The 57671-nt window shown below is 43.2% G+C and carries 57 protein-coding genes and 2 tRNA genes (1 of these 59 running past the window's edge); 5 read left to right on the top strand and 54 right to left on the bottom strand.

Annotated features, from left to right (window positions below; translation table 11 throughout):
* Window positions 1-1220, top strand: the 3' end of a protein-coding gene (locus ACKI5G_RS02705) for an amino acid permease (protein WP_407397411.1). Its footprint begins 1234 nt before the window's first position; only the last 1220 of its 2454 coding nucleotides appear in the window; the start codon falls outside the window, past its left edge; the stop codon is at window positions 1218-1220.
* 98 nt (window positions 1221-1318) lie between these two features.
* Here ACKI5G_RS02705 and ACKI5G_RS02700 read toward each other — a convergent pair whose 3' ends face one another.
* The 5 genes from ACKI5G_RS02700 to ACKI5G_RS02680 all read right to left on the bottom strand — a co-directional run bounded on the left by ACKI5G_RS02700 (window position 1319) and on the right by ACKI5G_RS02680 (window position 9236).
* Window positions 1319-3049, bottom strand: coding sequence for a methyl-accepting chemotaxis protein (locus ACKI5G_RS02700; protein WP_407397409.1), 1731 nt, complete (start codon window positions 3047-3049; stop codon window positions 1319-1321).
* 31 nt (window positions 3050-3080) lie between these two features.
* Window positions 3081-6125 carry an ATP-binding protein gene (locus tag ACKI5G_RS02695; protein WP_407397407.1) on the bottom strand — a complete coding sequence of 1015 codons (3045 nt, stop codon included), beginning with the start codon at window positions 6123-6125 and terminating at the stop codon, window positions 3081-3083.
* A gap of 119 nt (window positions 6126-6244) precedes the next feature.
* Window positions 6245-6320: transfer RNA gene (locus ACKI5G_RS02690), tRNA-Thr, on the bottom strand.
* 48 nt (window positions 6321-6368) lie between these two features.
* Entirely contained in the window at window positions 6369-7841 is a 1473-nt protein-coding gene (locus ACKI5G_RS02685; RefSeq protein WP_407397405.1) for a hypothetical protein, read from the bottom strand.
* Window positions 7842-7877: 36 nt separating this feature from the next.
* Entirely contained in the window at window positions 7878-9236 is a 1359-nt protein-coding gene (locus ACKI5G_RS02680) for an amino acid permease (protein ID WP_407397403.1), read from the bottom strand.
* A 265-nt stretch (window positions 9237-9501) separates the two neighbouring features.
* Between ACKI5G_RS02680 and ACKI5G_RS02675 the strand changes: the two genes are divergently transcribed.
* Window positions 9502-9879: a hypothetical protein gene (locus ACKI5G_RS02675; protein ID WP_407397401.1), complete on the top strand. Its 378-nt coding sequence runs from the start codon at window positions 9502-9504 to the stop codon at window positions 9877-9879.
* Between the two features lie 54 nt (window positions 9880-9933).
* On the opposite strand, the gene ACKI5G_RS02670 is transcribed toward ACKI5G_RS02675, so the two are convergent.
* The 10 genes from ACKI5G_RS02670 to serA form a co-directional block, all read right to left on the bottom strand.
* Complete coding sequence (locus ACKI5G_RS02670) at window positions 9934-11625, bottom strand: putative bifunctional diguanylate cyclase/phosphodiesterase (RefSeq protein ID WP_407397399.1); 1692 nt, start codon at window positions 11623-11625, stop codon at window positions 9934-9936.
* A 209-nt stretch (window positions 11626-11834) separates the two neighbouring features.
* On the bottom strand, window positions 11835-12602 hold the full coding sequence (locus tag ACKI5G_RS02665; RefSeq protein WP_407397397.1) for a 3D domain-containing protein: 768 nt from the start codon (window positions 12600-12602) through the stop codon (window positions 11835-11837).
* Between the two features lie 188 nt (window positions 12603-12790).
* A complete protein-coding gene (locus ACKI5G_RS02660) occupies window positions 12791-13576 on the bottom strand; it encodes a TatD family hydrolase (RefSeq protein WP_407397395.1) in 786 nt (261 codons plus the stop codon).
* Between the two features lie 166 nt (window positions 13577-13742).
* Window positions 13743-15692, bottom strand: a complete 1950-nt coding sequence (gene metG, locus ACKI5G_RS02655; protein ID WP_407397393.1) for a methionine--tRNA ligase — start codon at window positions 15690-15692, stop codon at window positions 13743-13745.
* Window positions 15693-15729: 37 nt separating this feature from the next.
* Window positions 15730-16587 (bottom strand): 16S rRNA (cytidine(1402)-2'-O)-methyltransferase, encoded by an 858-nt coding sequence (gene rsmI / locus ACKI5G_RS02650; RefSeq protein ID WP_407397391.1) that lies wholly within the window; start codon window positions 16585-16587, stop codon window positions 15730-15732.
* Between the two features lie 20 nt (window positions 16588-16607).
* On the bottom strand, window positions 16608-17381 hold the full coding sequence (locus ACKI5G_RS02645) for a tRNA1(Val) (adenine(37)-N6)-methyltransferase (protein WP_407397389.1): 774 nt from the start codon (window positions 17379-17381) through the stop codon (window positions 16608-16610).
* Window positions 17371-18198 carry a stage 0 sporulation family protein gene (locus ACKI5G_RS02640; protein ID WP_407397387.1) on the bottom strand — a complete coding sequence of 276 codons (828 nt, stop codon included), beginning with the start codon at window positions 18196-18198 and terminating at the stop codon, window positions 17371-17373. The genes ACKI5G_RS02645 and ACKI5G_RS02640 overlap by 11 nt, the downstream gene beginning before the upstream one ends.
* A gap of 1 nt (window position 18199) precedes the next feature.
* Window positions 18200-19219, bottom strand: coding sequence for a DNA polymerase III subunit delta' (gene holB / locus ACKI5G_RS02635; RefSeq protein WP_407397385.1), 1020 nt, complete (start codon window positions 19217-19219; stop codon window positions 18200-18202).
* Window positions 19219-19671 (bottom strand): YaaR family protein, encoded by a 453-nt coding sequence (locus ACKI5G_RS02630; protein WP_407397415.1) that lies wholly within the window; start codon window positions 19669-19671, stop codon window positions 19219-19221. Before ACKI5G_RS02630 ends, holB begins: the two co-directional genes overlap by 1 nt.
* Window positions 19672-19809: 138 nt before the next feature.
* Window positions 19810-21390 (bottom strand): phosphoglycerate dehydrogenase, encoded by a 1581-nt coding sequence (gene serA, locus ACKI5G_RS02625; protein ID WP_407397383.1) that lies wholly within the window; start codon window positions 21388-21390, stop codon window positions 19810-19812.
* 209 nt (window positions 21391-21599) lie between these two features.
* On the opposite strand from serA, the gene serC reads away from it, so the two are divergent.
* A complete protein-coding gene (gene serC, locus ACKI5G_RS02620; protein WP_407397381.1) occupies window positions 21600-22691 on the top strand; it encodes a 3-phosphoserine/phosphohydroxythreonine transaminase in 1092 nt (363 codons plus the stop codon).
* A gap of 91 nt (window positions 22692-22782) precedes the next feature.
* Here the strand turns inward: serC and ACKI5G_RS02615 are convergent, their stop codons facing one another.
* The 6 genes from ACKI5G_RS02615 to ACKI5G_RS02590 form a co-directional block, all read right to left on the bottom strand.
* Window positions 22783-24456, bottom strand: a complete 1674-nt coding sequence (locus ACKI5G_RS02615) for a DUF4127 family protein (RefSeq protein ID WP_407397379.1) — start codon at window positions 24454-24456, stop codon at window positions 22783-22785.
* Between the two features lie 25 nt (window positions 24457-24481).
* Window positions 24482-25153 (bottom strand): hypothetical protein, encoded by a 672-nt coding sequence (locus tag ACKI5G_RS02610; protein WP_407397377.1) that lies wholly within the window; start codon window positions 25151-25153, stop codon window positions 24482-24484.
* 25 nt (window positions 25154-25178) lie between these two features.
* Complete coding sequence (locus ACKI5G_RS02605; RefSeq protein ID WP_407397375.1) at window positions 25179-25892, bottom strand: DUF2225 domain-containing protein; 714 nt, start codon at window positions 25890-25892, stop codon at window positions 25179-25181.
* A 48-nt stretch (window positions 25893-25940) separates the two neighbouring features.
* Complete coding sequence (locus ACKI5G_RS02600; protein WP_407397373.1) at window positions 25941-26651, bottom strand: hypothetical protein; 711 nt, start codon at window positions 26649-26651, stop codon at window positions 25941-25943.
* 79 nt (window positions 26652-26730) lie between these two features.
* Window positions 26731-27672, bottom strand: coding sequence for a homoserine O-succinyltransferase (metA, locus tag ACKI5G_RS02595; protein WP_407397371.1), 942 nt, complete (start codon window positions 27670-27672; stop codon window positions 26731-26733).
* Between the two features lie 33 nt (window positions 27673-27705).
* A complete protein-coding gene (locus ACKI5G_RS02590; RefSeq protein ID WP_407397369.1) occupies window positions 27706-28578 on the bottom strand; it encodes a hypothetical protein in 873 nt (290 codons plus the stop codon).
* Window positions 28579-28753: 175 nt separating this feature from the next.
* Here ACKI5G_RS02590 and ACKI5G_RS02585 point away from each other — a divergent pair, with 175 nt between their 5' ends.
* Window positions 28754-29317 carry a hypothetical protein gene (locus tag ACKI5G_RS02585; protein WP_407397367.1) on the top strand — a complete coding sequence of 188 codons (564 nt, stop codon included), beginning with the start codon at window positions 28754-28756 and terminating at the stop codon, window positions 29315-29317.
* A gap of 205 nt (window positions 29318-29522) precedes the next feature.
* Here ACKI5G_RS02585 and ACKI5G_RS02580 read toward each other — a convergent pair whose 3' ends face one another.
* From ACKI5G_RS02580 to ACKI5G_RS02465, 24 genes are all read right to left on the bottom strand, one after another.
* Window positions 29523-30017, bottom strand: a complete 495-nt coding sequence (locus ACKI5G_RS02580) for a hypothetical protein (protein ID WP_407397365.1) — start codon at window positions 30015-30017, stop codon at window positions 29523-29525.
* A 91-nt stretch (window positions 30018-30108) separates the two neighbouring features.
* Window positions 30109-31134: a hypothetical protein gene (locus ACKI5G_RS02575; RefSeq protein ID WP_407397364.1), complete on the bottom strand. Its 1026-nt coding sequence runs from the start codon at window positions 31132-31134 to the stop codon at window positions 30109-30111.
* A gap of 60 nt (window positions 31135-31194) precedes the next feature.
* Window positions 31195-31887: a hypothetical protein gene (locus ACKI5G_RS02570; RefSeq protein WP_407397362.1), complete on the bottom strand. Its 693-nt coding sequence runs from the start codon at window positions 31885-31887 to the stop codon at window positions 31195-31197.
* A 5-nt stretch (window positions 31888-31892) separates the two neighbouring features.
* The gene (locus ACKI5G_RS02565) at window positions 31893-32972 is read right to left on the bottom strand and encodes a hypothetical protein (protein WP_407397360.1); all 1080 of its coding nucleotides are present in this window, start codon (window positions 32970-32972) and stop codon (window positions 31893-31895) included.
* 150 nt (window positions 32973-33122) lie between these two features.
* Complete coding sequence (locus ACKI5G_RS02560; protein WP_407397358.1) at window positions 33123-33662, bottom strand: hypothetical protein; 540 nt, start codon at window positions 33660-33662, stop codon at window positions 33123-33125.
* A 37-nt stretch (window positions 33663-33699) separates the two neighbouring features.
* A complete protein-coding gene (locus tag ACKI5G_RS02555; protein WP_407397356.1) occupies window positions 33700-34524 on the bottom strand; it encodes a hypothetical protein in 825 nt (274 codons plus the stop codon).
* Window positions 34525-34590: 66 nt separating this feature from the next.
* On the bottom strand, window positions 34591-35244 hold the full coding sequence (locus ACKI5G_RS02550; RefSeq protein WP_407397354.1) for a hypothetical protein: 654 nt from the start codon (window positions 35242-35244) through the stop codon (window positions 34591-34593).
* A gap of 76 nt (window positions 35245-35320) precedes the next feature.
* Window positions 35321-35773, bottom strand: coding sequence for a hypothetical protein (locus ACKI5G_RS02545; protein ID WP_407397352.1), 453 nt, complete (start codon window positions 35771-35773; stop codon window positions 35321-35323).
* A gap of 557 nt (window positions 35774-36330) precedes the next feature.
* Window positions 36331-36687: a hypothetical protein gene (locus tag ACKI5G_RS02540; protein WP_407397350.1), complete on the bottom strand. Its 357-nt coding sequence runs from the start codon at window positions 36685-36687 to the stop codon at window positions 36331-36333.
* 365 nt (window positions 36688-37052) lie between these two features.
* A complete protein-coding gene (locus tag ACKI5G_RS02535) occupies window positions 37053-37382 on the bottom strand; it encodes a type II toxin-antitoxin system RelE/ParE family toxin (RefSeq protein ID WP_407397348.1) in 330 nt (109 codons plus the stop codon).
* Window positions 37372-37629, bottom strand: a complete 258-nt coding sequence (locus ACKI5G_RS02530; RefSeq protein ID WP_276840162.1) for a type II toxin-antitoxin system Phd/YefM family antitoxin — start codon at window positions 37627-37629, stop codon at window positions 37372-37374. Before ACKI5G_RS02530 ends, ACKI5G_RS02535 begins: the two co-directional genes overlap by 11 nt.
* Before the next feature lie 149 nt (window positions 37630-37778).
* On the bottom strand, window positions 37779-38630 hold the full coding sequence (locus ACKI5G_RS02525) for a histidinol-phosphatase (protein ID WP_407397346.1): 852 nt from the start codon (window positions 38628-38630) through the stop codon (window positions 37779-37781).
* Between the two features lie 53 nt (window positions 38631-38683).
* Window positions 38684-39481, bottom strand: a complete 798-nt coding sequence (locus ACKI5G_RS02520; protein ID WP_407397344.1) for an HAD family hydrolase — start codon at window positions 39479-39481, stop codon at window positions 38684-38686.
* Window positions 39482-40061: 580 nt separating this feature from the next.
* Window positions 40062-41054, bottom strand: coding sequence for a putative heme d1 biosynthesis radical SAM protein NirJ2 (gene nirJ2 / locus ACKI5G_RS02515; protein ID WP_407397342.1), 993 nt, complete (start codon window positions 41052-41054; stop codon window positions 40062-40064).
* Window positions 41054-42244, bottom strand: a complete 1191-nt coding sequence (gene nirJ1, locus ACKI5G_RS02510) for a putative heme d1 biosynthesis radical SAM protein NirJ1 (RefSeq protein ID WP_407397340.1) — start codon at window positions 42242-42244, stop codon at window positions 41054-41056. The genes nirJ2 and nirJ1 overlap by 1 nt, the downstream gene beginning before the upstream one ends.
* Before the next feature lie 48 nt (window positions 42245-42292).
* Complete coding sequence (locus ACKI5G_RS02505) at window positions 42293-42943, bottom strand: TetR/AcrR family transcriptional regulator (protein WP_407397338.1); 651 nt, start codon at window positions 42941-42943, stop codon at window positions 42293-42295.
* Between the two features lie 121 nt (window positions 42944-43064).
* A tRNA-Arg gene (locus tag ACKI5G_RS02500) sits at window positions 43065-43142 on the bottom strand.
* Between the two features lie 76 nt (window positions 43143-43218).
* Complete coding sequence (locus tag ACKI5G_RS02495; RefSeq protein WP_407397336.1) at window positions 43219-43578, bottom strand: hypothetical protein; 360 nt, start codon at window positions 43576-43578, stop codon at window positions 43219-43221.
* Window positions 43579-43589: 11 nt separating this feature from the next.
* Entirely contained in the window at window positions 43590-44435 is an 846-nt protein-coding gene (gene yqeB / locus ACKI5G_RS02490) for a selenium-dependent molybdenum cofactor biosynthesis protein YqeB (RefSeq protein WP_407397334.1), read from the bottom strand.
* Window positions 44436-44438: 3 nt separating this feature from the next.
* Window positions 44439-45101 carry a TatD family nuclease-associated radical SAM protein gene (locus ACKI5G_RS02485; RefSeq protein ID WP_407397332.1) on the bottom strand — a complete coding sequence of 221 codons (663 nt, stop codon included), beginning with the start codon at window positions 45099-45101 and terminating at the stop codon, window positions 44439-44441.
* 39 nt (window positions 45102-45140) lie between these two features.
* Entirely contained in the window at window positions 45141-45968 is an 828-nt protein-coding gene (locus ACKI5G_RS02480; protein WP_407397330.1) for a pyridoxamine kinase, read from the bottom strand.
* A gap of 36 nt (window positions 45969-46004) precedes the next feature.
* Window positions 46005-47219 carry an FtsW/RodA/SpoVE family cell cycle protein gene (locus ACKI5G_RS02475; protein WP_407397328.1) on the bottom strand — a complete coding sequence of 405 codons (1215 nt, stop codon included), beginning with the start codon at window positions 47217-47219 and terminating at the stop codon, window positions 46005-46007.
* A complete protein-coding gene (gene trmB / locus ACKI5G_RS02470) occupies window positions 47216-47866 on the bottom strand; it encodes a tRNA (guanosine(46)-N7)-methyltransferase TrmB (RefSeq protein WP_407397326.1) in 651 nt (216 codons plus the stop codon). The genes ACKI5G_RS02475 and trmB overlap by 4 nt, the downstream gene beginning before the upstream one ends.
* Window positions 47867-48081: 215 nt before the next feature.
* Window positions 48082-49998, bottom strand: coding sequence for a sigma 54-interacting transcriptional regulator (locus ACKI5G_RS02465; RefSeq protein WP_407397324.1), 1917 nt, complete (start codon window positions 49996-49998; stop codon window positions 48082-48084).
* A 259-nt stretch (window positions 49999-50257) separates the two neighbouring features.
* On the opposite strand from ACKI5G_RS02465, the gene ACKI5G_RS02460 reads away from it, so the two are divergent.
* On the top strand, window positions 50258-50596 hold the full coding sequence (locus tag ACKI5G_RS02460; protein ID WP_407397322.1) for a hypothetical protein: 339 nt from the start codon (window positions 50258-50260) through the stop codon (window positions 50594-50596).
* A 97-nt stretch (window positions 50597-50693) separates the two neighbouring features.
* On the opposite strand, the gene atpC is transcribed toward ACKI5G_RS02460, so the two are convergent.
* The 9 genes from atpC to ACKI5G_RS02415 form a co-directional block, all read right to left on the bottom strand.
* Window positions 50694-51122 (bottom strand): ATP synthase F1 subunit epsilon, encoded by a 429-nt coding sequence (gene atpC / locus ACKI5G_RS02455; RefSeq protein WP_407397320.1) that lies wholly within the window; start codon window positions 51120-51122, stop codon window positions 50694-50696.
* A 3-nt stretch (window positions 51123-51125) separates the two neighbouring features.
* Window positions 51126-52538: a F0F1 ATP synthase subunit beta gene (gene atpD / locus ACKI5G_RS02450; RefSeq protein ID WP_407397318.1), complete on the bottom strand. Its 1413-nt coding sequence runs from the start codon at window positions 52536-52538 to the stop codon at window positions 51126-51128.
* A gap of 12 nt (window positions 52539-52550) precedes the next feature.
* Entirely contained in the window at window positions 52551-53411 is an 861-nt protein-coding gene (atpG, locus tag ACKI5G_RS02445) for an ATP synthase F1 subunit gamma (RefSeq protein ID WP_027397625.1), read from the bottom strand.
* Window positions 53412-53430: 19 nt separating this feature from the next.
* The gene (gene atpA / locus ACKI5G_RS02440) at window positions 53431-54948 is read right to left on the bottom strand and encodes a F0F1 ATP synthase subunit alpha (protein WP_407397316.1); all 1518 of its coding nucleotides are present in this window, start codon (window positions 54946-54948) and stop codon (window positions 53431-53433) included.
* A gap of 22 nt (window positions 54949-54970) precedes the next feature.
* Complete coding sequence (atpH, locus tag ACKI5G_RS02435) at window positions 54971-55513, bottom strand: ATP synthase F1 subunit delta (protein WP_407397314.1); 543 nt, start codon at window positions 55511-55513, stop codon at window positions 54971-54973.
* The gene (gene atpF, locus ACKI5G_RS02430; RefSeq protein WP_027397628.1) at window positions 55507-56010 is read right to left on the bottom strand and encodes a F0F1 ATP synthase subunit B; all 504 of its coding nucleotides are present in this window, start codon (window positions 56008-56010) and stop codon (window positions 55507-55509) included. Before atpF ends, atpH begins: the two co-directional genes overlap by 7 nt.
* Window positions 56011-56053: 43 nt before the next feature.
* Window positions 56054-56305, bottom strand: coding sequence for a F0F1 ATP synthase subunit C (gene atpE / locus ACKI5G_RS02425; protein WP_027397629.1), 252 nt, complete (start codon window positions 56303-56305; stop codon window positions 56054-56056).
* A 166-nt stretch (window positions 56306-56471) separates the two neighbouring features.
* Window positions 56472-57140 (bottom strand): F0F1 ATP synthase subunit A, encoded by a 669-nt coding sequence (gene atpB / locus ACKI5G_RS02420; RefSeq protein ID WP_027397630.1) that lies wholly within the window; start codon window positions 57138-57140, stop codon window positions 56472-56474.
* 63 nt (window positions 57141-57203) lie between these two features.
* Window positions 57204-57581, bottom strand: a complete 378-nt coding sequence (locus tag ACKI5G_RS02415) for a hypothetical protein (protein WP_407397311.1) — start codon at window positions 57579-57581, stop codon at window positions 57204-57206.
* Window positions 57582-57671 lie beyond the last annotated feature (90 nt).

The following is a 57671-nucleotide window of genomic DNA, read 5'->3' as shown; positions in this document are numbered from 1 at the left end:
GCAAGGTCTTTGGAATGACCGGCTTTATTATCTCCGTATTTTTCTTCTTCTGCCCGATTATTCCTAACCTTCTTCTGGGTACGGACCTTAATACAGAATCCTATCTGTTACTGGCTGTATGGAGTGTCATCGGTCTTGTATACTATTGGTATATTTTCAAGCACGACAAACAGCACCACTATGGCAAATCCTTCTCCATGTGTACAGTTTTACTGTTTTTCAATTTCTTCACTACCGCCCTGTGGTTGCGTCAAGTTATGGAAACCAGCTTCACACTAATCCGTCAAAATGGCCATGCCGCCATAAATGAAGCCTTAGATGTCAGCAGTATGGTGCAGATGATCATCATCATACTCATTCTCATCTTTATGGGGGATATATTTACCACCATGAGGCGAAGGGAATATCTGCTGAATATACAGGTTCAGGAGGAACAGCACAATAGTCAGATACGTAATTCCTTCCTGAGAGGTATGACCCATGATATCGGACTAATGATGCAGTCCATAATGAGCTATGTAAAGCTGGCCAAGAATACAGGCACCGAATACCAGAATATACAAGGCAACTGTCCTCAGGATAGTCTGGACAGTTTGTGGCAGGCTCTGCGGCATACTCATTCTGTAAGTCACTATTTCCTGCATCTGGTAAGGGAAATGGGCTTGGTAGACCGCATAACCACAAATAATTTGGATTTGTACCCAATAGCTACAGATATTCATCACAGCCTACAGCAAGTAAGAAACATCTTTGTAATCCAGATGCAGGATAAAAATCTGGATTTCCATGTTGATGCCAGCCAGCTGGACAATGCCTATACTTATTGTGATAATAATCGCATACAGCGAATACTGCTGAATCTTATCAATCTGGCTTATGATTTTACCCCTATAGGTGGCAAAATCTCAGTTACAGTAACCCAAAAAGATTATGCATACCGCAAACCTTTAAAAGAAGGAGATGAGGCAACCTCATCGCGGTTATGTGCCGATTATGAGTTACGAATATCTCATACATGTTTCCCAGCAAAGGAAGAACCGGAAAAATCGGAGAAGCATGAAATGAGCCTGGCCATCACCAGACATCTGGTGAAGCTGATGGACGGAACCCTCGATATACAAAACACTCCAGAAGGTGAGAGAGCAGCCATTATCCAGTTAACCATGAATCTGGCCAAGCAATCGGCTGTTTCCTACACCAAATACGAAAATCTGGCATAAAGCCTATATGCAGCTGTAAAAGGCTCCCCTTATGATATGGTCAATATCACAAGGGGAGCCTCTTTATGTGTCACTTTATCATTTTATTTGGTATATTCCTATACCCTAAACTCACCTACAGCAGTCTGCAGGCTGTGGGCCAGCTGAGATAATGCCTCACTGGCAGAAGCAATTTCTTCAGCAGCAGCGGACTGTTCCTGGGCTGCCGCGGAAACACTTTCCATATCTGTTGCAACCTGACGGCTGTTTTCAGAAATCTTGGTGGAACGGTTACGAACATTCTCCGTGTCACCGGAAACCACCTTCAGGTCTTCGCTCATGCCCTTGGCCTTTTCAGCCACAGCATCAGAAGCCTCCAGAATCTTGGCAAAGGATTCCTTAAGCTCTCCTACAGAAGCAGTACCTTCCTTAACTGCCACATTACCCTTCTGCATGGAATCAACAGCATCTGTGGTATCATTTTGAATAGCACTGATAAGGTCGGTTATACGTTTAGCGGAACTTTGAGATTCTTCAGCCAGCTTACGAACCTCATCTGCTACTACAGCAAAGCCACGGCCATGCTCGCCGGCACGGGCTGCCTCAATGGCTGCATTAAGTGCCAGCAGGTTTGTCTGGTCGGCAATACCGGAGATAGTCTCGACGATCTGACCAATCTCCTGGGAACGCTTGCCCAATTTATCAACTGTGATGGAAGAACTGTTAACTATTTCTTCTACACTGATTATCTTATTTACAGCCTCTTCAATAGCATCACTGCCATCCTGGGCCTGCTTGTGGGATTCCACCACGTTGGCAGTAACATCGCTGGCTGTGTGATTCAGATTATCAATGGAGTGCATGGTATTATCAATGGAATCCATAGCCATTTCCACATCCATCTGCTGTTCAATAACAGCACTGGCAGAGCTGCTTACACGCTGAGCCACCTGTTCAGAAGCCAGAGCACACTGGTGGGCAGTAGCTGTAAGCTCCTGGGAGGATGCCGCCAGCTGCTCAGTGGAGCTGATAACCTTATGGATAAGGTTATTTACTGTCTTACGCATATCCCGAACTTCAACTTCCATGTGACCAAATTCATCATGGCGGTCTACGGCACCAATAAGACCATCCTCGCGGAAATCACCACGGGACAGCTTATCACAAACGCGAATAACCAGCTGCAATGGATCCGTAATCTGCTTGGTAATAAAGGCAATAGTAGCTGTCAAAATTACGATGATCAATACGCAGGCAACAGTCATACGCATAATGGCACCGTTCATGTCCTCTTCGCCCTTTTCTATGGCCGCCTGGGCTTCAGCCAGGTTCTGTTCCTGTACTTGCCCTAAATCCTCTCCCATTTTAACTGCCAATGGCATAACCTGGTCCTGATAATAGTTCATAGGAGCCCGCTCGTCCTCACCCTCATAGGCGCTCATGGTAAGCAGTTTGGAAGCATTAGACTTATAGGCATCGAAATCCTTGCGCACCTCAGCTGCCAAGGCTTTCTTCGCTGGATCATGGACTGTCAAAGCCTCATATTCCTGCATAAACTTCTCAGCTTCATCCATGGCTTTATTGAACTTGGTAGTTCTGTCCTGACGGCGCTCCGGCCTGATAGTATATGGCTGCAGGCCAGCCTGAATCTGGGAAAAACGGGTATTATAACGCACCTTGGCACAATAGTAAATACTCATGGTATGGTTATTGTATAGATCCTCCATATCCTCCCGGGCCGCTTTTATGGAACTGTAGCCTATCCAGCCCACTATCAAAGTAGCGATAAAGGCCATTATACCTATCACGGCCAGCTTGTTCCTTACCTTCATATCCTTGATAAAATTCATAATTACACCCCCATATTAACTTTTATTACACCTACTTTAAGATTTCGCCCAAGGTGGTTAACGTTTTTTCAACATCAATCGGCTTTGCCAAGTGAGCATTCATACCCACAGAAAATGCCTTCTCCTGATCCTCCTTAAAGGCATTGGCTGTCAGTGCCACTATTGGAATATTGCACTTGGATTCATCATCCAACCGTCTTATCTTTTCAGTAGCTCCATAACCATCCAGATTTGGCATCTGAATATCCATAAGGATAAGGTCATAATATCCGGCGTCATGCTTAACCAGCATATCAAAGCACACTACACCATCTTCAGCCCTTTCCACCTCAAAACCGGCATCCTCCAATATGAAGGTGGCAATTTCAGCATTAAGCTCATTATCCTCCGCCATGAGAATTCGCTTGCCGGTGAAATCTACAGCTTCCTCTGTAGTCTGTTCCGCCTCTGTCTCAGGAATCTCGCCGATGCGATGTGGAGTACAGATAATAATTTCAGTTCCCTCACCCAGCTTACTATTGACCGTAATCGTTCCCTTCATCTTGTTGATCAGGGCCTTAACTATGGCCATGCCAAGGCCGGAGCCCTGAATACCACTCTGCGTACTGTTGCGGTCACGGGAGAACTGATCAAATATTTCCGCAATAAATTCTTCGGACATACCTATGCCATTATCCCGCACTGTAACCTCAAGTATACATTCATCCTCCGTATCTCCGGGCAGCTCTCTGGCCCCCACAAAGATGCTTCCCCCATTAGGGGTGTATTTCACCGCATTGCTGATAACATTCATTACAGCCTCGGACAGATGAGTCTTGTCAATGTATAAGAAACGATGCTCCAATTCCAGGCTGCTGGTAAGAGCCAAATTTTTGTTTTTCGTTTCACCCTCAAACACTATCAGGCAAGAATCCAGCATTTCATGGGCATCCGTCAATTCTTCCTCAATAAACAGATTTTTGTTTTCAATACGGGCCATTTCCAAAACACTGTTTAAAATGTCCAAAAGCTGATAGCTGGCCGTTTTAATTTTTTGGCGATTTTCCTTGGTCTTCTCATAGTTGTCCGGATGTCGCGCCTCCATCTCAATAAAGCCAATTATGGCATTGAGAGGAGTACGGATATCATGACTCATATTAAACAGGAAGGTCGATTTTGCCTTATTGGCTGCCTCGGCAGCTTCTATGGTTTCTTCCAGCTTGGTCTGCTGCTCCTGAAGCAGCTCATTGAGTACCTGGGTCTCCATCAGATGGGTTTCCGTCTCAGCGGCAAATTCCTCAATCCTGCTCTGCCTCTCCTGAAGCTCTTTATTAAGTACGGAAATCTCCTCTACCTTATCTGACAGCTCCTGGCGGTGCTGCTCCGACTCCTCCAGATGCTCGCGATTTTTTATATTCTCTCTGGAGATAAAGTATACAATCAAGGTAGCTATCAGAACCACTGCTCCCACAGGAATCCAGATATTCTTTCTAAGGAAATCCGTCACTGTCACTTCGTTTTTTGGCATATAGCTATATGCGTGAACAAGGGCAAAATCATTGTCCATAAGGCTAAGCCCGTGATTTATTATCCTTATCCCCTCGTCGAAGGAGCTCAAGCCGGCCAATCCCAGCGGCACTTCATTGGTTAATTGGGCCGTATTCAAAGACGGGTCATTTCCCATTTTACGTAATATGTACTCAGATCTAAGGCTGGAAACAATAATAACATCAGCCTCACCCTTTTTTATTCCTTCCATACACTCATAAATGTCATCGTAATAAACAACATCATTTTTAGGGTAATGAAGCATTCTGAAAGGTTCCATTACAGGATTACGTCGTGAAACCGCTATTCTGGCCTTGCTCATATCCGGGTATGCCCCAATGTATATAATATTAAAGTTGGCCTTTACTGCCGGATCACTTGGTACCAATTCATTCCGCTCAGTAATCCAGTTATCGGCCAAAGCCGGGAAAATAACATCAACCTCATGGTTTCTTAAACCATCCCTAAGCTCCTGAGCCGTACGATAGCCTTTATATTCAATGTGTATATCCGCATACTTTAAGGACCTGAAAATCTCCGGCAGAACATCCTTTAGTACACCTGTAACATTACCATCACTGTCCTGGGTACTGAACGGAAGATAATCATTCATATAGCCAACTTTGATGGTATCATGCTCCGCCAGCCATTTACGCTCACTAGGCAACAGTGTTGTTGTGAGTGACACATCCTTAAACCATTTTTGATTAAGCTCACTGATGAAGTTTGGATTTTCCCGTTTCATTAGCTTCTGAGACTGATTGAGATCATCCAAAATATCCGGACGGGCTTTACTTACAACACAGAAGAAATTCACTGCCCCCACGTCAGCAAATACTTCAATTCCTATATCAGAGAAAGCCCCCTCATCTTCAGCCACCATAATATCAATATTGCCGCTGATAATGGCCTCATCCCGTTCTTTTGTATCACCAAATTCCACCACCTGGGCAGTGATATTGTTGGCAGTGAGATAACGGCTCAGGGCTCTCGTCTGTGCCCCCTTAAGGACACCAACCCGTTTGCCGTTTATAGTGGCCGGATCAGAAGTAATCTGGTCATCAGAGGAACGCTTTAAGAAATAATATTTTGTCTCCCCCATAGGATCCCGGGGATAACTGAGAACTGCTGTGCGCTCCGGGGTATAGTCCAACCCTGCCAGCAGGTCAATTTCTCCCTTTAGCAGCATGTCATACAACTTGGCGTAAGAGCCGTACACGTATTCATACTTCCAATTATTGTATAACTTCAGCCGGGACAAATAATCATAGGAATAACCACTCTTGAGAGTATCATCTTCCAGCCCACTCTGAAAATTTTCCTCTTCATAGAAACCCACCCGAACAATCTTTTCATCAGATGCATTGGCCTGCATGGCAGGCATAAGCCTAACTACCCCCAAAAGGCAGGCCAGTACTGCAATCATGCATAATAACTGCTTTATATTAAAGCAGTTTGAATACCATCTATATCTATGACGCACACTATGCACCCCCTGCATACCGCCATAAGAAAAGTCATATTTTTCTGTCTGTTCTTTATTCTCCATAACGGGTTTTAATTCCTCTATTTTTTCTTATATTATCCGCTAAAAAAAAATAATTTTTACATACAAAAAGGGCTGCCCCATGGATGAAAATCATCAAATGGGACAACCCCGTAATTTCATGGTGCTGACAGCCAGGATCGAACTGGCGACCTTCGGGTTACGAATCCGATGCACTACCAACTGTGCTATGTCAGCGATACTATGTAATTATACTCCATGACCATTGTGGTTTCAATCTCTTTATCAGAATTTTTCCAATCTCTTTTTGGTTTGCTCATTTACCTCTGAGCTTTTTAGCTTCATCAAGGTATTTTTCATAGACTGGGTGAGCTGGAAGTCAGATTTTCTCCACTTATCAACAGTATTAAGGGCAATATTCCTGGTACCGATAACCGGGGAATAAAGACCTGCACAAATGAGTTTTTCACCCTTTCCCGGCACTGCCTGTAAGCCCTGAATAACATAAGAAAGAATACCATAGTCGGCAAATCTCTCGTCATTGCCCATTTCATTTTCAGGACCGGAGGCCATTTCCTCCAGAGGCAATTCATCCTCAAAAAGCTCAATTATCTCATCAACATACTGTTTTTCAGGCAACAGCAAATCAATCATATCATATTTGGTCTGCCATTCATGGCGCAGGGTGTCCATAGCACGGGCTGCATAATCAAGCCCAAGTGCCTTCCCCAAATAAAAGCCATCACCGTCATCCATGGATGCCTCAACACAATCAATACATTCGTTGGAATCAAGGATGGAGTTGGCACTCTTTAAGAGATTAGCTTTTTCTGACAGCTCACTTTTTTCCAGGAAATCCCGAATATCAAAAATATTACTGTAATCTTCCAAAGCCTCCGCATATTTATCAGCCAGTTTAAAATATGCTGTCAGCAATTCATTGGACTTCTTGTACTTGCTGAGGCCCGGAACAGGATTATCTTCCAAAGAGGCTCCAATAAGCTGGCCTGCCAAAACGAAATCCTCTTTGGTTGCTTCAGGGGCAGACAGCCTGTCCAGAAGCCCGCCTCTCTTGATAGCTACAATGGCAGAATATTCCGGCATTATTTCATTCTTCCAGCCCTCCTGCAATAGCCATTGGGCCATATCATCGTTTTCCGGCTTCAGCATACTTACAGCATGAATACGCCCCCACCCCTTAAGTCGCTTGGCCACAGAATAAATAAGGGCATTTCCATCCTCAAAGGAGCTTAACAAGAACAGGCAGAACAGAGTCAGCTCCTCAGAGGCTGCCAACACCAGCAGAATATCCTTCAGCTCCTGGGTTTCTTCACGATCCAGAAGCTCCAAAATGGTAATGGCAAACTTTACAGATTCTACATCCTCACTCTGTACCAAAAGAGTCATACAAAAGCGTCCCAACGCCTCCGGGGACAGCTTTTCCGGATGATCAAATACCCAATCCTGAAGTGCATCCATTACTGGCAGCATCACACCACCATTCTGAAAATGAGTGATAAGCGCATTGGCTGAATCCTTAAACCTCTCTTGGGAAGCCATTTCCAGCACCAAAGTCAGTGCACTGATATCAGGATTCTTTGTAGGCCCCATATGATAACGTACTGTTCCATCTATGGCACCATCTGCAAAACGTAGTCCCTGCTCCGGCAGCTGACGCAATACAAAATCTTCAGGCAAGGTACCGTCCGGCAGCAGTGCTTCCTTAATTCTGTTGTAAATTGATAAATTCTCTGACATAGTATATTCCCCTCGTATACCCATATAAGATTTTAATTATTCCACATCACTCTTGTTATCACGGCTTATCTTAAAGCGATATCCTGCATAAAGGATGCACAGCCAAATAGGAAGGGCAATAACTGCCATCCTCATATCCGGAATCTGTGTCATCATCACAATTAAGCCTACCAAAAAGGCAAGGCTAACATAATTGGTTAACGGATAAAGAATGGATCTGAACTTGGAATGAACACCATTTTCCTCGCAATACTTCCTGAATTTCATGTGAGTCATAGTAATACATACCCAGTTAATTACTGCGGAAATAACCACCACTGCAAAGAGATACATGAAAATCTGGCTTGGAAACAGATAATTCATAACAACAATAATCAAAGTAATACATGATGATACCAAGGTTCCCACTATTGGCACCCCACGGGAAGACAGCTTCATAAACACCTTCGGCGCATCTCCCTTTTCCGCCAAGCCATAAAGCATACGGGCATTACTGTAAATAGCTGAGTTATAAACTGAAACCGCCGCTGACAATACTACAAAATTCAAAATATGAGCCGCCGCCGGAATCCCAACATTGTCAAAAATCTGTACGAAGGGTGATGACTCCATTCCCACCTGATTCCAAGGCCAGAGGCACATCAGCACAAACATTGTGCCCACATAGAATATCAAAATTCTCCAAATAACCTGATTAATTGCCTTTGGAATAGAGCGGTCAGGATCCTCCGCTTCACCGGCTGTAATTCCCAAAAGCTCAATACCACCATAAGAAAACATAACCACTACACAGGCCATGGCCAATCCCCATACGCCATTTGGCATAAAGCCACCGTAATTCCACAAATTACTAATATTGGCCGGATAGCCCAAGGGATTGGTAATGATTAAATATGCTCCCAAAAGGATCATACTGAGAATAGCCACTACTTTAACAAGTGCCATCCAAAATTCGGTTTCGCCGTACGCACTTACATTGACCAGATTAATGGCGGTAATAACAATAAGGCAAATAAGTGCTGATAACCACTGAGGCACATCCGGCCACCAGTAATTCACATATATACCAACAGCAGTAATCTCTGCCATACTTACCATGATATAGCAATACCAATAGTTCCATCCTGCCAAAAATCCCGGAAAGCCACCCCAGTATTTTGTGGCATAATAGCTGAAGGAACCTGCCACCGGCTCATGCACTGACATTTCTCCCAGCATTCTCATAATGAAATAAATAACTACGCCACTAACCAGGTATGCCAGCATTACTGACGGCCCCGTAAGGGCAATAGTTGAGGCTGAACCATAAAAAAGCCCTGTACCGATAGCACTCCCCAGTGCCATCATTTGCAGGTGCCGGTTCTTCAAACCTCGCTTAAGATTCTTGCTTTCCATAAACCCAACTCCTAATATTGAACATGTTTCCATAGCTATTTTCCTGTGGATATTGTTAATAAGTTATTCACAATATAGCCCATTTTGTGAATAACTCAGTGGATAACCCTGTATTACAGCTATGTTTGTGTCAGCTTTTCACTTTTTCTGTGGATAAATATGTGACAAATGACAATCAGTATTATAACATATTTTCAGATTGGAAATAAATAACCTCTTGCTGTATACATCATCATGTGATTTAATTACCTCAGAGGTGACAATCATGGAGGAAAATAATAATCAACAGCTTATCGACATGGCCCACGGCATGCAGGAAGAGATAAAAATGAAAATTCTGGAAATGATTCAGCAGGCCGCCAGTCCCTATGACATACTTTACGAGGTAGCCAGCTTTCTGGAGGATGTTTCTGCCGAAAGGGGCTATGCCCAGCATATCATTGACAACATTCACACCATTTACGGTATTGCCCTGAAGGATAAGAAACCTCTGGAGGACGAAATAAAGGATATCGAGGACAGAGCGGAGCGTATCCGTAAATCCCTTGAAAGCGGCAAATTCTCCGATGAGGAAAATGCCAGAATGGACTTTGCAATTAAAGCACATCAGCGAAAAGCTGAACAGCTAAAGGCATTGCTTTAAATCATCAAACTGTAAAATAACAGGGACCATGACAGTCCCTGTTATTTTTATATTTTAAATAAGCTTTTCAAATTCTTCCACTGTAACCGGTTGAGAGAAAAAGTACCCTTGCACCCAATTGCATCCAATGGATTTAAGGAAATCCACCTGTTCCCTGGTTTCAACCCCTTCAGCAATGGTATGGAGATTTAAGCTGCGTGCCATCTGCACCATGGCACTGAGGATATTGCCGCCCCTGCCTGTCTGGTCCGTACTCCTTAAAAATCCCATATCCAGCTTCAGTATATCTATGTGTATATCCTTCAACATATTCAGTGATGAATATCCACTGCCAAAGTCATCCATAAGAATCAGGAACCCCTCACTTTGGAGTTTTTCCGTAACCCCCATAATCATTCTCGGATCATCGGTATATGCTGACTCTGTTATTTCCAGCTCCAGCAAATACTTGGGAATTTTATACTTCGCGGTAAGTCCTACCAACACATTTATGAGCTCCGGATCATATAAGTCTATGCGTGAAACATTTACAGATACAGGCTTTACATTTTTTCCTGCATCGATCCATCTTCTAAGGCACTTACAGGCTTCTTCCCAAATAAAACGGTCCACCGCGTAAACAGAACCATTCTTTTCCAAAACCGGAATAAAGGAAGATGGCAATACACAGGAACCATCAGCCTTAATCCAGCGCACCAACGCCTCAGAACCCATAATCTGCTCTGTCTCCAAATCGTATTTTGGCTGGAGGAATAGCTTAAAGCCTCCATGCTCCAGGGCAGCATCAAATTCATTGACTATTTTTTGTTCCAGCAGCATTTGGTCACGCATCTTGTTATCATAAACAAAATAAGGGGTTACATGATTTCCCTTTGCCTGATTCAGGGCCATATTGGCCCGCTCTATCATTGTACTTACCGGAATACTCTTGTCATCCACATGATAAAGGCCAAAGGTCAGCACAGTATGGTGAGAGATTTCAAAGCTGTTAGCCACAATCTGCATAGTGTAGATGAGCTTTTCTGCCTCACCTTCCGCTGATTCAAAGCACATCACAAAATTATCCGCATAAAGTCTGGCAGAAAGGCATAGCTCCAAATCTATACTTTTCAAAAATCCCGCAATATAATTGAGCAACTTATCTCCCTGCTGTTCACCAAATACCTCATTAATTACCTTAAAACGCTCAATATTTATACGGAGAATATCAAATGACTTGTCCGGATAATCCGTCATCATATCTGCTGCCCGGCTGCAAAATGCTTCACGGTTCAAAAGCCCTGTGGCGCCATCATAGGACGCCAAAAAATCCAGATCGCTCACGGCTCTCTCAGTCAAGACCTTGTATGTTCTTTCCCTGTCATAATCCAAAGCCATATTGATGCCATTAATCACAAAACCATCAGGCACCATCCGATACATGGTAGTAATATTTAAAAGCAGCAGCTTTCGTTGCTGGAGGCTGGTCATAATAACATGTGACTCTATGGAAAGCTGCCCTTCCCGGACAAACTGGCGGCTGCGAATTTTATTGATATTACATGGAGCAAGACGCTCATACTCTCCCTGAAGAAAACGCTTTACCTCCCAGCTGCCCCGAGAGTAATAATGCCCGGAGGGACTAAAACCGATAACATTTTCATCCAATACATCCGCTATGGCATCAACAACGCCTTCAGTAAAAAGTCGCTTTATAAATTTTTCAGTTGCTTTTAGAAGATTATCTATCTCTACTCTCAAAGCCATATAGAAACCCCATTTATAACAACGCACAATTTAATCAATACACTATATTTTAAAACAAATAAAACTTTTTATCAATATTGTATTCTCACAAAGAATTATTACAAAAACCAACTGTTCACACAAATAGAAAGCGGGGAATAGTAAAGGCCGTTGTTACCCTTACTAATCCCCGCTTTCTATTGCCTCCATTCAGGAAACAATCTCCGGTTTTAGTTTAATATGTACACCTCTACTACACCACGGCCAAAGTTAATTGCCTCACGGTAAGTATTCATGCACAAGTCTATTCTATTGCCTCGGATAGCTCCGCCAGTATCTGCTGCCACTGCCATTCCATAACCTGGAATAAAAACGCGACTTCCCAGCGGTATCACATTTGGATCAACAGCGATAACTCCATGCTGTGCAACCATGCCAGTAGCAGTAATACCACTGCCGCCACCATCACTTGGAATATATGCTGTAGCTTCCATCGTCATATAACTCTTATAAGTCATGGACCCCTGTGGGGTATTTACTACATTTACCGGAACAACTGGTACATCAGTAACCTTGATGTGCATACCAGCTACAACGTCTGTTTCTCCGGCCTTATCAATCTTATATCTGTTACCTACATAACCAAGCTCTATCATAATGTCATCCACAGTGGCATTGGCAGTGATTAATTCTTTCTGCTCGCCCTTGTATTCGACAACAACTGGTACAGCTCGTCTGATGTGGATGACCTCGTCACCATTTTCATCAGCAGTTACTTTGTATATATCCTTTTCATTTCTGGTAACGCCAGCCTGGGTAAGGATATTGTCTACAACGTGATATGGAGTGCTCAGCTCAATACGCTGACCATCCACTGAAATTGTTACATGTCTGTGAGACACAAAACCTGTTACCATAGTCATCACAGCCAGTAAGCCAATGCAAATCAGGAACCGGATATCCCGGATACATCGGACATGGAACTTATCATAATTCATTAAATTCCTCCCTTTGTTTTAAAAACATGTTTGTAAGTATATCAGCAAAAAATAGCCTTGTCAAATTTTTAAAATTCTCAATCACCACTTTTGGGGTAATATTATACTCCAAATATGAAAAAAATATGAAAAAACGGCTGAAAAATGACAGCCGTCCTCCACATTAGTATATTTTTTCCCTTTAAGACCTATTCCAGCCTTGTGTACAATGCCTTTGCGTTAATTGTAGTTTGTCTTGCAACAGTCTGAAAATCAACGCCCTTCAATTCCGCTAATTTTTCCGCCACATACCTTACAAAAGCCGGTTCATTTCTCTTGCCGCGCATTGGGGAAGGAGCCATATATGGACAGTCAGTTTCCACTAAAATTCTTTCCAGGGGAATTTCTTTAACAATTTCCGGAAGCCTTGCCGCATTTTTGAAGGTCAGTGGACCGTCAACCCCGATGTACCAGCCCATTTTCACCAGTTCCCGGGCAATTTCCAGGCTTCCTGAATAACAATGCATAACCCCAACAATTCCTTTGCCCTCTTTTTTCAGGATTTCCATGGTATCCCCGTGGGCATCACGGTTATGAACGCACACTGGCAAATTCAGTTGTCTGGCCAGATCCAACTGTTGAATAAAAATACGTTTTTGAAGAGCTCTTTTATCCCCGTCTTTTTCCCAATAATAATCCAATCCGATTTCGCCAATGCATACAACCTTTTTATTTTTTGTCCAAATTGCCAACTTGTCAAAATCTTCTTTTCCCATTTCAAAGGCTTCCTCAGGGTGAACGCCCACTCCAGCATAGCAAATATCATACTCCTGAGCCAGCTGTAGAACGTGTTCAGATGATTCCATGGTATCACCCATATTTATGATTGCCCCAACGCCACTCTCTTTTGCATTGGTAATAATTTTTCCTCTGTCTTGGTCAAATTTTTCACTATTAATATGTGAATGTGTATCAATTATATAATTTTCCTTCATATTATATTTTTCTCCAAAAAAACTTAATATTTTAACTCTATATTTTTTTGCTTTAATTACAACATTTTTTCCATGTTTTTTCCTATTTAAATAAGCTCTTATTTTTTAATTAATCACCACTATATAAATAGGGTTGCCACAAAAAGCAGCAACCCTATGAAAATATTTATCGAACAATACTGCCTACAGGCATATCAACTGTCACAACCTCCAGCTCATCACCCTTGGTTGCAGCAAGAATCATTCCCTGGGATTCTACCCCACGGAGCTTGGCAGGCTTCAGGTTCATCACAAGAATAACCCTTTTGCCAATGAGATCACTTATCTCATAATGCTTGGCTATACCAGATACCACCTGTCTCTTTTCAGCGCCGGTATCCACGATTAGCTTAAGGAGCTTATCAGCCTTTGGTACAGGCTCTGCCTCAATGATTTCTACCACCTGCAGCTTCACCTTGCCAAAATCCTCGATGGTAATGAGGCCATCATCATCAGCAGCTTCCTGCTTTTTATCCGCCTTTTCATTCTTTGGCTGTTTTGCCTTTTTAGGAGCCTGGGCCTGAGCCTTATCCTCTGCATCAAGCTCAATGCGTGGGAACAGTTGCTGGGCCTCACCAATATGCATTCCCGCAGGTGTACCGCCCCAAGTCTTAATGTCATCCAGACGTACGTCCTTGAATTCTCCCGGTATATTCAACTGCTGCCAAACCTTCTCAGCTGTTACAGGCATATACGGAGCAATCATTACACTGATAACCCGCATAGACTCAATGAGATTGTACATAACATTGGCCAGCTCCTGCTTTTTGGATTCATCCTTTGCCAAAGCCCATGGAGCTGTCTCATCAATATATTTATTGGCTCTGCCAATAAATGCCCATACAGCCTTTACCGCGTTGCTGATTTTCATTTCAGCCATATCTTCCTCAAAGGCCTTGACTGCATTCATGGCATCACGAATGAGGGACTCATCTATTTCAGACTTACCCTGTGGAGCCAACACTTCACCATTCTGGAACTTACCAACCATGTTAAGGCTGCGATGAAGTAAATTGCCCAAATCATTTGCCAGATCAGAATTAATGCGCTGTACCAATGCCAGCTCAGAGAAATTGCCGTCCTGTCCAAGATTAATTTCACGAAGCAGGAAGTAGCGGATTGCATCAGGTCCATATTTTTCAATAAGCTCAATAGGGTCAATAACATTGCCCAAAGACTTGGACATTTTGGTGCCGTCCACAACCAGCCAGCCATGGCCATAAATCTGCTTAGGCAGTGGCAAATCCAGTGCCATCAGAATGCAAGGCCAAATAATAGAATGGAAACGTACTATTTCCTTGCCCACAAGATGAATATTTGCCGGCCAGAATTTTTTAAACTTATCCGGATCGTCCAGGAAGCCAATAGGAGTCAAATAATTTGTAAGGGCATCAAACCATACATAAATAACGTGTTTCTCGTCAATTGGCACAGGAATACCCCAGTCAAAGGAGGTACGGGAAATACAAAGATCATCCAGCCCCTGCTTAATAAAATTAATCATTTCATTACGGCGGGATACTGGCTGTATAAAATCAGCATTATCCTCAATGTGCTTTAAAATCTTATCTGCATATCTGGACATCTTAAAGAAGTAGGCCTCCTCAGCCACTTCCTTAACAGGGCGTCCACAATCAGGACAGCAGCCATTTTCGTCCAGCTGAAGCTCAGTCCAGAAGCTCTCACATGGAGTACAGTACAGTCCCTTGTAAGATCCTTTGTAAATATCCCCCTTGTCATAAACACGACGGAATATCTCCTGAACAACCTTCTCATGGCGAGGCTGGGTGGTACGGATAAAATCATCATTGGAAATATTCAGCAGCTTCCAGAGATTCTGAAAGCCAGCCACAATTTTATCAGTGTATTCAATAGGCTTAATACCCTCTGCCTCAGCCTTTTCCTGGATTTTCTGGCCGTGCTCATCACTGCCGGTAAGAAAGAACACATCTTCACCAGCCAAACGGTGAAAACGAGCCACAGCATCAGCGATGGTAGTGCAATATGCGTGACCAATATGCAGCTTTGCACTTGGATAATAAATTGGGGTGGTTATATAAAAACTCTTGTTACTCACGAAAGAATTCCTCCTAAACTCACATAATAAATTTTATTTATTTCAGCAGTGCCTGATAAACATCTCGGCGACTGATACCTAGCTTCTTTGCTGTTTCCCGCATGGCATCCTTGTGACCCATGCCTTCTGCCTCCAGCTTGGCCACCATTTCTACTGGTGATAGCTGCTGTTCCGGCTCAGCTGCAACTTCATTTTCTGCGTCAAAGCCTTCTATAATAATGACGAACTCACCCTTGGGCTCATGCTCATCATAATACTCTGCCAATTCTCCCAATGTTCGTCGGTTGAATTCTTCAAAGGACTTGGTAAGCTCTCTGGCTGCTACAGCCCTGCGGTGAGGCCCCAGTGCCTTAATCAAATCACTCAAGGTTCCCTTTAAATGGTGAGGGGCTTCATAAAAAATCAGAGTCTCAGGACTCTGGTTAATACGTTCCAACAGCTCCCGCCGCTTTTTCCCCGTCCTTGGCAAAAAGCCATAGAAGGTAAAGGCAGTAGTGTCCAGACCGGAGCATATAAGGGCGGACAATGCAGCATTGGCTCCTGGCAGCGGGCTTACTTTAATCCCCGCTTCAATAGCCAACATGGCCAAGTGGGCTCCCGGGTCAGAAATCCCTGGCAAGCCTGCATCACTGATACACACTATGGTATCACCCGCCAGCATTTTCTCCACCAATTCAGGGCCTTTTTCCAGCTTGTTATGTTCATGATAGCTGGTTAAGGGTGTATGGATGTCAAAGTGAGACAGCAGCTTGCGGGAATGTCTTGTATCCTCAGCGGCAATAAGGTCCGCTTCCCCCAACATCCGCACACTTCTGTAGGTCATATCCTCCAGATTGCCAATAGGAGTTGCCGACAAGTATAACATACCTATTTTGTTGTTACATTCCTCTGACATAAATGTGTCATTCCTTTATCTTAATCCCGTTTAATATTGTAAATTCGCAATATTTCATCAGTATATCCGCCATCCTCCTTATGAACCATAAGGGGAAGCTCTGCCTTCATACCTCCCGGTACTGCCCCCACAATGCCCTCAACAAGCATAAGGTTGGAGGGCTTGCCGGGCTTAGGCTGTACCAGCTGCAGCCGTTTCACCTCTATTTGATTTTCGTGCATGGCCACAATGATTTCCCCCAGCCGCTCCGGCAGATGAACCATAGCAAACTTTCCGCGAAATCGTAAAAGATATCTGGCAGCCTTTACCACATCATCAAGGGTGGCTGTTATCTCATGCCGTGCCCTTGCCACACCATCCTCAGCACTTAAAGTGCCCTGATTAAGCGGGCGGTATGGCGGATTGGCAATAACACAGTCAAAGGATTCCGGTGGATAAAGCTCCCTAATTTTGCGATAGTCACCTTGACTGACGGTAATCTTATGCTCCAAATGATTCAGCTTTACATTGCGCTGGGCCAGCTCCGCCATGACAGGATTCAGCTCCAAACCGTGAACCTCCTTAACCTCATCGGCTATTAACAGAGGCATCACCCCGGTACCGGTGCCCAAATCAAATACCCGCCAATTTTTATGGTACTTGGGATAGTGGGCAAGGAGCACTGCATCAATAGAAAAGCAGAACTCCTTGGTATTTTGAATTATTTTCCTGCCGCCCAAAAGCAAATCATCCAGGCGTTCATCAGGCCCCAGCTCTATTTCCATATCGCCAAGGCCCGTATCATTAAATATCATCTTCGTCCTTTTCGATTACATCCTCCCAGGAGGCCACAATAGTCTTGCTGTTATCCAGCAAAATGGTGGCCGTACGGCGCTGCTGGTTAAGATTTATAACCTTACCCTCACCTTCGGCTGTAACCACCTTACTGCCCTGAGTTGGCGGTTTAACCTTAATCCGCTTCTGGGACTTGCCACAGTAGCACTCGTTTTCATACTTCAGACAACACATAAGACGGCCGCAGATACCGGAAATTTTCGTAGGGTTAAGGGACAAATTCTGCTCCTTGGCCATGCGTATGGATACAGGCTCAAATTCACCCAGGAAAGTATGACAGCAAAGGGAACGGCCACAACAACCGATACCACCCATCAGCTTGGCCTCATCCCTTACTCCAATCTGTCGAAGCTCAATACGGGTGCGGAACACTGCAGCCAAATCCTTTACCAGCTCTCTAAAATCAATACGTCCATCAGCGGTAAAGTAGAAGATTATCTTATTTACATCAAAGGTATATTCTACCTGAACCAGCTTCATAGGAAGGCCATGAGCCCGGATTTTCTCCTCGCAAATGCCAAAGGCCTCCTGCTCCTTGTGTCCATTATCAATAACCTTGTTTTTATCAGCTTCAGTTGCCTTGCGCAGCACTTCCTTCAGGGGCAATACCACATCACTGTCCGGAACCTCCCTTGGTCCAATTACAGCTGTGCCATACTCTATTCCTCTGGCAGTCTCCACAATAACATCATCATTTGTTTCAATTTCCAGCTTGCCTGGACTAAAATAATATATCTTTCCAGCCCGCTTAAAGCGAACACCTACTACTGTCTGCACCTTAATCCTCCAATAATGTTTTAACCTTTATGATAAAGCTTTCCACCATCAGTTGTGGATTGACACTGTATCTAAGTCTCCCCTGATACTCCCGCACCAGCTTCAATATAGCAATCAACTGATTATGTGTAAACTGTCCTGTCAGTTTGTTTATCCGTGAAATATCGGTCTGATTGTAAAGGGTAACTTCACTGCCACTGTAAAGCACCAGCTGATCCCTAATAACCATAGCCAAAAAGCCAAACCACTGCCTCAGCTTTAGTTTGTCCTTCTTTCCCATGGTGCCAAGGCTTTTGCCCTCATTCCAAACCCTTTCCATATCCAGCTCGCCGGTGGCACAGGCTCCAAAAAAATCCATGGCAGACTTTTGTAAGGAAGCCCCCTCCTCATCATTAAGGAGCATGGCCTGACGTACGCTGCCATCTGCAAAGGTGGACAAATAATTTGCCTGATGCAACGGTATACCCTGCTTTACCAGTACTGAACTGATATCCTCAGGATCTAATCCCGCAAACTCCTCCCGCATACATCTGGAAATAATAGTATCCAGAAGGGCCATTATGGAATTGGTGACCAAAATAAAATAAATCTGCCCTCCAGGCTCCTCGATAGTCTTTAAAAGACAGTTGGCCGCCGCATCGTTCATGGTCTGGGCATCATCTATAATCACAGCCCGAGCCTTTGACATAATAGGTACTCTGGCAATTTTACCCTGCATTTCACGAATTAAATCAATCAATATGGCTCCATTGCCATTTTTTATCTCCGGTTCCACGGTGAAAAAATCAGGATGGGTTCCTGCAATAAGAGCCTTACATGAAGGACACCCGCCACAGGCACTTCCGTTCACCGGGTTATGACATAAAAGAGTGGCTGCCATAGCCTGAGCAGCCATTTTTTTACCTATACCATCTATGCCGCAAAACAACATGGAATGGGGTACCATATCTTCCCTGCAAAGGGTTTTCAGACGTTCAATATTTGATTTGTGACCTATAATATTATCCCAAGAAATATTCATTACATATATAAATCTACCAGCATACCACGAATAGCATCATGGCTGGCTACCACATCAAGCTGATCAGACTGTCCCAGACGAATTTTCTCCGCCATATTTTCCAGCTCAGTATCAATCTTCCGTACTGTGGTGTACACCTTCTGACGCCCCATGCGGTCCCAACCTGACTGAGTGCTTACATCATACATCTGACTTACCACAGTTCCCACAAAATTTTTGATGAGACTGCGATATTCAATAAGCTCATCATAGGTTGGGGTCTTGGTAAGTTTGGCACCCTGCTCATCAATCTGATCAAGAAGACGCTGCAGCTGTTCATGGGAAGCACTGCTTCGCTGATCCTCAAACTCAGAGGAAAAATCAGACTCCATGGCATTGGCTTTTCTGTTTGAGCCGCTGCCCATGGCAGGCATTGTTCCCCTGGTCCCTAAGCCTTCTATTTTCATATTTATCACCTGTTATCCCTAAATGTAGAAAACAACAATTATGAGTACACATACCTATTACAATTATAGCTTAGTTTTAGGGTTCATGGCAATAAAAAACAGGGGCTAAGTTACTTAACCCCCGTAAGAATTCAATTATCCTTTTTACTTAAACATAATCATCTTTGCATCGTATATTTCTTCCATAGAGGTGATGAGCTTAAGTACATCAGCCGGTACTTCACTGTCCAGGGTAAGAATCATCAGATTCACATCCTCCTTGGAGGTAGTGGAAACCTGCATGCCGGAGATATTAACACCAGCTGCACCCATAATAGAACCCACCTGGCCGATAACACCAGGACGGTTATTATGAGGACAAAGGAGCAGGCAACGGCGAGGAGCCACATCCACTCTATTATCATTAATCTGTACAATACGTGCCTTATCGCCAAAGAGAGTACCCTGAATGCTGACTGTCTCATTCTTGCCGGCAGTAACGGTAACTGTAACAGTATTGGCAAAACGCTCCGTGTTCTTGTTCTTAACCTCACTGACCTTGATATTGCGTTCCTTTGCCAGACCAGGAGCATTGACAAAGTTTACCACATCATCCAGCTCAGCACTTAAAATGCCCTTTAAAACAGCTGTGGTAATCATGCGTGTGCTGACATCGGCAATTTCACCATTATATGTAACATCCAGCTTCTTGATGCCGCCCTCCACCAAAGCACGGGCTGCACACCCCAGACGCTCTGCCAAATCGAAATAAGGTGCAATCACCTGCATTACGGACTTGGATACCGGAGCCATATTAACGGCTGTCATAACAGGATCACCCTGAAGGGCTGCTTTAATTCCCTGAGCCACATCCACAGCCACACCTACCTGGGCCTCAACAGTGGAAGCCCCAAGATGAGGAGTGACAAAGATATTCTTTACCCCCAGAAGTGGATGATCTGCCGGAATTGGCTCACTGGTAAATACATCCACTGCTGCTCCGGCCACCTGACCGTCAAGAACAGCATCCCTAAGGTCTTCCTCAACTATAATACCACCACGGGCACAGTTAATGAGGCGAACCCCCTTCTTCATCTTGTACATTACCTCTTTATTAATCATTCCACGGGTGGAATCCGTAAGAGGCATGTGTACAGTAATAAAGTCTGACTTGGCAATTACATCCTCAAAGGTACCAACCTCGATGCCCATATCCTTTGCGCGTTCTTCATTGATATAAGGATCATAGCCGATAACCTTCATTTCAAAGGCCAGTGCACGCTTGGCCACGCCGCTGCCGATACGTCCCATACCGATAACACCCAAAGTCTTATCCTTCAGCTCCACGCCGGTATACTGCTTGCGATTCCACTCGCCCTTCTGCAGTGTCTCATTGGCAATTGGAATATTACGGGCCATGGACAGCATCATGGCACAGGTATGCTCGGTGGCTGCATTGGTGTTACCACCAGGAGAGTTAATGACGATAATGCCTCGGGCAGTTGCTGCAGGAACATCAATGTTATCCACCCCTACACCTGCACGACCAATAATCTTGAGATTAGCTGCCGCATCGATAACCTCAGCGGTAACCTTGGAGGCAGAGCGTACAATCAGGGCATCAAACTCCGGAATAATCTGTAAAAGTTCCTCAGCCGGCAACTTATCCTTAATTACACATTCAAAATCATCTTTAAGGATATCAACAGCCATCTGAGATACGCCGTCTGCAATTAATACTTTCATGGTAAGCCTCCTACAATATAAAGATTTATATTTATGCTGATTTCACTATACCTTACATCATATTTTATTTGCACTAAAAAATCAAGTGTATTCTGTAGCAAAACTTTTTGTAACAAAGCTCCATTCTTTCTTGACCCTTTTCCAAAATCTGATGTAAAATTAAAAAATAGACGTTTTAAAAAAATACTTATCTTTTAGGAGGTTGTCCCATGGAAGCAAATCGTATCTATAACTTTAATCCTGGCCCTTCAATGTTGCCTTTGGAGGTTTTAAAGGAAGCCCAGGCAGAGTTTTTAAATTTTCAAAATTCCGGCATGTCAATATTGGAAATCAGCCACCGTGCCAAAGCTTATGATGAGGTTCATAACCAGGCCAAGGCTGATATAAAAGAGCTGATGGGCTTAGGTGATGACTATGAAGTATTGTTCATCCAGGGTGGAGCCAGCCTGCAGTTCGCCATGATTCCTATGAATTTTGCCACCAAGGAAAAGCGTGGCAATTACGTTCAGTCCGGCAGCTTCGCTTCCAAGGCTTTCAAGGAGGCGCAAATTTTAGGTGTAGGCTATTCAGCAGCCTCCAGCAAGGATGTGGATTATAAGCACATTCCTACTCAGGATGAGATAAAAATGAGTGACGATGCAGCTTATCTCCATCTCTGCTACAACAACACCATCTACGGCACCGAGTACCATTATATTCCTGAAACTGGAGATGTACCTTTAATTGCAGATATGTCCTCTGACATTCTTTCCCGTCCACTGGACTTTAAAAAGTTCAGCTTCATTTATGCCGGCGTTCAGAAAAATCTGGGTCCTGCTGGTGTTGTATTGGTTGTAGCCAGAAAGTCCATGCTGGAAAAGAGTCCTGAGGCTCTGCCAACCATGCTGCGCTATGACACCTTCTACAACAAGAACTCACTGTACAACACTCCACCAGCCTTCTGCATTTATATGGTGGGCAAGACTGCAAAATGGATTAAGGCCCAGGGTGGTCTAGAGGCTCTTGCCAAGGTCAACAAGAAAAAAGCAGATCTGGTATATGGCGTAATTGATAACAGCGATGGCTTCTACAAGGGCCACGCAGATAAGGACAGCCGCTCCTTCATGAACGTAACCTTCAGACTTCCTAGTGAAGAACTGGAGAAAAAATTCGTAGCTGAAGCTCTTGAAAATGGCCTTAGTGGCGTAAAGGGACACCGCAGTGTAGGCGGTATGCGTACCTCTATCTACAATGCCATGCCTTATGAGGGCTGCGAAAAACTGGCAGACTTCATGGAGAAATTCCATAAAGCAAATAAGTAACAGCAAAGGCACATAATGCGGTAACAAAATAAGCCAGCTTCCTTCATCTTAGCGAAGGTCGCTGGCTTTTGTTTTGTCCGAAACATCTTTATTATTTTTCGGGGCTGATTTTTGCCTCAAAGAGTCTGTTCCATGGACAGGTTACCCTTATTTTCTTGATAAAATCGCTTTTGTTTGCAGGCAAATTGTCCACAGCAAAGGTATGCATGAGAGAAGTGGCTCTCAGCTCCACCTGTGCCTTATCCGCTCCCAGTTCAGAATACACGCCGCCCTCCTTAAACCAGGAAAGCTGACGGCTTACCATCTGACGAATATTGGCCTGATATAACCAGTCATCCAAGTAACGGATGGTAAGGAGAGCATCCTTATCCGCTTTTTTCATATCCTTGGCCAGTACACCCTGGGCCAAGGCAAAACCTAAACTGTTGGTGGGGGTATTCCAGCCGGAATAGGATTGGAGCTTATAAAGAAGGTCTTTATCCCGTAATTCCTCCATAAGAGAATTATCAGAACCGTTTACAAAGGAAACATCCGCAACTCCCACGGGCTCCCCCCGATTAATAGCCCGCTCCATATAGGAGACAAAGGTTTTCACATCAGGACGAATTTTTTTGTTGTTGCTGTACCAGTTGGCACCTAAATTTGCTCCTGTAGGGTTGGTATTCACCATCAAAAGCAAATCCACATTCTTCCCGTTATCCACATATTGGCCGCCCAACAGCTGTACCTGAGCACGTACTGTGGTATCCACCGGTTCATCTGAATAGGCGGGAATAAGATATTTACCACTGCCCCAGTTATAATCAGCCGTAACAACCGGCTGCTTTTTCTCAATTACATTTACAGCTCTGGTCAAAAGCAACAGTCCCAGCTCATCAATACCAGCGATGTTCTGTACCTTGTCAGTGCTCTTTTTCTGAGTGTAATCCCTGAGATGACGCGCCTCCATGTGGGTCTGTGACCAAGCTGCATTATCATCTCTTCCCAAAGCAAGACATTCAAATTTACCCTTGGCTGCCAGATCTATCAGCCCTTCATTTACGCGATAGTTCTTGCCACGACGGCTATCCCAGTCCCTAAGATAATCAGAAGGAATGAGCTCCTGCAGAAATTCCAGCTCCTTCTTTTCCCGGGAGTTGAGTCCCTTGGCATCAGCCTTATCCTTTAGGGCAGTATAGCGGAAAATATCGTAGCCGTAGGCCTTGTAATACTCCGGCTCCTGGGAACCGGAATTTTCCCCGGAGGTAGGTGTTCTCATCACAGAAGAAAAGACATAGAGCTTGGCATCATCATGACGATACTTATAGTCGGCAAAATTTGCCACCCGTTCCTTCAGCTTCCGTTCTGTAATATCGTGCTTTCTGGAGCTGACCAGACTGCCGTAAATCATGCTGTCAGCAGAAATTACAATAGCCTTTATTTCAGGGTCCAAACCCCAAATTTTGCCACCGGTATGAAAACGCTTCTGCTCCAGTTTACTTGGACTTCTCTTTACTGTTGTATTTTTTTCCAGCCACATCCAAAGATTTTCCGGGTTTCCCATATTGTCCTTGTTGCCCAAAAGGTCATCGGGAGGTACTATCACCTCATAGCCCAGTTTTCTGATGGTCTCAGCTGACATTTCATCTGATACCGGTCTGTTATCATGTGGAATAAAAACGATTTTGCCCTTGGAAGTGCTGTTATTTACCTTCTTGGCTTCCATAGTGTCCGTTGCCACAAACAGACATACAAGGCATACAAATAACACAAATAATTTTTTCATATTCTCTCTACATTAAGTACACTTATCAACGCAAAACATTTAACGCCATTTCCTTAACATCGTCAGGTACATCCACCTTGGTCTTAACGGTAATATACCCTTCATGGGGAGTGGCCGACTCAACTCTAAACAAATCCAACAGGCGATGTCCCCTAAGCTCTGTAGTAGCCAACTCTGTATTTTCCAATACCGGCTTTAAATCCACAGTCACCCGGTTGCCCTTAATGATGGTTGGAATATCCTCCACCTCAATCTTGCCAAAGATATTCTGCACCATTGACAGGGACATGCGGGAAATAAACCACGAGGCCAGCCCGTGGTCCTTCAGGGCTCTTTCCTTCACCTTAAAAGTAACATGAGAGTCCTCCATATTATGGACCATTTCCTCAATAGTTCCGGAAATCTCAATACGTCCCAGTTTTTTGGTATCTGCTTTAATATCTATCTTCCCGTTTTCATGGGAAGCAACCGTCATAGCTTTTACATTATAATCGCCACTACTTAAACGATGCTCCAGAGCATCATTAATAACAGAATCCGGCACAGAAATACTGCCATTCATAATGTCCATCAATGACTGATGACTCCAGGTATGCTGTATCACCTGAACCACAGGGCCGTAGTCTTCTATAACTTCCGATACCTGTCCCCAGTCAATATTCTGTGCAGCTTCTATTATGGCTACAGGTAAATCCATTATTAGTCATCCTTTAAATATCAAATTACTTTTTGGCAGAAGCTTCTACGGCATTCTGCGACTCAGTCTCTTCTGCACGAATATCCTGCCACAGCTTGCGGGCGTCATTGTAGAGCTTATTGTCACTTATCTTAAGCTCCTTGTCATTAATCATTCTGCCCAAATACTGGGTACAATGATCCCGGTCACCAAGGCGATTAAACAGCGTTGCCAAAAGGTACATAACCATATTATCAGATAGGCTCTCAACGGGAAAGCGCTCTGTCATCAGTGCACGCTCATAGAGCTGTACAGTCTTCCGGGTCCATTCCATCTCCTGATCCTTAATCCCCACGGTACGGAACACCCAAGCCAAACGCAGTGACAGACCTGCCACCCGGGATGCTGGTGCCTGAATAGCCTCAGCACAATAAATAGCCAGCTGATAGGAAGCAATAGCCTCAGGCAGACCTCTCTCCGGAGAAAAAATAAACCTCACACGCCTGTCGTGCAGGAATTGTGCCATCATATCACGATGCCTTTCAGGCAGTGGCATCAAAAAATGCTTTTCATCTGCAGCAAAGCCGCAATGCTCGCACACCCAGATAGTGTAGTAATAAGGATTGAAATCCCGATAGTGGTTGCAGTAATCATCATCTGTACGGGAAATCATCAGTCTGGATTTAACTTTTACAACTCTTGTTTCCTTGCCACAGACAGGGCATTTCTTCTCCACCACAAAAGTAAATTCATTTGACATACTAATCATCCCTCATTTGGTCAATCACACAAAACATCCGACTATGTCTTACTCATTGTCTTTCTTGACCTTCTTACTTTTATCCTTTTTATTGTCTTTATTCTGAGCTTCAACAGCTGCCATAACCTTGACAGCATCCTCTTCGTTCAATTCCTCATTGTCCCTGGAATCCGTGGCCTTGTTTTGAGCCCTGTATTCATCCTGTTCAGCCTGCATTTGGGCCAAAAGCTCATTATCCGCATTCTTGTTGCTGCGCAAAGCCAGCTTCACCCTGTTACGCATGGCATAATCAATGATTCTGTTGTAAAAAATCCGGTCAAAGCTCTTTTCTGAGAGGGTATCCAGCTTTACAGTGCGGTCAGGTCTATTTCCCGCCAATGTGGTAAAGGTGGAATCAAGAAAATCCTGTTGCTTAAAATAAACAGTCATATCCTGAAGATTAATCTCATAATACTCTGCAGCACCTACCAAATCGCTAAATCCCTCCACGGAGTTACCGTTCCAGCGGCGCTTTGAAACCACATCGTCAATCATAAGGTAGTCGTATATTTTTATTACCGGTACAACCAATTTGTTGAAATCAATATTTCCCTCATCATCCTTACCATAGCAAATCTGCTGCATATTAAAGAAATAATCGCACCTTGCAGAAGACTGAACCCACTTAAATATGGATTCATCCATCTGTGGGCTGGCACTAGCCACAGCAGTCCACAAGGTACACAGAATTGCAAATAAGATAACTACAGACTTTTTCATAACAAAATATGCCTCCATATATACATCTTCAAAAGTTTACTTTAACTCGTCAAAATGAAAAACTTATGAAAAATGTCCCTTAAACCCTGTCATCCGATGGGGTAAGAGTATCCAATTCATATGGAGTCTCCTGATATACATAATAGTTAAGCCAGTTGGCAAAAAGCAAATTGGCCACCGAACGCCATCTTACAATAGGTGGCTTGGTAGGGTCATCATCTGGATAATAGTTTAATGGTACATTCACATTTGGCATTCCCGCAGCCATATCACGGTCATATTCTGCCTTCAGGGACAACGGATCATACTCTGCATGCCCCGTAATAAAGAACTGACGCTTTTCCAGATTGGCAATGGCATAAACTCCGGCCTCCTCGTCTGACTCAGCCATAATGGTCAGCTCCGGAACTTTCTCAATATCCTTCTTTCTGACCTCCGTATGGCGGGAGTGAGGAACATAGAACTCATCATCAAAGCCACGGAATAGTCGTTCATTCTCCACACAAAGATGATGCTTATACACCCCGAAAATCTTCGGTGCCACATCATATTTTTTTATCCCGTAATGGTAATACAAACCGGCCTGGGCCCCCCAGCAAATATGGAATGTGGAATAGGCGTGGGACTTGCTCCACTCCATGATTTCCGCAACCTCCTCCCAGTAAGCAACATCCTCAAAGGGCATCTGCTCCACCGGGGCACCGGTTATAATAAATCCATCGTATTTTTTATGACGAACCTCTGCAAAGGTACCATAAAACTCAGTTAAATAATCCGTTGTGGTATGGGTAGGCACATAGGATTCGGTATATATAAAATCCACCTCCACCTGAAGTGGGGTGTTACCCAACAGGCGCAGCAGCTGAGTCTCCGTTACCTGCTTTATGGGCATAAGATTTAAAATCAACAGCTTTAATGGTCGGATATCCTGACTGTATGCACGGTCAGAATCCATGACGAAAATATTCTCACCCTCCAGAATCTTCGTTGCCGGAAGGTTATTAGGAATCTTAATTGGCACGAAATCACCTCAAAAACTATTTATGAAAGCCGGTCATTCATTGTCCAAGCTATAACGCTTTACCCAGCTTTCATGCCCACCCTCATAAACCTTGAGGGCTTTAAGGGCCTTTTCACTGTTGGTACCAGCCTCAATCACATGGTACATACCATCAGTGGTATTGGTTATATCCTTCCAGCCGGTGGTTGCATTCCAGGTCATAACCCGAATCACTTTTTCCGTATACATTGGAATATTTACGGCCTTTTTCTGGAAGATTATGCTTTCCACCTCGCTGGCAGAAGATTTCTTTTCCTGCCACTCCCAGAAAATAATATTCTGGCCCTTCAGACGCATGGTGGATGTATCTGCCATACTATAAACCACGCCTCCGCCATTAGGGGCATCCTGCCACAACTGGAGCCAACGGTCATCCGCCTTGCGGCGTTCATTTTCTCCCTGACTGAAAACGCTGTCCACAATATAACAATAGAAATCCTCGTCAAACTCCTGGGAATTCATCTCCTTGGGACGAACCGGGCTGTACACCTTTTCCCACAGCTTGTTGTCATCCTTGTCAAAAAAGGACTCGTTCAAATAGGCCAGAGTACGGTTCTGGGGATTAACCTCCACCTCAGCCAGACTGTAGGCCAGCTGTCCAGGGTTAATATCCTTAATGCCGTAATTATTAAGTGTCTCCTGAGCCCCGGCAGGACTGTAGGTAGTCTTGGTCCAGGCACTTATCTGTACCGCAATATCCCCAAAGGAACGCAGCACCTGTACCTTACCGGGGGCATAAAACTTACTGTATTTATCATCGGAGGAAATCCAATACCATTCTGCACTATCATTGGCAGCATATCCCACAGCGAACATCATCATGAGGCTGCACATAAAAACTAAGCTGGCTATGAATCGGCGTATCATAATATATCACTCCTTCAACATCCCTTTAAAATTCAAAAACAAATAAAGAGATACAAATACTTCAGCAGTATATATTTTATCATAAAATGGTAATTTTTTACAGATAACCAGTGTAACCTTGTGGGATATTCCCGGATATGATAAACTTTTTTCCAGTAACATAGGGGGTATAGCCATGAATTATACAAATTTTCAGGTGGGGGAAAAATTCCCACTGCCTATCCATAATCAGGGGGACGGGGGACTGTTTCAGATTGATTCCAATGGTGCCATGTTTATCCTGCAACTGAGCCATACAGATGTAATCGCCACCGAAGCCTTCCGCACCGGGGCTATGGAGCTGGGACTTTTTGAGGATGAGGGCATCGTATTCTTCCTCTACAAAATTGACGGTATCTTCAAGGAAGGCTGGGGTGATTCCCCACTGGGCATTCATCTGTTGCCTCCGGGGAACAAGCCATGTATCGCAGACCTTGATGACCCGGTTATGCACCTTTATCTGGTGGACACCAACTTGCAGATATTGCTGGCCCAGCGGACAGTTACTTTGGATAAGGAATTCCACGCCATGCTCCGGCAAAAGGTTCAGGAGCAGCTTGAGAGCTCCATTTCCCCAGGTGCCTTTGTCACCACCCTCCAGCGGGTATGGCAAAAGCACAGCTCCAAGGACATGAGCGACAAGGCCCTTATAAAACAGTCCGTGGAAATGAACATCCCCGCTCCACCGGTTTTGAACTAAATATTTTATTCAATAAAATACTGGCTTTAAACGACGAAAAGCTGCTGTACAAGGAAGCGATATGCTATCCATGTGCAACAGCTTTTTTATTTTTTCATCAAGCCACACGGGTAAAACCTATAACAGAAGCATCCTTAGTATAACATTTGCTTCTTAAACACTTTTATATCTTCCTTGTGAGTTATCCAATATGACCATGTAATTTTCAATCAGTCTCAGTGATTCTTATACTGATAACCTTACTATTTTTTACTTTAAGTTCTAATAATTGTGTATTGGCAAAATACCAATAGGTAAGTTCGCCTTTTTCATTCACAAACTTATTGAATGGTGTTCCATATAATTCTTCGATACTATTTTCGCGCATCCCAACATATGCTCCATCTGGTGTAGCAATACCATTATTTTGTGTGACAATAACTTGGTCAACATAATTAACACCAACTTCATAATGGTTATCTGGGCGGCTTCGACGAGAGCTTGAATAAACCAAGAACCCATTTCCATAATGTGATACCCATCGACCACCACCATCTATATGTGTTGGCGGACCATAAATACTATTTACATATTTAAGTGATGCATCTAATGGAATACCACCTAGTGCGATTTGATTCTTTGATAAAGCGCTTACCGTTGTGCTCATACATAATATATATATAATTATCAATATAACTATCGGATTTGTAATTTTGTTCATGTTCTATTGCTCCTTATATTCACCATTATTGTTCCCGCTGAAAATCCGTGGTTGTTTCCAACCGTGTATGTTCAGTTATCTTCTGAGGAATTTAGTTGGCAAAAAGATGTTCCTGTGACGCAACCAGTTTAACAACTCCACTATCATATTTTGACAACTGAACACTAATCCTATCACCTGTCCAAGTATACGAATTGCTCCCCTTCCACACCTTATATTGGCCTGCATCATAATTCTGTGTCAAGTAATCTAATACTTCCTTATATTTTTCTGGCTTAATTTCTAGTTGCACACAAAACAATCCAGCATCTGTTGTTTTATAAATTACAAAGTTCAGATCGCGAATACAGTGCCGCAATGGCACAAATTTTGAAAAATTATAAAAAGGTGAAAATTTCTTCAAATGATACATTTTCATTTGACCACTATCAACTGTCCCCACACATTCTAAATCTGGCAGTTGGTTAGCACTCTTCCCAAAGCCTTGAAACTGTTCCACGATGTTTATTTTCGGCGTATACCTATCGTAATATTTTGCAACACCACCTTCTACCCCGACTTTATAAAATCTTGGATTTTCCTTATCTCCTGTAGCATAATACAAGTGTTTATTTGATACAAGAAAGATACGGACTCCATCTGCATTAACACTTACATTCTCAGAATTAGCGATTTCTTTCCATCCTCTGCCATCAAAATTTCCAATAACCTTTGACACTTTTGGCCAAATATTCCTGTCAAAAAAAGAAAATATATAAAAAGGATTTCGAGAATTAGAGGCTTTTATTTCCCTGACATCAATTCCTGCATATTCTCTCACAAGGGCTGGTTCTATATCTATACATAAATCAACTGGCAAATTATCAGAAGACAATGTAAATTTCACAGCACCATTTTGTTGAGGCTCCGTTTTCAATGTGTTTCGAGCATCTTTCACTATAAATGCTTGATTACGGTCAATCAAAATATTCTGACGACTTCCCATATCTTCAAACAGTATCGTTGATTCTTCAGCATCTACAATTCGTTCATTACCAATCAAGCTAAAAAAACAAATTACCGATATCATTAAAATCATACCAGATATTCTTTTATATATTTTAACTTCTAAGTTCATCCCCATCCCCCCCTTATTTTAAATGAAAATGAACTATTAACTACAATATTGTGTAATTAATCATTTTCGATCATTAAAATATTTTATTATTCTAGAATTCAATTCAATGTATGTACATCCATAGTCAGATGCAGCTAATTCATGTGGTCTATACAGCAAACCTATAGCCCCATTTTTGGTTATAAAATAATTATAGCTAACTCTTGCATTATCCCTCTGCAAATAAAAATCAATGAAAGAATCACTTTTAGATATAAAAGTTCTGTTTTCTATTGAGTATAATGGCTGATTCATTATTATCCCAATATCATCTGATTTTAATTCTACAAATTTTGACAAATGCATTCTCTCACCTGTCCACTTGTTATAGTTAAAACCAATCGCATCAAGTTCCGGTTGTTTTGCACTATCAGAGTAAGTTTTCTCTTTAAACAATATCGATATATAATTACCATCTTCATACTCTACACTATATGCTAGCTGCCCACTGTCAAAGCCACCGTTTTGTATGCCATTTTTAAATATCATGACATAAGAGTATATATCATCATTTATCTTATCTTCAGCATTTTTTTGATTTGTATTTAAGTATACTTGAGGGAACGAGATCATACACTTGCCGCCTACCATTGAACTATTGCCAACTGAGGCTGATACTTTTGCAGAAGTTCCAACCAGAATAAGTGAACACATAAAACAAGCTATCACAAGCAAACTTATCAGATTTTTGCATATTACTTCACAATACTTCACCAATCTCACCCCACATTTACCAACTGAAAACCAATCCAGTTGGCATTGCTGTCCCATCTTAAATAAACAGAGCCAACTGTACCATAGCCCTTTCCGATAATACGATAGCGTCTACCTGAATACTTGTCTCCCATTCCGTTACCGTAAGCCCTGCCGACACCAATAATTTCTAACTTTCCATCATTTATCTGCGACTCTATATCGTCGTACAGAAGACCTGCCTGATCCAGGGTTGCCTTAGTGGCGTAAGTTACATATTTATCACCGTGTTTTCCTACTAACCACATGCCATCACAAACGGTGCTGCCATTGGCTGACCCTTGATAGGTTTGGATAAGCAGGAATACTCTATCACTTGCTGTAGAAACAACGGAAGCCTTTACTGAACCATTATTCTGAAGCGGAAAAGACAAATAATCCTGACCGTTATCAAGGCTAAGCAATTTAATGTATCCTCCGCCAATCTTCTTTACACCGTATTCTTGCTTATAAATCAGGGTTGGTTTCAACTCGACTTCCTCACTACCAAGCCTAAATACACTGCCATTCAAATCACCAGAACAATTATCAATGATACCACTATAGTTATCGATACTAAGAACCTGTTTTATCCCTGTAAATTCAATATCAGAGCCAACCCGTGCAGTATTATAATTTACTGCACCAGAAACACGTATAGCATAATCTTTCACCAAAGCATAAGCAGGATAAAACATACTTTGACTAGAAGGCGGTGGTTCTTTCCCATTTATAGTAACTCTGCCCGTTGTTTTATTTTCTACAATATTATGTGAACTGCTTTCCCCTGTAAGATTATCATGCTTATAGCTGATACCATTACCCTTAACTATAATATTCAATATTTTATCATCTTCATAATTTATATATGCTGTATGAACATCAAATATAGAACCAAAACTTGAACCTGTATCCCAAACTGGATATTGAGAATCACCATGCCAACAAGTTGCTCCATTAACCGTTGATAGAATACTTGCCTGGGAGTAAGAAGGCACCATCAAAGCGGATACTACAGTTAGCATAAATGCCATAATTGAAAAGAATAATCGCCTTGTCATTCGCATAAATCCACTTCCTTAGAGGTTACATATTTTTATTTAATAACTGGTCAAATACCAATGTAATTAAAAACAATTCATAATCACAAAGGCCCCATTATGACAACTGTAAGGTTGGGTAAATAAACATAGATTGTCTGTGTTTTCACACCTTAATTATACTGCTATAAATGTATATACTATAAGATTTGCATTCGGCTGGATAGCTACCACTTGCAATTCAGTTCCCAAAGAATTACACCATACATGACCCGTATATAAATCATTTCTAATAGCAACAAGATTTGCTCCCCAAAGAGCATCTACTTCTGATTCGCTTAATCCCAAACAATACTCAATCATTGAGACTGCTATATTAGAATAATCTGACGCTTCATTATCCTGAGGATCATAAAAAACTTTAGCTTTCATCACTGAACCATTATTCAAATTGCATAATAATCTGATATTCACCGTATGCCCAGTTGAACCAAAATCCATGGAATATGAGTCATACTTCACACCTCGCTCTTCTGATGTTCCAAGGTGTTTAACATTTCTAATAGTAATATCATTATTAGGATCACAATACTCATTCATCATGACATTAATCAGCTTGTGAGCACCCTCCCTGTAAATAGGTGAATCTGCCTGCACAATGCCCGAACTGCCACAAAATAAAAATATTGTGATCAGAAAAATCCATACTCTCCTCAACCTTTATTCCTCCCCAAAATATAATGCTATATTATATTTACCACTCACCAGGCCCTAAACCATTTATCATACGATAAAAATCTATACTAGATTGACTTTGACCAGTAATACGTCCTACTCTGGCATCCTCGTCACTTCTATATCCGTGATTTGTATTTTGTGCAGATATTTTCTTATAAGACAGATTCTGATTTGTTATTTCGTAAGTTGCCCCCTCAACATATTTAAACTTAGTTGTATAACAGTTAGTTTCAACTTCTTTCATACCTTTAAGAATCTGCTTAATATCCCAATAACAATCATGCTGGTCAAGTTTTTTTCCGTCAGCTGAGCGTTGTATTATTGTTGCACTCCAAGAAATGGCATAGTCATTTTTGCTATGACTACAAGCCGTTACTTTAAATGACGGTCCACCTTCAGAAGTCCATCCATCATAGTATGTATTATAGTGTACTGTAGAATTATCTAAAAGCGCACCATCCCAATCTATCCACATAGCTGAAAGTTTCGTATCACTATTAAAACGCTTTTCTGTATTTTTAAAATTGGTCAACCTTAATTGCTGCGTAATAGTACCACCTGATGGTACGCACCAGTTAATACGATCATAACTGGCAGTTTCTTCATATGAAGTGCTACCATTTTCCTCAATAATATTATCTATTCTAAAATTAATATCAACACCATTTAAATAAACGGTTTGGGAGTTATTATTTTCAATTTTCAAATCAACAACTATAGCATGCTTGTCCCAATCATATTGTACATTTGTAATTTGCCCACCTAAATCAGTCGCCATTGCTAAAGAACTAAATGACAACAACGTCATAACAATCCAAAAACATATTCCTATTTTTTTCATTATCCCAATTCCTCACGCCTATTATTAATATGCCTTTCTACTGAACCCTTTTAAACATATATTTTCCTATTTTGCACTTCTGGTAAACTTATTGTAATTCGTTCTTATCCAAGCATAATAATTAGGAAATGCAACATCATCCAAGTTAGTCCAATTACCGAACTCACTGGTATCATATCCTAATGATGATTTAGTACCTGTTCCCACATGGTACTTATAAGCATCGACAATTCGTTGTCTATTATTGTTGACGTCTATTTCCAACGCACAAACCAAATACTCATTTCCATCAAGTTGCATTGCTCGTCCGTATCTGTCATAATCAATGCCTGATTTACTGGTGGCAAATAGGTTCATAACATTTCCATTTTCATTAACATATATGTTCTTGCCATTAGTATCACACTTTGCCTCCATATTCATCTGGTCAAATTTCTGTTGTTTAATTGTTTCCCACTTCGCTTTGCTTGGATCTAATCGTGTCTGCTTAACATTTTCAGATTTGGCAGGAGCTTTTGTTAACTCTTCCACCAATTTTTGTGTATTTTCAGCATCAAGTTCTTTTTGCTTTTTCTTTGCTTTTGCATCCTGTCCAGAAAGTAAATTATGTATTTCTGTACCAATAGTCACGTTATCACGTGTTGCCATATCATTTAAAATATAGAATCCAAAGCAAGCAACCATTATAAGTACAGTAGAAATACTACTATTATTTTTCATTCACGTTTTGCTCCCATTTTATTAAACTGTTCATATATATCTTTTTCCCTATGTGTATTTATAAAATTTTGCTACTTTATTTCTTCTTCCAATACACATCCTGCATAAAATGCCAACAATGAATCTTAGAACAATTATTATATGTATCATTGAAATCGAATTCTTCAGCATCATCTGGGATACTAAATGATTTTTTTGCACCATTGAGCTCTTGAATTCTCCAATAATAGTGAACATCTGTAAATGATCTAGTATCACCATGAATATTCCACATTTCCAAAAGGTATTGCTTTTTAAAATCATCTTTATACGTGTATATAATGGACGATAACTTATATACTTTTTGCCCCAAATCCATTCTAACACTACTGGTATCAATCAAATAGCAGGCCATGCCCTCATTATGATAATCATTTGCAACGATTATTCTGTAATTGTCATAATATCTCATCCCATTTACAAAAGGATGTGCTAATGCCATATTAACGCCACATAACAAAATTACAAATGTTAGCACTACTTTTTTCATTATGATTCTACTCTCCCTTTACTTATACAAATATCGTCAATTATAATATCAATTTAATCACACTATACGCATACTTGTTTTTATTAACGAAACTGTTGACTTGCATTAAATATCATTTCTGCAAGTTGTGAACAACCAATATACTTAAATCTTTTTATACTTAAACATTAACGAATCCTCCATTCAATTTAAAAAAATTACTTTACCCTACCCCAAACATGAGGATGCCCAGTCGGCCGCTGAGTAATGAAATCTGTACAATACCCAGCCGCTAGGCCAAGAGTATTAGGATCTTCTGATACATCATTTACGCTCATTTGGGTACCACACACTCTACATGCCCATACACCTGGTCCCCCGCTCTTATGTCCTTGTTGTATTACATTTCCGGAATTGCCATATTCTTCTCGGGTGGAAGCATTAGACGTTGAAACTTGGTCATTAGCTGCTAACTCGTTATAACTACAGCCAAAAGCACATAAAAGACTTTATTCACCTTTTTAAATTGAAAATATTCCCCATTATCATAACTCCTCACATAATAGACTCCAAAACCTTTAAATAAATCCTTTGGCAACATTAAATACTTGTTGGGTCAAACTATCCCTATATACTGGATAATCGCCAGTAGAAGGGATATTATCAATCATAAGGTTTCCCCACCATGTATTCCCCTGAAGATAAAATTTAGCTGTAGCAAAATGCTCTTCCTTGCCGCCGACTACAAATCTAACTCCATTTATTACAAGAAACTGATACTGAGAGCCAACAACACAGCTAGAGTCAACATATACCTGATATCCTTGATAATCACAAACATAATAATCTGCTGCAGATGCTGTTTCTGGCGCACTACATAACATCAATGTTAATGCAAATAATACTCCGCTAAATAATAATTTGATTTTTTTCATACTCTAACCCCTTTTCATATCCCCTAGTTATTTTGTACTGGCTAAACTCACTATACAATTGCTCTCAAAATCCCCCCAGACTGGCCTCCTCAGCCTTTATTTATTTCTTTCAGATTATTTTCATACTAAAAATTATATCATCAATGCCCCCCCCGCAAGACATTTGATTGTCCTTAGTGGATTTATGATTAGTGCAGTCTTGCAGTCCGAAGTATCTACAAACGCAAAAAAAGCTGCTGAACAAGGAAGCAATCTGCTATCCAGGTGCAACAGCTTTCAATTTTAGTAGCGAAGTACTGTTTTAATCCAAAAGTCCTGTTTATTAAACCCTTTTTATGTTATATTTTGCCTTCTACCTATTTATTCTACATGCCGCCTAAAATACTATCCTGATTACTTTTCCCATAAACAAACCTCAATACAACTATTTTCTTAGAAAAATCATCAACGATGTAATAAGCAATGTAGTTTTTTACCAAAAAATAACGCACATCATCACGTTTCAGAAACTCATTTTCTACAACCTTCCCAGCTCTAGGTTCCAGACAAAATTTGTCAATCTGATCGATAAACTCATCTGCTAAAGCTTTAGCCGCAACAACATTTCCCAAGTTAATTGAAATATAAGAAAGTACGTTATCAATGTCTGATTCGGCAGTGCTAGTCAATACATAATCATACTTTTCAGATGCCATATTTATCCCTCATCTTTTTAAGAGATTTTTTACCATCTACGACACGCCCTGCTTCATAATCAGCTATACCCTCATTTATCATACGTGCCTCATCTATTTTGCCCACTAAACGCTCATAATACTCAATATCCATTACTACCAACCGGCCATAACCATTCTTAGTAACAAACACAGGCTCATTTGACTCGGCACATCTTCGCTCTATCTCTACAGTGTTTTTTAAATCTCTCATTGGAACTATCTGCATAATTTCACCCCCAACGCAATATAGCCATATTTATATATAAATTATATCCAAAATTTAGCCACATCACAATGATTTATATTACTATCATACGCAAAAAGCTGCTGTACAAGGAAGCGATGTGCTATCCATGTGCAACAGCTTTTTTATTTTTATCCTAAATCCACCAGTGTCCGCTGGCGCTTGTCGAACATTACTCCCTTGGTGTAGCCGTAGCGGGCCACATACTCAATAGCTTCATCAATGTAGCTGCCGCAGTCCTCCGGCTTGTGGGCATCTGAGCTGGTTATTATCGGCAAATCAGCCTTGGCTGCCAGCTTCATAAACTTGTAGTACGGAGTTATTTCCGCAATCGGATAACGGTATACTGTACCCGTATTTACATCAACACACATATTGGCCTTCTTTAATGCCGCCACTGCCCTTTCCAGATATGGAGTGGCATCAAAGTAAGGAATCATGCGATAAAGACGGATATTATATGGATGCCCCAGCACATCATAAAGACCGCTGGCCACCATGTGCTCGATTTCCTGGGTATAAGCCTCGTAAATATCATCCAGGGAATGGTGGTTCCATTCCGCCATAATTTCCTCAGAATCATAGGCCCAGCCACGAATAAAGTGAATGGAGCCGATAATATAGTCAAAATCGTACTCCTTTAAAATCTCTGCCACCTGCTCCTGATTCCGGAAATTGCACACCTCTATACCAGTTTTGGCATTATAACCGGCTGACTTCAGCTTTTCCATGAATTCAAAATAGTCATCCAAGGTGTGCTTGAACTTATTGGACTTCAGCCACTGCTGCTGGAATTTTCCCACAAAGGAATCATCCAAAATCAAATCATCATAATAAAGCTGCTTAAACTCCGGAAAGGTATGGCTGTGCTCGGAGATACCGATTTCATCCAAGCCCCTTTTGGCTGCTGCCTCAAAGAAGCCCTTGGCCCAGTCAACATCATAATCCCCTTTTTCAAAATGCATATGATAGTCAAATTTCATACACGTTTCTCCTCTACCACTAATATACCCAAATGTCTAAATCTAATACTCTCTTAAATCAAACCCTGCTTTATTAATTCCTTTATCTGATACATAACGCCATGCTCTGCATTGCTCCTGGTGGTAAACCGTGCCACCTTTTTCAGCTCAGGATAGGCATTTTCCATGGCATAGCTATAATGCACCGACTGCATCATTTCATAATCGTTCATATAATCGCCAAAGGCGGCACATTCCTCAGGCTTAAAGCCGAATCTTTCCTGAATATGTTTTATAGCCCAGCCCTTGTTGATGCCCGGATTAAGTATATCCACCCAGTAGTTGCTGCTAAGTGACACTTGCTGCTCCGGCTCAAACTTGGTCAGAACCGGCATAAGATTATGCTCGGCATCCAGACCTTCACAATCTGCAAAGGCAATTTTAACAAATTCATCATCCACATCGTCAAAGCTGTCCACAAAAATGCTGTGGGTAAAGAAACGGCGGGCCTCATGGATATATGGCTCCCATTCCTTTCTTACATAAGCATTCTTCTTGCCACATAGAATGGCAAAAAAATGATGCTTGTCCGCCTCGGCGATTACCCGGTGTACCAAGTCCATATCAAGAACGCTGGAACAGATTTCCTTTTCCTGATAAATATTAAATGCACCGTTTTCCGCCAGGAACATAAACTCGTTCTTATATTCCCCCATCTGCTCCAAAAGGGCAAAATATTGGCGGCCGCTGGAAGGGGCAAAGATAACGCCACGCTTCTTCAGTTCTGCCATAACCTCCGGAAATTCCTCTGGCAAATTGCCATGTTCATCCAGCAGGGTGCCATCCATGTCCGAAAAAATAATCTTTATCATAAAATCACCAGTTTTCAAGCATATATCAATATTACATTCCATTATAACGCAATTGTTAATTTTTTTCTTCTAAAAAATGGAAAAACATTTTATAGCCACTAGCTCCTGCCATTTTTTATAAACAGGTCAGAAACTGTTGACTTCAGCTCGGGTCTCAGGACTAGAACTTTTTTTGCCTATTAATTACATAGCATGAAAAATCAAAACTCGCGTCGTCCTTTCAGGACTCGCTCAGACAATTGATTTTTCCTGCTAATTCCAGTATGGCAAAAAAGAGTTCATTAACGCCCTTCGCCCTAATGCTTCAGTCAACAGCCTCTGCCCTTTTATTAGCACATTATCTAAAAGGGGCAGAGGTAGATGGTCTTGAACGTACGGCATCGCTGCGTGAAGAAAGCTTTTTCTTGGTATACTACGCCTTAGTGGAAAAAGTCGATGTCTGAGCGTAGCGAGTTTCGACTTTTTTCGCTATTTAATAGAGCAAGAAAAAGTTTTAGCAGCGTGACCGTGTGAAAGACAATCTGCTTCTGCCCCTTTTCTATGATATTGTAATACTTGATAAAAATGATTAGTTTTCTTTTTACCCTTTACGTCCATGATACAGACACCATGGCTCCTCTGCCATATAGTCCCCATCATGGTAATATGCTGCCCTTGCCCGGCAGCCGCCACAGGCCCTCTTGAACTCACATTCACCGCAGCCACCCTTATATTCAAGGGTTCGCAAGGTATTCAGCACCTCATTATTCTTCCAAATCTCATCAAATGGAGTCTCCCGTACATCCCCCAGCTCCATGTTAAGGTATGCACATGGCTGGACCTTACCCCGTGGACTGATAATACAATATGCAGTACCTGCCAGACAGCCACGACGGAAGCGGGTCTTTATCCCCATCTGAGCCGCAATACGCATAAACTGTGGAGCACAGGTAGGCTTCAATTCAATATCCACCTCAGTCTGCTTCTTCATAATACGGGTAAGGGTTTCCTCATACTGCTCTGCCCGCAGGGACTCAGCCTCAATGGTCTTGGCACGGCCCGTTGGCACAAGGAAGAAGAAATGATGGGCCACAGCCCCCTCTGCCACAGCAAAATCAGTAATTGCCTCCAGCTCATGGTTGTTCCAGTCCATTACGGTTGTGTGAATCTGGAATGGCAGTCCCACTGCACGGCAATTTCTCATCCCCTGAACGGCACCTTCCCAGGCCCCTTCAAACTTACGGAACTCATTGTGCTTCTTCTTGTCCATGGAATCAAGGGAAATCCCCATACCCATGGCCCCGGCATCCTTTAGCTTCTGAGCCATTTCCAGTGTAATCAACGTACCGTTGGTACCAAATACACTGCGAAGGCCAAGAGATGTGGCATAAGAAACCAGCTCTAAAATATCCGGACGGGTAAGGGGCTCACCACCGGAGAATATCATTATCTTAAAACCTGCTTTGGCAATCTGATCCAGCAAAGTCTTGGCCTCTTCAGTGGAAAGCTCCTCCTCTGCCTTGCAGCCCGCCTCCCGGTAGCAGTGATCACAAAACATATTGCAGGCATTTGTTACGTTCCAGGAAACTATCATTATTTATTACCTCCGATAAGGCCAATTTCTTCATCAGTAAGATAGCAGGCAGGGTCAGACTCCCAAAAATCACCAGTTCTTGCCTCCGCACGGGTTCTGAAATTACCATTACAATTATCAAGGAACTTACACTTGCTGCAACGACCCTTTAAGAGATGCTTTCTATCCTTCAGGCCTGCCATTATTGGATGACTGGTGTCTGTCCAAATTTCGCTGAATTTCTTGTCCCGCACATTACCGAAGGTGTGGTGCTGGGTAAACTGATCAGGATGAACATAGCCGAATGGATCCACCTCACCAAAGGCAATGCCTGAGCGATTGCCGCCATTCATGGAAATAAATTCCTTTATCTGGGCAGCCAGCTTATCGTCCCCTGAGGCCAATGCCTTTAAGTACATGTAAACGCCATCACAGTGATTATCTACAGTGAGGATCTCCTTCTCAAGGCCTCTTTCCTCAAAATCCTTGGTGCGGCGGATAATAATATCCATAGCCCGACGTGATTCCTCAGGAGTAACATCCTCATCCATCATGGCATTTCCACGGCCTGAATAAACGAGATGATAAAAACATACGCGGTTAATATTTTCACGCTCAATAAAATCAAAAATATTATCCAGCTCCTGAATATTGTGGTGATTGATGGTAAAGCGAAGACCTACGCGCTGACCTACAGCCACACAGTTCTGAATTCCCTGCATGGCCTTCTCATAAGCACCATCAACACCACGGAACTTGTCATTTACGTTCTTTAAACCATCCAAGGAGATACCAACATATCCCACGCCAATATCCTTAATGCGCTGGGCCACCTCACGGGTTATAAGGGTACCATTGGTGGAAAGAGTAGGACGGACACCCTTATTCTGGGCGTATTCTGCCAACTCAAAAAAATCAGGGCGAATCAATGGCTCCCCACCGGAAAAAAGAAGTACAGGTACCTTGAAATCAGCCAAATCATCAATAAAGCTCTTGGCCTCCTCAGTAGTAAGCTCGTTCTGATACTTCTTGTTATCGGAGCTCATGTAGCAATGACGGCATTTTAAATTGCAGGTCTTGGTGGAATTCCACACCACTACAGGCCCCATGCCCTCACCGGCACCATTTTTCTGAGAGTGGGCACTCTTTGTATACCTTAAAGAATCCCCATAATACTCTCTCTTAAACAACAGCTTTGTAACACTAATCATCTTAAAATCACCTAAATATAACCCTATATAAAATAATCACACACAATATTAGTCTTTGCTGCAGATTCCCGCCAACAGCAAGGTCAGCTTCATTTCAATGTTCTTCTCAAAGGAAACAGGTATATGACTGAAGGCTGCCGCCTGAAACATAGAATGAAACATTTCCGCCATAATTTCCGGGGAAATATCATTTCTGAACTCCCCACTGGCCTGCCCGGCCTTCAAAAGATCAAGAAACTTTCCCATAAACTCCGGTGCCGGCATATCAATCTTGTGCCCACCACGGGGATTAGACTGAGTCATTGCTCCGGTAAAGAGCAACGGTAAAAGATACCTGTTTTCTCCCACAAGTCTTGCAGTGAGCATTACCATTTCCTTAAGAATAACCTTGTATCCGGGACTGGATTTCATTAATCCATGGAGCTCCTCGGACATAGTGCCTGCAAAACGGTTCAGCAAGCTAATGAGAATATCCTCCTTGGAATTAAAATAGTTATAAAAGGTTCCCAGCCCCATATCCGCCGCATTCATAATATCTGCAATGGATGTGGCCTGAAAGCCCCTTTCACTAAATTGAATCACCGCTGCATTTAATATATCATTGCGGGCCTTAATCTTTTTCTGCTCACGACGGCCCAGCTTTTCACCACGATTTTCCTGCATCTCTGTATTATCTAATGACTCTGGATGTCCTGCCATTACATTACCTCCTTAGATCCACAATTAATGAATCCAATTCACTTTTTAACAGCTTTCTAAGTATAACATAAAACAGCACAAAATAAAAGCGCAAAGCCAATGCTCTGCGCTTAATATTCAATGGTGACCCAGGAGGGACTCGAACCCCCGACCCCTTGATTCGTAGTCAAGTACTCTAATCCAGCTGAGCTACTGAGTCATAGTCGGTCTTAAATAACCAACACGAGTATATTACCTCAATATATAAGATTTGTCAAATATTTTTTTGAGTTTTTTCAAATCTCAGCTTTTTTCTCACCATCAGAAACCAAGGCTCCACTGAGCTTTACAAACTCCGTGTCTGCATCGGTACAGGTAAAAATACACTGATGATCCTTTTGAATTATCTGATTTTCCTCAGCAATACTGATATCCAGCTGAATGCGGTTGTTTCTATCCTTGCGGAAGGAATACTCGCCACGGGTACTTAGCCATTCATTAATCATTTCCAGATTCATAAAGGAGGCCTGCTTGTTATACTCCTTGTATTCATCTGTAGCAGCAGCTGCTGCCTGTTTCATATCTGAAAAGCTGCCTATCAAAAAGAATTCTGTACTCTTTTCAGTGGTCAGCAGCTTAGTTACAATATAAGCCATTTTATCATCCTCTATTTATTCTTCCATGGTAACAACCGTGACTTTTTAACATGGTTATGCTCCCATCCTACTATTACCTCCAGAACAGAACCGGATACACATCTTGTCTTGGCTGAAATACTCATACAGTTGGCCGGCTTGGTGCTGGGATCAATCTCCGCAATCTTAAGGCCGGTACGCACAGGGCAATTATCATGAAGCATACCTCTGAGTACACCGGCAATAGGTGTTCTTATCTCCAATACATGACCACCCTCCACATGAAGACGACCAATTAGTTCATCCTTATCGATAATATAAGCTGTAGGATGACCTGCCTCCAGATAGCCATCACATGGTGAGTTGATAGAGTGGGAGGCCCTCATGATTGCCCTGGCCTCAGCTATATCCTTCTCCGGCAGTGCAATGCCATCGCGAAGAATCCGCCCCAGATTATGGCCTCTGGCCGTTTCAATAACACAGGTCACATCCTGACCTGCCACAAATCCGGGACCAACCCCAATGGTCAATGGGGCCATATCCTTATTGGTACCCAGATTCCGCTTGGCATAAATAGCATCTACCAGCACCTTGGGTTTAAACACCTTCAGGGATTCCAGCCCCGGATCCACCATAATAACCAGCTTGCCCTCTTTTAACATTTTGCTGGCTTCCTTGGCATCATCAGCTTTATAACAGGTAACCCTTTCCACAGTGGTCTCTCCGTCATAAATAGCCTCAGAAAATACAATATTCCTACGGATGGCAGAAGGGTACTGCTGTTCCAGCATCAGAACCTTATAGCCGCAGTTGTACAACCGATGGGCAATACCTGTGGCCAGCTCACCGCCACCCCTGATCATAACAAGTTGTTTCATTTCTTAGCTGTCCTCATATATACGAACCCGAAGCTTCAGCCCCCGGTCATCACAAATCTTCTGGCAAAGATCAATTTCCTGTTGATTTTCCACCTTTTCCACTACAGTCATTACCACATTCGGCACATATTCCTTGCAATCCACTGCAAATTTCAGCATGGCATCAAAGGACTCAATGCCATACTTGGCACGGGTCAGCTCCAAATAACGCTCCTTGTTGGAGGCATTCAGGCTAATGGAAATCGTATCCAAAATCCCCCCGGCAAAATCACCAGCGGTACTGCGCCCATACATCAAATCAGAAAGGCCGTTGGTATTAAGGCGGGTTTTCACTTCAGGGTGAGTGTCCTTAACATACTTTAAAAGTTCCACCACTGCATCTATACGGCAGGTGGGCTCACCAAAGCCGCAGAAAACAATTTCCGACACCATGTCCCAAGGGAGCTCATCAATAAGTGACTTAACCTCATGGACAGAGGGCTCTTCCTTAAGCCAAAGAGAGCTCTGCTCTGCCATTTCCTTCAGATTGCGCAAACAAAAGGTACAGGCACAATTACACTTATTAGTGAGATTTACATATATTCCCCGCCTGCCTTCCGGCTGTTCCTTTAAACTGTCGGCCACTTGCAAATATCTGCCGCCGGCATGAGTTGCATAAACTATCATCTTGCCACCCCATATATCAAATAAACTATGACATTGAGCTTATCTTAGCTCAGTCAAAAACTCCTCAAAAGCCAATCCGTAATTCCACGGCAAATCCAGCTCACAGGTGTATTCCAAAACCTTATTGATAAAATCAGCAGCCTTTATAACCGCTGCCTCCAGTGACTCACCATTTACCAGGCTTCCAGCCACAATGGCAGCAAAGGCATCCCCGGTGCCGGATCTGTCATTCCCCACCTTGTCCTTCTTGATAATGCCCTGAAGGCCATCCTTTTCAAACAGATAGTTCTTTATGTGAGTATCATCACTAAGTCCTGTGATTACCACCTGCTTAGGGCCACGGTCAGAAAGAGCCTTGGCCATTTTGGCCAGCTCTTCCTCACTGATTCTGCCATTTTCCGGATATTCCACATCCAACAGCTGACAAGCCTCAGTGAGATTAGGGGTTACCAAATCGGCCCATTTTAAAAGCCGGCGCATTTCCCGGCACATTTCAGGAGTGTAGGATGAATAAAGACGTCCATAATCACCCATTACCGGGTCCACCATAACCCTGGTATTATCCCCCTTGAAGCGATGGATAAAATCCTCCACCAGATTAATCTGATCCAGGCTGCCCAAAAAACCGGTGCAGATACCGTCGAATTCAATTTTATGCTGGGCCCAGCTGTCCATATAAGGAGTCATACGCTGGGTATAATCATCAATAAAAGGATTTTCAAAGCCAGTATGTACAGATAATATAGCCGTGGGTAACGGACAGGCTTGAATCTTCATGGCGGAAATCAGTGGCAGCTCCACAGTAACGGAACACCTGCCAAAACCCGTAATATCATTAACCAACGCAATACGCTTCTGCCTTTTCATGCAACATCTACCTTCTATCATCTGTCATACAAAATACTATTTCACTCGTCTAAGATGCGGCCCGGATCGTCTCATTAGCTTAGGCTCCCTTCTCAGGACCTCCCGAATAAGCTCCTTTTCCTTTATCAGGGCTGTCTGTCTGCTGATATTAACCAAAATTCCTATGGCAAAAAGGGACATAACCAGAGAAGTACCACCATAACTTATAAATGGCAATGGTACACCAACAACGGGAATCATGCCACTTACCATAATGAGGTTGGCCACAGCCTGTCCCCCAATAAGGAGCAATACTCCCACAGCCAGCATCTGCCCATACATATCCTGAGCCTGCATGGCAATGGCTGCCGCATAACGACAAAACAGCATATATACTATCAAAATAGCCAAAACCACAAAAAAACCCATTTCCTGGCTAAACACAGCAAAGGCAAAGTCAGTATGTGCCTCCGGCAGATAATCATATTTGCTGAGGCCCTGACCAATACCCATACCAAAAAGGCCACCGGAGCCAATGGACATCAGAGACCTTACCGTCTGGTAGCCCTGATCCTGGGCGTAGGGCCATGGATCGTAGGTAACCATTAATCGTTCCAATCGATATGGCTGCATGTAAATCATAAAGCCCACCAATATCAGGGCACCCAAAAGCAACCATTTTAGCTTGCTGATATGGAGACCGCCCACCACAAGCATAATTATAGGGATACCTATAACAATACAGGCAGTACCCATATCCGGCTCAACATAAACCAGCAGGGCCATGACCCCCACCACGCCCAGCTGACGATTGAAGAGATTGACTTCCTTGCCCTGTCCATTTCTGAAAGAAATATAATAGCCAGCCAGCATAATACTTACCAGCTTGGCAAATTCCGCAGGCTGGAAGGAAAACCCCGGGAGGGGAATCCAACGGCGGGCACCGTTAACAGGATCCGTAAAGAGCAGCACAACTAAAAGGCAGGCCATCAGTACAACTGTTACCGGCATTATCAAAGAACGCCATTTATGGTAATCCACCCTGGCTCCCACATAGCACAAGAGCAGCCCCAAAATCATGCTGACAGCGTGCCTTAGCAAAAATGCATACGGACTCCCATAGTCCCTTTCAGCCATAACAAAGGTTGAACTGAACACATTAAACAGTCCAGCAATAAGCAATATTATCATCAAAGTCATAATGGCTTCATGGTTGTTTTTCCATAATTTGACGCCCTGTCTGCGTGGTGTCAGTGGCTCTACTTTACTCAAAGGAAGGTTACCTCGCAACGATTGATTTTTTCACCAAATCCACTAAATTTACGCTCATACTCAGTCATAATATTATCTGGCCTATTTTCCGCATGAAGATCAAAGGACACATCATCCACCTGAAGTCCAGCCTCCTCAAACTGCTCAAGGGAGAAGTCAAAGAGAGGGCGGTTATCTGTCTTAAACACCAGCTTGCCAGGATGCTTCAACAGCTTGGAATAGCGCTTCAAAAAGCCCACATGGGTAAGACGGCGCTTAGCATGTCTTGCCTTTGGCCATGGGTCGCAGAAATTGATATAGAACTGGTCTACCTCGCCTTCAGCAAAAATCTCCTCGATATTGTTAATATCAAATACCAGAAGTTTTACATTGGTAATACCCAGCTCACGAATTTTTTTGGCAGCCATGTAAAGCACATCCTGCTGTGCCTCAATACCAATGAAATTTATATCAGGATGACGGAGAGCCATCTGACTTATAAAGTCTCCCTTGCCGGTACCCAGCTCCACATGAAGGGGAGCCTGACGATCAAATACCTGAGCCCACTTCCCCTTCTGATCCTCAGAAGCAGGATTGTCCTTATGGAACACAAAATCATCAAAATTATGAATAGCCTGGTCAACCCAAGGCTTTCTACGTAAACGCAAACTTATCGCTCCTATTCAAATATTGTATTGCAGTGGCAAATTGATTTGAGCATTAGGTTTCGATGCGTAAATAAACTATTTTTTTAATCTTGCACATTGGGAAAATATCCATTGTTTGAGCGTAGCGAGTTTGGATTTTTACCAATGCTAATTAAAAATAAAAAATAGTTTTAGCAGCGAAACCGAGCGAAAATCAAATGCCACTATATAAAATTTTACTTTTTCTCAAAGCCATACTTTTTTAGATAGCGGTACAGGGTAACACGGCTTACGTGAAGGAGATTTGCCATACGGGATACATTGCCCCCCGCAGCCTTCCACGCCTTTACGAAAATATCCTTGTCTTCCTTCCACTTATTATCTGGCTTCACATCCCCCATGAGGTTAATATCCTCAGGTCTGATAACACCATCTGTGGTCTTGAAGAAGGCCACCTCCAGCACCCCCTGAAGCTGCTTGATATTCCCCGGCCAATCATAATTGGTAAGGATATTCACAGTTTCATCAGCAATGGTCTTTTGCGCCATCTGATGCTGGCTGGCCAGCTCATTGACAATATGAACTGCCAAATCCCGTATATCCTCCCGACGGTTTCTCAGGGACGGTATACGGATCACACTTCTCGAAATGATATCATATAATTCTCTTGCAAACAAGCCTCTTTCCGTAAGACGCTTCAAATCGCTGTCACATGCCCCTACAATGCGCACATCAATAGAGCGGTCCACATCCTCGCCTACCCGGTTGGACTGGGATGTATTGAGGGCTGCTGCCAGCTCTATAGCAATATTCTTTGGCATCTTCTCTATTTCATCAATAAAGAGAGTACCACCAGAAGCCAATTCCAATTTACCCGGATGACTGATTTCCGAATTAAGGGCTACACCAAAGAGCTCCTGCTCCAGAATTTCCGGGGTAGTATCCCCACAATGAATTGTAATTAGAGGTCCTGCCGCACGAGGGCTGGCCTGATGAATACCGTGGGCCATACGCTGCTTGCCTGTTCCCGCTTCCCCCTGAATCAACATATGGTGCTTATTTCTGGCAATGCGCAGTGCCTTATCCTTAATGGAGCTGAAGTTTGTACCGGCACTTACTAGGGAATTCAGACTGTATTTCGCTGTAAAGCCTGCCGCATGGGCCACCAAAGTGCGCAAATCCTCAATCGGCATAGACACTGCTACTACACTGTGAACGGTTTCATCCCCATTGTAATCCAAAGGCACTACTGTGGTAATATCCTCGTAGGTCTTGGCCTGAGTAATCCAGGTAACCTCCTTATTGTAGGAAGGCACCCCTTTAAATCCGCGATATATTGGGGTGTGACGGTAATTCATTATAACCTCGTTAAGGTTTGTCTTCACCTCATTATTATCCTGAGGCCGGGCTCCAATACCCATGAGACGGCTCATCCCCAGCTTATTGGCATATGCCACCTCATCTCCTGCCATTACATGATATACCGCAAAAGGAGTTGCATCCAATATAGCCTCCTGGGCCTTGATGCGGGTAAACTGATGAAGATAAACCTCCAGGGACTCCTTAATGGTAAGAAGCATTGCAATAATAGCATCCTGAGGCATATCAGTCTGCTCCACCGCCACCAGAGAAATAATATACTGCAGCTCATTATCAACAATAATAGGTGCTGAGCAGGCATCACTTTGCTGGCATTCCGCTGCCCACATCTCAGGGCCAAAAAGCCAAAATGGTGCCCTGTGCTCGTAAGCAATACTTATGGAAGAAGTACCAACCTCCTCAATACCGACCCTTACCCCCTCAATCTCGCCTGGGGTCATCTGGTAAAACGGCATTGAATAGCTCTTTAACACGGTGCAATTTGCATCAAGAATAAGCAGACTTATATTATACTTCTGGAAGAATTCCCGAACATTGGCACTGATATCCTCCAGATATTTTATAGCCGGACCATGGAGCTTTTGGGCCTCCTTCAGCTCAACCTCAGAGAGACGCCTGTCCGTGGACATTTTATCCGATGGTACCTTTAAGGCAGCGCTTTTTTCCCAGGACTTGGCCACCCAGGGATGAACATTGGGATCTATTTCTCCTGTTTCGATAAATCTATGATAATATGCTTCCAGCTTTTCACGACTGCGACGTTCTCTAATCATAAAAACTTTCACTCTCCAATCTATTAAAGTAAGTTAGTTTAAAAGTAAAACGATTCTAAAACTATACATATACACTTATTTTAACATTAGTGATTTTTCTCTGCAAATTTTCCGGCCTAAAAGTTACAATTAAACCTCAATTATGCCCTATATAATGTAATATTTTGGTTGGCGACTTTTTTCAAGGTAGTAATTATGATATAATCTCATTGTCTGTACAATAATGTATTAGAATAAAAAGGAGAATGGTGGTTTATAGATGTCTACTCAATATAAGAAAATTCAGAAGAATATCTCCCCAGCTGCTGAGGGAGCAAACAGCAAGTCCAATATGAAGCCAAAGGCTTCCAGGGATTTACTTCTTCTCATCATGATTGCCCTTACCATGTTCGTTATGGCTTTGGGCTGGCAGACCCTTGATCAGATTGGCGTGGCTATGTACACCTGCCTTATGATTGGTATGGTTGTGGTATATATTAATCGTCACGGCAACTTCACCGACAAGGTTCACAGAATTTTGGTGGGCGTAAGCATGGGTACTCTCTTTGCTTCCGTTGGTCTCTTAGGGCTCAGCGTATACATGCAGTATTTTGCATAATAGCATCAAATCAAACCGGCTTTCCTCGGAGAGCCGGTTTTTTATTGTTTTTTGTACGTAAAAAAGACTGGTCCGAAAACCAGTCTTTTCCATTTTATTAAATTTCGCCTTTGGTTCCCAGAGCCTTAAGACGAGCCAATGCACGCTGCAGTGAAGCCTCAGCACGGAGAATATTAATATCCCCACGGGCCTCGCCACCGGCCTTATAAGCCTCGATACGCTGTTTGGCACGTTCCATGGACTTACGGGCACGATCTGCATCAATGTCCTCAGGAAGCTCTGCCACGGAAGCCAACACAGAAATCTTTTCCGGCTGCACCTCCATAAAGCCACCGCCTACAGCCACCAATTTCTCGGTGCCCTCAAGCTTCACCCGCATAGCATGAGGCACAAGGCCTGTTACCAACGGAGCGTGATGTGGCAAAATACCAAGCTCACCATCAGTGGAACGGACAATCAGCATATCAATATCAGCAGAATAAACGATCTTATCCGGAGATACAATCTCTAGCTTTATTGTAGCCATGGATTATCCCTCCTTTTTCATCTTCTCTGCCTTCTCCAGAACCTCTTCGATACCGCCTACCATATAGAAAGCAGCCTCTGGCAGTTCATCGTATTTACCCTCCAAAATCTCCTTGAAGCCACGGATGGTATCACGAAGTGGAACGTACTTGCCAGGTGTACCGGTAAAGATTTCTGCTACAGCAAATGGCTGGGACAGGAATCTCTGAATCTTACGGGCACGGGCTACTGTCAGCTTATCATCATCGGAAAGTTCTTCCATACCAAGAATTGCGATGATATCCTGCAATTCCTTGTACTTCTGGAGAACTGCCTGAACGCCACGGGCAACCTCGTAATGCTCGGAGCCAATAACATTTGGATCCAGAATACGGGAAGTGGAATCCAGTGGGTCCACTGCTGGATAAATACCCAGCTCAGCAATCTGACGGGACAGAACTGTGGTTGCATCCAGATGGGTAAAGGTACCGGCTGGTGCAGGGTCTGTCAAGTCATCGGCTGGTACATATACAGCCTGTACTGAAGTGATGGAACCCTTGTTGGTGGAGGTAATACGCTCCTGAAGGGCACCGATATCCGTAGTCAGAGTTGGCTGATAACCTACTGCAGATGGCATACGTCCCAGCAGCGCGGATACCTCAGAACCAGCCTGAATGAAACGGAAAATGTTATCAATAAAGAGAAGCACGTCCTGACCCTGAACATCACGGAAATACTCCGCCATGGTAAGTCCGGTAAGACCTACACGCATACGGGCTCCAGGTGGCTCATTCATCTGGCCATAAACAAGAGCAGTCTTGTCAATAACGCCAGACTCGGTCATCTCAGACCACAAATCGTTACCCTCACGGGTACGCTCGCCTACACCAGCAAATACGGAATAACCACCATGCTGGGTTGCGATGTTATGAATCAGCTCCATGATAAGAACTGTCTTACCTACGCCGGCACCACCGAACAAGCCGATTTTACCACCGCGGGAATATGGAGCAATAAGGTCAACGACCTTAATACCAGTCTCCAGAATCTGGGTTGCAGTCTCCTGCTCATCAAACTTAGGAGCTGGACGATGAATTGGCCAGAACTCCTTGTTGCCAACTGGTGTTGGATTATTGTCAACTGTCTGACCCAATACGTTAAATACACGGCCAAGGCAAGCATCGCCAACTGGAACCTTAATAGGAGACCCAGTATCTACAGCTTCCATGCCACGGGTAAGACCATCAGTAGAGCTCATGGCGATACAGCGGGTAACACTGTCACCCAAGTGCTGCATAACCTCTACTACCAGATCTATTTCCACGTCGCCGGCTTTACCCTGGATTGTAATTGCATTAAGAATCTCTGGCAGTTCACCTGCGGGAAATTCAATATCTACGACAGGTCCGATTACCTGTACGACTTTACCGTTTGCCAATGGTAAACCCCCTTATTTAAGTGCCTCAGCACCGCCCACGATCTCTGTGATCTCGCGGGTTATGCCGGCCTGACGAACTTTATTATAGTGCAAATCAAGTTTTGCGATAAGCTCCTGAGCATTATCCGTAGCGTTACTCATGGCATTCATGCGGGAACTGAGCTCACTGGCTGCTGCCTGTAAAAGTGCCGCATAAATAGTGGTAACGAGATACTGTGGCAAAAGATACCCCAGCACCTCAGCTGCATTAGGCTCATAGATGTATTCTGAACGAATTTTCTTCTCCTCGCCCTCCTCGGTGGCAAGATTGCCAAAAGGAAGCAGCTTAACAGTTTCAGGAACACAGTTGATTGCAGAAATGAATCTGGTATAAACCATGTACACTTCCTCAATTTCACCGGACTTGAAACGCTCAATGATATCCTCCGCTATATCCTTGGCATTTTCGAACTTCGGACGCTCGCTGATGCCAATATATTCGCCGGAAACATCATAGCTACGGTTGGAAAAATAATCTCTTGCTTTACGGCCCACAGTTATAAGCTGAGTATTGCCCTTATCCGCCACCTGGGCAACTGCCTCCTTGATGGCATTACTGGAATATGCTCCAGCAAGGCCCTTATCGGAAGCGATTACCAGAATAAGGCGCTTTCCACCTGGATATACCTCCAGAAGTGGGTGGCTGAAATCAGTCACATTGGCGGCAACATCAGATACGACCTGAGCCATTTTATCTGCATAAGGCTTATTGGCAACAGCAGCCTCTTTAGCCTGACGAAGGCGGGAGGTTGCTACCATGTTCATGGCATTTGTGATTTGCTGTATACTCTTTACGCTCTTGATACGACGGCGTATGTCCTGTAAACTAGCCAAATAAAATCACCTCGCTGCCTTATGCCATTTTGTAGGTTACAGTTTCCTTAAATTCCTCAATAGCCTTGGAAATCTCAGCCTCTAAAGCATCATCCAGCTTTTTCTGATCTGCAATCTTCTGAAGAACATCCTCATGCTCGTTGTGCATAAACTTCAAAAGATCACCCTGGAAGGTAACAACCTTGTCCACTGGAATATCGGTCAGGAAGCCACGAACTGCGGAGAAGATTACTACAACCTGTTCCTCTACAGCCAGTGGAGAATACTGAGCCTGCTTCAAAGTCTCAACCATACGGGCACCACGGTCCAACTGAGCCTTGGTAGCCTTATCCAAATCGGAAGCGAACTGTGCGAATGCAGCCAACTCACGATACTGAGCCAGATCCAGACGCATGGTACCAGCAACCTGTTTCATAGCCTTGATCTGAGCACTACCACCTACACGGGATACGGACAGACCTACGCTGATGGCAGGACGGATACCGGAATAGAACGCATCAGTCTCCAGCATAATCTGACCATCAGTAATGGAGATTACGTTGGTAGGAATATATGCAGAAACGTCACCTGCCAGAGTCTCGATAATTGGCAGAGCGGTAATAGAACCAGCGCCTAAATTATCGGAGAGCTTCGCAGCACGCTCCAACAGACGGGAATGTAAGTAGAATACATCGCCAGGATATGCCTCACGTCCTGGTGGACGACGGAGCAGCAGTGACATTGCACGATATGCACCCGCATGCTTGGTAAGGTCATCATATACGCAGAGGCAGTGACCGCCTTTGTACATGAAGTACTCTGCCATAGCTACACCGGAGTATGGAGCCAGATACTGAAGCGGAGCACTATCAGAAGCCGTAGCAACAACTACGATGGTGTATTCCATAGCACCGGCATCTTCCAATGTCTTAACTACACGGGCAACGGTGGATGCCTTCTGACCGATTGCTACATATACGCAGATACAGTTCTGGCCCTTCTGGTTCAGAATAGTATCTACAGCAATAGCGGTCTTACCGGTACCACGGTCACCGATAATCAGCTCACGCTGACCACGGCCAATTGGTACCAGAGCATCAATTGCCTTCAGACCAGTCTGGAGTGGCTCATGTACTGACTTTCTGTCAGCGATACCAGGAGCCTTGTACTCTACTGGACGGTATTCAGTTGTGTTGATAGGTCCCTTGCCATCAACAGGGCGGCCCAGTGCATCAACTACACGGCCAACCATGGCTTCGCCTACAGGAACCTGCATGATGGTGCCGGTACGTTTTACCATATCGCCTTCCTTGATGGCAGTATCGCCACCAAGAATAACTGCACCAACGTTGTCCTGCTCCAGATTAAGAACAAGACCATATATATCGTTACCGAAATCAAGGAGCTCACCGGCCATAGCCTTGCTGAGGCCATGAACGTGGGCGATACCATCACCGATTTCGATAACAGTACCTACATCATCAACATTCAAATCAACATTGTAGTTCTTGATTTGATCCTTGATAATGGCTGTTATTTCTTCCGGATTCATTTTCATACTTCGCTGTCACCCCATTTTCTCAATTACTTGCCATCAATTCAGCCTTCAGTGCCTGCAAACGACCGGTTACACTGCCGTCGATGCGTCTGTCACCGATTTTTACAACTACGCCGCCAATGATTCCCTTGTCCTCGTGCATGCGAAGCTGTACCTTTTTGCCGGTCACCTCTTCCAATTTGCTGCCAAGACTTGCCTTGAGTTCTGACTTCAAATCAAATGCACTGGTTACATCAGCGATTACAATGCCCTGTGCTTTGTTGGACATTTCCTGATAGCACTCGTTAATGGCTTCCAGTAATACAATACGACGCTTGTCCACCAGAAGCAGCAAAAACTTAAACATCAAGTCAGAAACCTCACCCTTTAATAGCTTGGTAATAAGGTCCTTCTTGGCTTGAGGCTGTACCTGCGGGTTGGTCAGGAAGCCCTTAAGATCAGCCTGGGAAAAAAGGTCGTGGCTCACCTGAGCAAGCTCCTTGCCGTATTTTTCAAGCTGATTTTCCTCTTTGGCAATCTCAAAGATTGCAACCCCGTATTTACGGGCAAGCTGTATATTTAACATGGCAAATCACCAATCTTGTCCTTATCGAGCTGGTCGATAAACTCCTTGATAAGTGCTTCATTCTCAGCAGCATCAATATTTTTGGAAACGATTTTCTCAGCTGCGGCAATGGAAAGTGCAGCAACCTGTCCCTTGAGCTTTTCAACTGCCAGAGCGCGTTCCCTCTGAATTTCCTGCTGGGCAGCATGCTTCATCTGATCGATTTCAGCTTTGGTGGTCTGCATGCTGGCCTCATGATCTTCACGAGTGCGCTTTTCTGCCTTGTCAATGATCTCCTGAGCCTTTACACGGGCACCTGCCAGCTGCTCCTGATACTGCTTCAGGGTAGCTTCAGCAGCTGCAGCATCGTCGTCAGCCTTTTTAATACTGCCGGCGATTCTTTCCTCACGCTCTTTTAACATCTTAACAATAGGCTTGTACGCAAAAATACGGAGAAGAACAACAAGAACCAAGAAGTTAAGCATCTGCGCAATTAATGTTGCGTTAATATCAATCAATTCTATTGCCCCCTCTACTTAATAGCCTCATCGGTAGCGTTGATTACTTGATGAGTGGATTAGCGTAGAGAATAATCAGGGCAATAACGGTGGCGATAATACACATTGCCTCGATCAGACCTACAGAAATCAGGGTATTAGTGAAGAGTGCGTTCTTAGCCTCAGGCTGACGGGTCAAGCCCTCAATAAACTTACTGGTTACCAGTGCATCGCCTAAAGCTGCACCAACTGCTGCCAAACCCATAATAATACCTACACCGATCATAGCTGCCGCTACCATAACTGAATGTTCCATTAGATAATCCTCCTTAAAATAAATAACGATTTTTCTGTTTTCTTCGTGATAAACTCCGTGCAAAATGAAATTTTGCACTACGCCCTTACAGGAAATCTAAAGCTCATCTGCATCCTTCGGATTTGATTCACTAAGATTTCCTAGTAAAAATAACGAGAAAACGCCCTTACTCCTCACTGTCCTTTACTGCATTGGCCAAATAAGCCAGGGAAAGGCTGGTGAAGATAAATGCCTGTACTCCGCCGATAAACAAACTGAAAGCCAGCCATGCTACAGATGGGAGAATTGCCCATTTAGCCAGCATAAGCAAAATAATGATGAGAATCTCACCTGCCAGAATGTTACCAAATAGACGGAAGGCCAGTGTGATTGGCTTGGCGATTTCCTCAATAACGTTAATGATAACAAAAATTGGGAACGGCTGGAAGAAATGCTTAATATAATGCATTCCCTTCATGTACACGCCCAAAGTATGTACCATAACGATAATGAAAAGTGCCAGGCCCAAGGTGGTGTTCAGATCATTTGTCGGCGATGCCATAGTAGGCACCAGACCAAGCCAATTGGCTACAATCAGGAAAAGGAACAATGTTACAATCAATGGACAAAGGAATTCTCCCTTTGGCCCAAGACTGGTAAGCGTCTGTTCCCTAAGCCACACGATGAGTCCCTCAACAATGTTCTGGGCACCAGTTGGTACCATTTTGAGGTTCCTGGTGGCAAGTATAGCTATTAATAAAACAATGGCCATACTTATCCAGGTCATCACCAGTGTCTCCCAATTGAAGGTCAGGCCGGCAAACTGCACTGTTTCGCGAACACCGATTTCATGCATAACCTATACCCCCTTCTAATGTATCCGGCCCATGCCGGACACAACATGAGAAATTATATTGACCTACAGATATCTTCTGTAGTTGTTCTGTATCAGCATAACCATACCCAGAACATAAACAATGGCGAAGCCTGCAACCACAGCTGCAAACTGTTCCACCGAAATCTGGATAGCCGTGCCAAATACCACCAAAAGCAGCACCAACCGTAAAATAAGTCCCATTGCCATGGTACTTTTCGCCTGGGCCACAGTCATATCTGCACTGCGCCACAGTCTTCCCAGCATGACACCATACCAGGCAAAGCCCATGAGATAACCGGCTGCCAAACCACAAAGCAGGACCATCTGCTGATATACCAAAAGCGAAACCGCAGCCATGGCAGTCAACACTCCCAGTATTTTTAACATCTTGACGATGTTAGTCAATATAACTTCCCGCATATTCCTCCTCCGACAAGTTTTATATTTACCCGTCTTCGTTGAATATAGTTTTGCTCTGCAACGGAAAAATCCGATACAGAATAATTATAA

This window comes from Anaerovibrio sp. (assembly GCF_045637405.1).
GTDB lineage: Bacteria > Bacillota > Negativicutes > Selenomonadales > Selenomonadaceae > Anaerovibrio.
The sequence above is the reverse complement of the archived record's forward strand: the minus strand, read 5'-3'. Positions and strand labels throughout refer to the sequence as shown.

What these genes read in the sequence shown, in the direction of transcription:
- ACKI5G_RS02535 (WP_407397348.1), bottom strand. Translation starts at nt 37,382, where the DNA reads ATGGCATCTGAAAAGTATGATTATGTATTGACTAGCACTGCCGAATCA.
- yqeB (WP_407397334.1), bottom strand. Translation starts at nt 44,435, where the DNA reads ATGAAACAACTTGTTATGATCAGGGGTGGCGGTGAGCTGGCCACAGGT.
- ACKI5G_RS02485 (WP_407397332.1), bottom strand. Translation starts at nt 45,101, where the DNA reads ATGATAGTTTATGCAACTCATGCCGGCGGCAGATATTTGCAAGTGGCC.
- ACKI5G_RS02665 (WP_407397397.1), bottom strand. Translation starts at nt 12,602, where the DNA reads ATGAATTATGATAAGTTCCATGTCCGATGTATCCGGGATATCCGGTTC.
- atpE (WP_027397629.1), bottom strand. Translation starts at nt 56,305, where the DNA reads ATGGAACATTCAGTTATGGTAGCGGCAGCTATGATCGGTGTAGGTATT.
- ACKI5G_RS02460 (WP_407397322.1), top strand. Translation starts at nt 50,258, where the DNA reads ATGTCTACTCAATATAAGAAAATTCAGAAGAATATCTCCCCAGCTGCT.
- atpA (WP_407397316.1), bottom strand. Translation starts at nt 54,948, where the DNA reads ATGAAAATGAATCCGGAAGAAATAACAGCCATTATCAAGGATCAAATC.
- ACKI5G_RS02600 (WP_407397373.1), bottom strand. Translation starts at nt 26,651, where the DNA reads ATGAAAAAGTCTGTAGTTATCTTATTTGCAATTCTGTGTACCTTGTGG.
- ACKI5G_RS02530 (WP_276840162.1), bottom strand. Translation starts at nt 37,629, where the DNA reads ATGCAGATAGTTCCAATGAGAGATTTAAAAAACACTGTAGAGATAGAG.
- ACKI5G_RS02610 (WP_407397377.1), bottom strand. Translation starts at nt 25,153, where the DNA reads ATGGATTTACCTGTAGCCATAATAGAAGCTGCACAGAATATTGACTGG.
- serC (WP_407397381.1), top strand. Translation starts at nt 21,600, where the DNA reads ATGGAAGCAAATCGTATCTATAACTTTAATCCTGGCCCTTCAATGTTG.
- atpH (WP_407397314.1), bottom strand. Translation starts at nt 55,513, where the DNA reads ATGTTAAATATACAGCTTGCCCGTAAATACGGGGTTGCAATCTTTGAG.
- ACKI5G_RS02525 (WP_407397346.1), bottom strand. Translation starts at nt 38,630, where the DNA reads ATGAAATTTGACTATCATATGCATTTTGAAAAAGGGGATTATGATGTT.
- ACKI5G_RS02700 (WP_407397409.1), bottom strand. Translation starts at nt 3,049, where the DNA reads ATGAATTTTATCAAGGATATGAAGGTAAGGAACAAGCTGGCCGTGATA.
- ACKI5G_RS02575 (WP_407397364.1), bottom strand. Translation starts at nt 31,134, where the DNA reads ATGAACTTAGAAGTTAAAATATATAAAAGAATATCTGGTATGATTTTA.
- ACKI5G_RS02580 (WP_407397365.1), bottom strand. Translation starts at nt 30,017, where the DNA reads ATGAACAAAATTACAAATCCGATAGTTATATTGATAATTATATATATA.
- ACKI5G_RS02495 (WP_407397336.1), bottom strand. Translation starts at nt 43,578, where the DNA reads ATGGCTTATATTGTAACTAAGCTGCTGACCACTGAAAAGAGTACAGAA.
- ACKI5G_RS02555 (WP_407397356.1), bottom strand. Translation starts at nt 34,524, where the DNA reads ATGAAAAAAATAGGAATATGTTTTTGGATTGTTATGACGTTGTTGTCA.
- ACKI5G_RS02520 (WP_407397344.1), bottom strand. Translation starts at nt 39,481, where the DNA reads ATGATAAAGATTATTTTTTCGGACATGGATGGCACCCTGCTGGATGAA.
- ACKI5G_RS02550 (WP_407397354.1), bottom strand. Translation starts at nt 35,244, where the DNA reads ATGAAAAATAATAGTAGTATTTCTACTGTACTTATAATGGTTGCTTGC.
- ACKI5G_RS02540 (WP_407397350.1), bottom strand. Translation starts at nt 36,687, where the DNA reads ATGAAAAAAATCAAATTATTATTTAGCGGAGTATTATTTGCATTAACA.
- ACKI5G_RS02465 (WP_407397324.1), bottom strand. Translation starts at nt 49,998, where the DNA reads ATGATTAGAGAACGTCGCAGTCGTGAAAAGCTGGAAGCATATTATCAT.
- nirJ2 (WP_407397342.1), bottom strand. Translation starts at nt 41,054, where the DNA reads ATGATAGTTTCCTGGAACGTAACAAATGCCTGCAATATGTTTTGTGAT.
- ACKI5G_RS02680 (WP_407397403.1), bottom strand. Translation starts at nt 9,236, where the DNA reads ATGGAAAGCAAGAATCTTAAGCGAGGTTTGAAGAACCGGCACCTGCAA.
- atpC (WP_407397320.1), bottom strand. Translation starts at nt 51,122, where the DNA reads ATGGCTACAATAAAGCTAGAGATTGTATCTCCGGATAAGATCGTTTAT.
- ACKI5G_RS02645 (WP_407397389.1), bottom strand. Translation starts at nt 17,381, where the DNA reads ATGATATTTAATGATACGGGCCTTGGCGATATGGAAATAGAGCTGGGG.
- atpB (WP_027397630.1), bottom strand. Translation starts at nt 57,140, where the DNA reads ATGCATGAAATCGGTGTTCGCGAAACAGTGCAGTTTGCCGGCCTGACC.
- ACKI5G_RS02505 (WP_407397338.1), bottom strand. Translation starts at nt 42,943, where the DNA reads ATGGCAGGACATCCAGAGTCATTAGATAATACAGAGATGCAGGAAAAT.
- ACKI5G_RS02585 (WP_407397367.1), top strand. Translation starts at nt 28,754, where the DNA reads ATGAATTATACAAATTTTCAGGTGGGGGAAAAATTCCCACTGCCTATC.
- ACKI5G_RS02480 (WP_407397330.1), bottom strand. Translation starts at nt 45,968, where the DNA reads ATGAAAAGGCAGAAGCGTATTGCGTTGGTTAATGATATTACGGGTTTT.
- ACKI5G_RS02685 (WP_407397405.1), bottom strand. Translation starts at nt 7,841, where the DNA reads ATGTCAGAGAATTTATCAATTTACAACAGAATTAAGGAAGCACTGCTG.
- ACKI5G_RS02545 (WP_407397352.1), bottom strand. Translation starts at nt 35,773, where the DNA reads ATGAAAAAAGTAGTGCTAACATTTGTAATTTTGTTATGTGGCGTTAAT.
- serA (WP_407397383.1), bottom strand. Translation starts at nt 21,390, where the DNA reads ATGAAAGTATTAATTGCAGACGGCGTATCTCAGATGGCTGTTGATATC.
- ACKI5G_RS02415 (WP_407397311.1), bottom strand. Translation starts at nt 57,581, where the DNA reads ATGCGGGAAGTTATATTGACTAACATCGTCAAGATGTTAAAAATACTG.
- holB (WP_407397385.1), bottom strand. Translation starts at nt 19,219, where the DNA reads ATGAATATTTCTTGGGATAATATTATAGGTCACAAATCAAATATTGAA.
- ACKI5G_RS02675 (WP_407397401.1), top strand. Translation starts at nt 9,502, where the DNA reads ATGGAGGAAAATAATAATCAACAGCTTATCGACATGGCCCACGGCATG.
- rsmI (WP_407397391.1), bottom strand. Translation starts at nt 16,587, where the DNA reads ATGTCAGAGGAATGTAACAACAAAATAGGTATGTTATACTTGTCGGCA.
- ACKI5G_RS02660 (WP_407397395.1), bottom strand. Translation starts at nt 13,576, where the DNA reads ATGAAGGAAAATTATATAATTGATACACATTCACATATTAATAGTGAA.
- ACKI5G_RS02605 (WP_407397375.1), bottom strand. Translation starts at nt 25,892, where the DNA reads ATGTCAAATGAATTTACTTTTGTGGTGGAGAAGAAATGCCCTGTCTGT.
- ACKI5G_RS02670 (WP_407397399.1), bottom strand. Translation starts at nt 11,625, where the DNA reads ATGGCTTTGAGAGTAGAGATAGATAATCTTCTAAAAGCAACTGAAAAA.
- ACKI5G_RS02565 (WP_407397360.1), bottom strand. Translation starts at nt 32,972, where the DNA reads ATGCGAATGACAAGGCGATTATTCTTTTCAATTATGGCATTTATGCTA.
- ACKI5G_RS02695 (WP_407397407.1), bottom strand. Translation starts at nt 6,125, where the DNA reads ATGGAGAATAAAGAACAGACAGAAAAATATGACTTTTCTTATGGCGGT.
- ACKI5G_RS02615 (WP_407397379.1), bottom strand. Translation starts at nt 24,456, where the DNA reads ATGAAAAAATTATTTGTGTTATTTGTATGCCTTGTATGTCTGTTTGTG.
- nirJ1 (WP_407397340.1), bottom strand. Translation starts at nt 42,244, where the DNA reads ATGATTAGTGTTACAAAGCTGTTGTTTAAGAGAGAGTATTATGGGGAT.
- ACKI5G_RS02590 (WP_407397369.1), bottom strand. Translation starts at nt 28,578, where the DNA reads ATGATACGCCGATTCATAGCCAGCTTAGTTTTTATGTGCAGCCTCATG.